This is a genomic window from Paenibacillus sp. FSL H8-0048 (genome assembly GCF_038002825.1).
In the GTDB taxonomy this organism is placed as follows: Bacteria; Bacillota; Bacilli; order Paenibacillales; family Paenibacillaceae; genus Paenibacillus_AQ.
In genome coordinates this window covers 1,210,766-1,268,436 of sequence record NZ_JBBODF010000001.1, presented here as the reverse complement: position 1 = coordinate 1,268,436, position 57,671 = coordinate 1,210,766, and the positions used below count along the sequence as shown (strand labels likewise).

Below are 57,671 nucleotides of genomic sequence, written 5' to 3'. Positions count from 1 at the left end.
AGGAGGAGAAGAGACATGGATCAGACCTTGAAGCAGGAAGCCGATTTCCGGCTGTCCAGCATTCTGGTTCCGCTGCTGGCCATTATTGCAGGCGTATTTATGGTTGTGCTGGACAGTACGGCAATGAATGTAGCCTTGTCCAGGCTGGTAGTGGATTTCAAGACGGATCTGCATACACTGCAGTGGGTAGTTACGGGTTATATGCTGGCTCAGGCTTCCGTTATCCCGTTGTCAGGCTGGCTGTCTGACCGGTTCGGAGCCAAGAAAGTCTTCCTGACGGCGGTCATTGTGTTCACGATAGGCTCGATTCTGTGCGCTACACCAAGCAGCGCCGAATGGCTGATTGTGTTCCGGGTCATTCAGGGACTTGGCGGCGGCTGTGTGCTCCCTGTCGGGATGGCCTATGTGTACAGACTTGCTCCCAAAAGTAAGGTTGGCGTAGTCATGGGCATTATGGGCATTCCCGTTCTGTTCGCACCGGCTATTGGTCCGGTATTGTCGGGCTGGCTGGTTGAATACCATTCCTGGCGCTGGATCTTTCTCATTAATATTCCAATTGGCATCATTGCGGTGCTGATTGGACTGCGCAAGCTGCCGAATGCGGCGAAGAACAGCGTGCCCGGCATGGATAAGTTCGGTATGGTTCTGGGTCCGCTGGCCTTTGCTTCGTTAACCTACGGGGTTAGCCAGGGCGCCCAGAGCTGGACCTCCGAGAAAACGCTGATCGGGCTGCTGCTGGGCGCTGTGGCGCTGATCGCTTTTGTCATCGCAGAGCTGCGCTCCAAGACACCGCTGCTGGAGCTGCGGATTCTGAAGTCCGTAGATTTCACGACAGGAATCATCGTGCAGTGGATCGCCCAGTTCGGCTTATACGGCGCGTTATTCCTGCTCCCGCAATTTCTGCAACAGGCCCGCGGCTTCGGTGCATTTGATACCGGTCTGACGCTGCTGCCGCAAGCGATCGCTTCCGGGCTGATGATGCCGATTGCCGGGATACTGTTCGACCGGATCGGTGTGCGCTGGCTCGTGGTCTGCGGCCTTAGTCTGGTCTCCGGGGCGTTATTCCAGTATTCGCATGTAGACCTTACCACGCAGAGCCGGGACCTGATCCTTCCGCTGATCATGTGCGGGGCGGGCATGGGGATGATGATGATGCCGATGAACACGCATCTGCTCAACAAGGCGCCTAGCCACCTGGTGAACCGGGTAACCTCGCTGACGAACTCGATGCAGCAGGTAATTACTTCGCTGGCCGTTTCGACGCTGGTTACCATTCTGACCGCAAGAACAACGGCGCGTGGCATAGAGATGCAGGAAGCGGCGGCGGCTGCCGGGAAAAGTTCCGCAGGCGCTTCACAGCAAGCGTTGCTGCTGGCTAAGCAAACCGTATTATCGCAGGGCTTCGCGGACACGTTCCACATTATGATGTTTGTCGCGCTTGGCGGTGCGGTCCTTGGACTGCTGCTGCGCCGGGGCCGCCATTCTGGAACAGAACGTTCTAAGGAGAAGGCAACGCCAGAAATCATGCACGTATAGTAATACCCATATAGAAGCAGAGCTTATGTTGTCCATAGAGCAGCGATTCTCCTTTTCCGGGAGGGTCGCTTTTTGTGTTGCAGGAGCAGAATTTGGGGCAAGCTAAGCTATGGGAAATCAATATACGGTGTCTATAAAGAAGATACGAGAGGGGATTCATCGAATGAAAAAACTTAGTCTGACTATTATGCTGCTCCTGACCATAGTCACGGCTGCGGCTTGCGGAAGCAACAATAATGACAAGACAGCAACGGGCGGCAATACCGGGGCTGAACCTACGGCAGCGGCTACAGAGGGCGCAGCTTCCGGGCAGCAGAATAGTCTGGAGGCCGTCAAAGCCAGCGGCAAGCTGCGCATCGGAACAGAAGGAACCTACGCACCGTTCACCTTCCATGATGCGGACGGCAAGCTGACGGGCTTCGATGTCGAGATTGCCGAGGAAGTGACCAAGCGTTTGGGTGTGAAGCCGGAGTTCATTGAGACACAGTGGGACGGAATTTTTGCCGGGATGGATGCGAAGCGCTTCGATGTGATCTTCAATGAAGTCTCCATTACCGATGAGCGTAAAGTGAAATATGATTTCTCCGATCCGTATATTGTCTCCAAGGCTGTGCTGATCGTTCCTGAAGATAATCAGGATATCAAGACCTTCGCTGATCTGAGGGGTAAAAAAGCCGGCCAGTCGCTCACCAGCAACCTCGGCAAAATCGCCACAGACAACGGTGCCGAGATCGTATCCACCGAGGGCTTCAATCAGGCGATTGATCTGCTGACCTCCGGCCGGATCGATGCTACCGTCAATGACGGCTTGTCCTACCTCGACCTGAAGAAGCAGAAGCCCGGTGTCAAGATCAAGAAGGTGGATGAGATTGCCGAAGGCTCGCATAGTGCTGCAGTTTTCCTGAAAGGGAACGACGAGCTGGTGCAGGCAGTGAATGAAGCGCTGACCGCTATGAAGAACGACGGAACCTACCTTAAAATCTCTGAAAAATACTTCGGCGCTGACGTATCGAAATGATGGATGACCGCCAAATACAAATATTTCTCGATTCACTGCTGCCTCTGTTCAAAGCCGGGGTGGCTTTTACCCTTCCACTTGCGGTAGCATCCTTTATTCTGGGTCTGCTGCTGGCGGTGGTTACTGCACTTGCCCGGCTGTCCTCCTGGAGGCTTCCGAGGCTGATCGCGCGTTTCTATGTCTGGGTGATCCGGGGAACGCCGCTGCTGGTACAGCTGTTTATTATTTTCTATGGACTGCCCGCCGCCGGGATTGTGCTTGATCCGTTTATCGCTGCTGTGATCGGGTTCACGCTCAGTGTCGGGGCTTATTCCTCGGAGATTGTCCGGGCTGCTATTCTGTCTATCCACAAAGGCCAATGGGAAGCCGCGTTCTCTGTGGGGATGAGCCGGAAGCAGGCTCTGCGCCGGGTGATCTTGCCTCAAGCTGCCCGCGTGTCGGTTCCGCCGTTATCGAATTCTTTTATTAGCCTGGTTAAGGATACCTCGCTTGCGGCCAGTATTACCTATGTTGAGATATTCAGAAAAGCCCAGCAGATTGTGGCGACATCTTATGAACCCCTGCTGTTGTATTGCGAAGCAGCGCTGTTCTATCTGCTGTTCTGTTCCGTATTGTCGGCGCTGCAGAATTACTTGGAGAAGCGGCTGGACCGGTATTCGGCCAGTTAAGGTTAAGGAGGCACACGCATGATTGAAATACGCGGTTTACATAAGTCCTTTGGCCCGCTTGCGGTGTTAAAAGGGGTAGATCTTACCGTTCCACACGGCCAGGTAATGGTCATTATCGGACCTTCCGGCTCCGGCAAAACCACACTGCTGCGCTGCTTCAACCTGCTGGAGACCCCCGACAAGGGCAGTCTTACGCTGAACTCGATTAAGCTGGATTTCACCCCGGACGCCAAAATTCCACAGCGTACCGTACTGTCCCTGCGCCAGCAGACAGGAATGGTGTTCCAGTCGTATAATCTGTTCCCGCATATGACGGCGGTCGGCAATGTCATGGAGGGCCAGGTCACGGTGCAAAAGCGTTCCAAGGAAGAAGCGCGCAGCAAGGCGCTGGCCCTGCTGGACAAGGTGGGGCTGGCAGATAAGGCAGATGCGTATCCTCATCAGCTGTCCGGCGGCCAGCAGCAGCGTGTAGCGATCGCCCGCGCCATGGCTGTGGAGCCGGAGGTGCTGTTATTCGATGAGCCGACCTCGGCGCTTGACCCTGAGCTGGTCGGCGAGGTGCTGAAGGTCATCAAGCAGCTGGCCCGGGAAGGAATGACGATGGTCATCGTCACCCATGAGATGAAATTCGCGGCCGATGTGGCCGACCAGATTATCCTGATGGATAACGGAATTATTCTGGAGCAGGGCACCCCCCGGGAGGTTCTGGAGCAGACGAAGAACCCGCGTGCCCTGCAATTCTTGAACCGCTTGAGCGGGGAAGAGTGACTTTGTTTCTGAACGTTGCTCAAGCTGAAGGTATGCATACAACCGGTTGCATTGGCTGATACAACGGTACATGAACCAATGTGTATTAAAAACAGCATACATTGTTCTCGCAAGCAGGCATATGGACCTAATGTATGTCAAAAACAGCATACATTGTGCCCGCAGCAGGCATTTGGTCTGAATGTATGTGGAAAACAGCACACATTGTACCCGCAGCAGCCATATGGACCAAATGTATGTGAAAAACAACATACATTGTGTTTACGCGAAGATGAGGTGGGTGGCGAACGTAACGAAGAAGTGCACTTGAATCTGTGTTTGTAACTCCCCCTCTTAAACAGCGGAGCGGGCGGAATGACCCGCGGAAAAGCGGAGCGATTGGAACAACATTCCGTTTGCGGAGCGTGCTCCTAAGCGCCGCCGTAATATATACTCAGCAATGCTTCATCTCATAATAAGCCTACGTATTTCCTGCCCAAAAAACAAGGCTGCCCCTAGCCGTAACGGCTTCCGGGACAGCCTTTTATCTATCATACGCGGGGGAAGCGTTATGAACAAACCTAACCTTCATTTACTTCTGTGTGCCGCCATCGCTTACGGACTTCAAGTAGTCCAGCGTGTTGTACAGCATAACTGCTGCTTCAGCGCGGGTAATGGTGCTCTTCGGATTGAACTTGCCGCTGGCATCAAGGGTAGTGATCTTGTATTTCAGCGCCCGCTGAATGCTGCCCTGGTAGGAAGGGTCCAGCGCGTCTGCATCTGCAAGCGTAGCCGGGACGAGATTGATCATCGGCAGGTTACCGGCCTTCTCCACAGCTTGAACCAGCATACTGGTATACAGCTCTTTGGAGATCGGCTTCGCCGGATCGATATTGGCCGGGATATTCACACCATTATAGTGCGCATTGATGAAGGCTTCCGCGTACCAGGCATTGTCCTTTACTTTGGAGAAAATAGCACTGGCCTGGGGGGCCTTATTGAAATCAATTGCGGCCAGGCTAAGCTGCAGACCACCGGAGATGAACTGAACACCTTGTGCAGTCGATACTATAGCTCCGGGTAGAAACTGTGTGTCTGATATTCCTTTGATCCGTCCTTGCTCCTTTAGTGTATCTATTTTATCCTTGCCGCTTATACTGCCGATATCCTTGAAGCTGCTGCCGGCTGCGAACATCTGCCCACTGAGCGAGAAGGAGAGTAGGGTGGCTGCGGTTATAGCTGCGATGGTGTATTTTCTCATTAACATTTGAATTCCACCTCTATTATAGGTTGGGCCGCTTGGCCTGTATCAACTCCCTTGACGGAATAAGGTTAGAAAAGGTTGCAGCGCTCTACATCATTTCCTGAAACAGCAAATTGCGGTAGGGGTACCGGCTGAAGCGGGTCTTGAACAGCAGCGCTATTCCGCTTTCTTCAATCGTTACGGATTTCAGTGTCGTTGTCTTCACATGGCTGCGCACCAGCGCCCTTACCGCCCGGTTGTCTTTACGCCGGATGGCAGCTGCCATAGCTTCCGCGAAGCTCCGGTTAACCGCAAGCTCACGGTACAGCGGGATAATGGAACGCGCTATGCAGCGGTGAGCGTCTGTATTGAAGGTGAACTGAACGGTTCCAGGCGGAATCGTCGTTCCATTGGTATAGAAGGCAACCGGCAGCGGAAAAGGGAAAGAGATAAAATATCCGATCCCGTTCGTTCCGTAATTCTCCACGCCAGCAAGTGCGGGAATGCTGTGAAGCAAGCTGCCCATCAGGTCCAGGTCGGCAGTGACAACTGCGGTTGTCCATTGCCTGGCATAACTCCGGTTTCCGGCAATTTTCCGGTAGAACGGCAGCATGGCCGCAGCTACGCTGCGCAGTACACGGGCTGTTACAAGCCGCTGCGTCTGCTTAGGTTGTACTTTCGCCATCCGGATCCTCCTCACTTTCTACAGATTTTTTCCAAGTATAAGCATGTATCGGTTACATGTGATCTTGATATAGAGTATGGGGATAGCGGGTACTTCGGAATGGGCGGACCCGGTTTCGGCAGAAAAATTATCTATACGGGGAGTGGCGAAAGGGGGCTATTGCGGGCAAGTGATGTTATACTGGTGTCAGGACTTTTCTTTGATGGGCAAGTTTGTTATGCTTATATCGTAACGATTACTAATTATTCTGCGGGAATTGTTCTGCTTCCGGAAAGGTGGGAACCCGGGTGAACCGAGTGGCAAATATCAGCCAGCAGTTTGCGGCTCATAATTATAAGCTTACACCACAGCGTGAGGCTATAGTGAGGGTGCTGCTGGATAATGAGAAGGATCATCTAAGCGTGGAAGAGGTATATATGCTGGTCAAGCGCAGTTACCCGCATTTGGGGCTGGCGACGGTCTACCGTACCTTGGAGCTGCTGTGTGAACTTCATATTGTGCAAAAAATGAATTTCGGTGACGGCGTCGCTAGGTATGATCTGCGCGATGACGATCATGTGCATATGCATCATCACCTGATCTGCAATGTATGCGGGAAGCTGGAAGAGATCAAGGATGATTGGCTGGTGGAGCTGGAGGCGCGGGTAGCCCGTGAATATGGCTTCAGTGTGACTGATCACCGTCTCGATTTCAAAGGCACCTATAATAGCTGTCAAAAGAACGGCTGCAAGGGCGACAAGGACTGCCGCGCCGTCTCATAAGCACATTGGCAACGCACAGAAGGCGCAGGGCTGAAGTTCAGCCTGCGCCTTCTTATTTGTATGCCAGCAGGCCGGACTCGACTGCTACGAGCGGTTTGGCACAAAGGATTTGATCCAGGTTCCGAAGCTGCCGGGATTGCGGGTCTGAACCAGAATCACCCCTTCGCCGCGGAACCGGCAGACCAGGGCCTCGCCGCTGGTTAAGCTGTTCAGCCAGCCGGAGGCAGCTTTTTCTATCTTGTAATCCATATAATCCGGCCAAGCTACAAGATGTCCGTTATCGATGATCATCTCTTCGCCCGGTCCGAGGTTAATAGCGTGAATCGCTCCGAAGGAGGAGAGGAAGACGGTGCCCCTGCCGCTGATTTCGAGAATGAAGAAGCCTTCGCCGGAGAACAGGCCGCGGGTCAGATTCTGCATCTTGGTATTGACCTGAATGCCTTGGGTTCCCGCCAGGAAGCCGTCCTTCTGAACAATCAGCTTGTACGACCCGTCCAGCTCAATCGCCTGTACATCCCCAATTGCACCGGGTGAGAGCAGCACCTCACTCTGTCCGCGCGTGGCGGTCAGCTCCTGGAAGAAGAATTTCTCCCCGCTCAGCATGCGGCCGAGGCCGCGCATAATTCCGCCGTCCACGGTGCCCCGCAGCTCCACATTCGGTGACATGGCGACCATCGCCCCCATCTCCGCCTTGACGCTCTCGCCCGGCTCCAGCAGAACCTTCAGCATGGCGAAGGCGCCGTCATACAGCACATCGTATTTCATATAGTACTCCTCCTCATTCTTGCGGTTATTGGTTATGATCACAGGTATGTATCTTACTCTTCAAGCATACTTTACCAGATAGTCCAACTGCAAGCTGCGCAAGGATCAGAATAATGTGTTAGAATGAAAAAGACAGTGCAACCGCACTGAATATATGAATGACGAAGGAGTGTCGCAGCTTATGGCACGGACAAGAACGCAGAAGGCGCTGCTTAAGGCAGAGCGCTCAGGCACATGGTGTGCAGAAAGAAACCGCAGACTCAATCAGGATTACGGGGCCATCTCCCAGCATGTCAGAGTTACACCCGGCAAACGCGAGCAACTGAATAAGGTCAAACACAAGGAGCGGATCTTCCATGATGGCGCTCCTTTTGCATGCCTGAGAGCAGCCTGGTAATACTTATACCTGTGCCCTGCTATGAATACGGTACTCCTTAGGCGACATGCCGAACCGGCTGCGGAAAATCCGGTGGAAATAGGTATAGTTCGCAAATCCGCAGGTCTCGGAGACATGCTCCAGCGGCATAGGGCTGAACGTAATCTTTTCCCGCGCCATATCCAGCCGTACGTCATTTACATATTTTACAATCGTGGTGCCGAACGCTTCCTTGAACAGATGAACCGCACGGGAGACCGAGATATCCACGTGACCGGCCACATCCTCAAGCCGGAAGGCGTAAGAGGCGTGCTCTTCAACGTATTGCTTCATCCGGTAGGCCAGATAAGCCTTCGGTGAGATCGCGGGCTGATCAATCATCAGCCGGTCAATCTCCATACATAGAATCTGCAGATAACAAGAAGAAATGTCCGGTGAGGAGTCCGACAAGCGGCGCTGCTCCAGCACAAGCTGGCGGAAGAGGCCGAGAATATGATCGCTCATCGGCAGGCGGAGTACCGCCGGACGCTGCTTGCGTCCCCACCATTCTTCAATCCACGGGCCGCTGCAAAAGATATGATAGTCGCCGCTCTCGATTCTCGGCTTGCCGATGGGATAGACTTCCTTATCGATACTCAGATAGTAGGGGTCATCCGGTGCGAAGAGCATAAGATCACCGCTCTCAACGGTCGTGATGACTCCGTTCTCCCTGGTACGGCTGCGTCCTTCGGTCTGGAGCCGCAGCAAATAATACTGTACACCCTCGCTGCGTGACATATGGAATGGTTTGCGGTGGAAGGAGAATCCGGCGGAAAGAATGTGGCAAGCGGCAGATGTTGTCATGAGTCCCTCCTAGTCTGATAAATGATAAGCAGATTGTTCATGTTTTAATCATATTATTCATTTTATTATATACGCTTTCATATTACCATGTAGCTAAGCAAAAAACATACAAATGATGTGGAGAAGGCCGTATTGCGGCGCTAATCGCTACATTTACAAACTCTGGAAGCAGTGGATGAAACCAAGAGGACACATCGTTCTCCAATGTTTACAGCCCGTTTGTTCAGGTGATGCACTTCAGGGAAGGTAGCCGGGAGTGCGGCGGCAGCAAGAACAGGATAACTCCGGATCATATAAGGAGTGGAAAGAACAATGCTTAAGGTTGGATTGCAGCTGTACACACTTAGAGAAGAACTGGAACAGGATTTCGAGGGAACTATACGTAAGGTAGCCGAGCTGGGCTACAGCGGTGTGGAGTTCTTCCACTATTTCGGCCGCACGGCCGCGCAGGTGAAGGCGCTGCTTGAAGAGACAGGGCTTGTTGCTGTCGGAGCCCACCGCCCGTACGATGCGATGCTGAATGATACGGAGCAGGAGATCCGCTTCAATCTGGAGATCGGTAACCGCAATCTGATTGTGCCTTATCTGACAGAAGAACAACGGAACTGGGCGGAGGTAGCGGAGGGTCTGCGGACCATCGGCGAGAAATGCAAGGCTGCCGGTGCTGTTCTGTCTTATCATAATCATGATTTTGAATTCACGGAGAAGGTTGACGGCCAGCCGGCCTTTGATTATTTGTTCGAAGCGGTGCCTGCTGAGCAGCTTCAAGTAGAGATGGATACATGCTGGGTGTATTACGGCGGATATGATCCGGCAGAATATATCCGTAAGTACGCAGGACGCCTGCCGATCATCCACCTCAAGGATCTGAAGAAGAAAGAAGACGGCTCACCGGAGACTGTAGTACTCGGCGAAGGTGAAGCGAATCTGGCTGCGATTATTGAAGCGGCAGCTAGTGCTGGTGTGGAATGGGCAGTGGTGGAGCAGGACTTCTGCAGCCGCTCGCCGCTTGGTAGTGTGGCTGACAGCCTGAACTGGATCAAAACATACGAGAATCAAGGAGGAAGTATTCATGTCTAACAAACTCAAAATTGCTATTATCGGTTGCGGTGGTATCGCAAACGGGAAACATATGCCAAGCCTTGCCCGTCAGGAGGATGCCGAAATGGTGGCATTCTGTGATATCGTAGAAGAACGTGCCCAAGAGGCTGCCAAGACCTACGGTGCGGAAGGCGCTGCCGTATTTACCGATTTCCGTGAGCTGCTGGCAACGGGCGGATTCGATATCGTGCATGTCTGCACGCCGAATGACAGCCACTCCGAGATTACAGTTGCTGCACTGGAAGCCGGCAATCATGTGCTATGTGAGAAGCCAATGGCCAAGACCACTGCACAGGCTAAGGAAATGCTGGACGCCGCTAAGCGTACAGGCAAGAAATTGTCCATCGCCTATCAGAACCGTTTCCGCGCAGACAGCGAATATTTGAAGGGGCTGTGTGAAGAAGGGGAGCTTGGCGATATCTATTACGGTAAAGCTATTGCGCTTCGCCGTCGTGCGGTTCCAACCTGGGGCGTGTTCCTGGATGAAGAGAAGCAGGGCGGAGGACCGCTGATCGATATCGGTACCCATGCGCTGGATCTGACACTCTGGCTGATGAATAACTACAAGCCGCGTATGGTGGTAGGCTCTACCTTCCATAAGCTGGGCCAGAAGAAGAACGCCGCGAATGCCTTCGGTCCGTGGGACCCTGAGCAATTCAAGGTTGAAGATTCCGCGTTCGGCTTCATTACAATGGAGAACGGTGCTACAATTGTACTTGAATCCAGCTGGGCGTTGAACGTATCTGAATTCGGTGAAGCGAAGACGATGCTTGCCGGAACGGAAGGCGGAGCGGATATGAAGGACGGGCTGCGTCTGAACGGCGAACGTGCCGGCCGCCTGTATGAGACCAAGGTGGACCTGTCCTCCGGCGGTGTTGCCTTCTACAGCGGAGCAGCTGAGAATGAAGCAGACCGTGAAGCCCGTCTGTGGCTGGAAGCCGTAAGAGAAGACAAGGACCCGGTGGTTCTGCCGGAGCAGGCCTTCGTAGTTACCCAGATTCTTGAAGCAGTGTATGAATCAGCACGTACCGGACGCGCCGTATATTTCGACGGAAGTTCTGACAACTAAGAGCATCTCCGGGTCACGCGACTATCAGAGAAACAGGAGTGGAATCCATGAGTTCAATCAAACATACTGTAGCCATCATTGGTTACGGCGGAATGGGAAGCTACCATACCCAATTAATCAAAGAGAGTGACCGGGTGGTAGTGACCGGTGCCTTCGATCTGCTGGACAACCGGCGCGCCTTGGCTGAGGAAGCAGGCTATACCGCGTATGCCAGCTATGAAGACGTGCTGGCAGATCCGGCTGTGGACATTGTTCTGATTGCTACACCGAATGATGTCCACAAGGACATTGCCCTTCAGGCTTTTCAGGCGGGCAAGCATGTAGTCTGTGAGAAGCCGGTGGCCATGTCCTCGGCTGAATTCATCGAGATGCAGGCTGCTGCGGAGGCAGCCGGACGGGTGCTGATGGTGCACCAGAACAGACGCTGGGATGAGGACTTCCGCGTAATCAGGGAGATGTATGAGCAGGGGACGATTGGATCACTCTTTCAGATTGAATCCCGGGTGCACGGCGCCAACGGAATTCCCGGCGACTGGCGTCATGTGAAGGAGCAAGGCGGCGGGATGCTGCTGGACTGGGGCGTGCATCTGCTGGATCAGCTGTTGTTCATGATTGACAGCAAGGTGAGCAGTGTCAGCAGCAGTCTGAGCTTCATCCTCGGCAATAACGTGGATGACGGCTTCGATGCCGTGCTGCAGTTCGAGAATGGCATCAGAGCCATCGTGGAGGTAGGAACAACCAACTTCATCACGATGCCAAGATGGTATGTGAAGGGCACCGGGGGAACCGCAATTATTGAAGACTGGTCCCTGAGAGGCAGAATTGTAGCCCCCAACCACGAATCGGAAAAGATTGAACCGACACCGATCCGCGCAGGTGTAGGCTTGACCAAGACAATGGCTCCGCCTTCAGAAGGCTCAACGGTCCTTGAAGATCTGCCTGCGGCTATGGAGATGCCCTCCAGCTTCTATGATAATCTGGCAGCTGTCATCGAAGGCACGGCGGAGCCGATTGTCAAGAATGCCGAGGTGCTTCGTGTGCTGAGACTCATTGAGGCGATCTTCGAAGCTGCGGAGCGTAATGAGACAGTTAAGCATTTCGATATCTACGGAGCTTAAGCAAGCTCCAATACGACTCTAGGAGAGGTGGAATCTGCAAATGAAACTTGGAGTATTTATGGTGTTGTTCGGCGGCCGTAAGCTGGAGGATGCACTGGATTATGTGGTCTCCAAAGGACTTAAGGCCGTTGAGATCGGTACCGGAGGGTATCCCGGGAACAGCCATTGCAATCCCAAGGAGCTGCTGGAGAATGAAGCGGCCCTTCAGGAATTCAAGCAGCAAATAGAATCCCGCGGCTTGATCATCAGCGCACTAAGCTGCCACGGCAACCCGCTGCACCCGCAGAAGGAGCTGGCAGACAAGGATCACGAGGTGTTCGTAGACACCGTGAAGCTTGCACAGAAGCTGGGCGTTAAGGTTGTGAATACCTTCTCCGGCTGTCCGGGCGATCATGAAGGCGCTAAGTATCCGAACTGGCCAGTTGCCCCGTGGCCGAATGATTACCAGGAGATTCTGGCCTGGCAGTGGGAGAACAAGGTCATTCCTTATTGGACTGAGCAGGCGGCCTTCGCTACTGCACATGATGTAAAGATTGGTCTTGAGCTGCACGGTGGCTTCTCGGTACACACTCCGGCTACCCTGCTGAGATTAAGAGAAGCTGCCGGGGATGCCATCGGGGCCAACCTTGACCCGAGCCATATGTGGTGGCAGGGAATTGATCCGGTACAAGCCATTCATATTCTCGGCCGTGAAGGTGCAATCCATCACTTCCATGCGAAGGATACCGTTATTGATCCGGTGAACGTCAACAAGTATGGCCTGACGGACATGCAGTCTTATGCGAATATGCTGGACCGCGCCTGGCAGTTCCGTTCCGTAGGCTACGGACACGATGTTAAGGTCTGGGCAGATATGATGAGCGCACTGCGTCTGGTGGGCTACGACTTTGTAGTCAGCATTGAGCATGAAGACGGCCTGATGTCCATTGAAGAGGGCTTCTCCAAAGCGGTAGACAATCTCAAGCAGGTGCTGATCGAAGAGCCGCTGTCTGAGATGTGGTGGGTCTAACCAAGTGGAGAGCTTCACAAAAGTCCAATTGAACGACTGGCAGCTAAGCCTCTTGACTGCCGCAGCCTTTGGGACAGGTGTGCAGATCCTCAGCAGCAGGGAGCTGACCGCTGGATTCTTTAATACGGCCTATGATCTAGAATTAAGCGATGGCCGATCGGTCATTCTTAAGGTGGCTCCGGACCCGGAGACAGAGACCCTGAGCTACGAGAAGGATATCATGCATGCTGAGGTGGAAGCTCTCCGGCTGGTACGTGCTGCTGGCGGTGTGCCTGTGCCGGAAGTGTACAGCTATGATGATAGCCTGCAGTTGATCTCCTGTCCGTATTTCTTCATGGAGAAGATTGAAGGGCAGCCGTATAACGAGGTGAAGGAAAGTCTTACCGAGGAACAACGGTATTCCATTGAATTCGAGCTGGGCCAGTACCAGCGGAGAATCAATGCAATTGAGGGATCAGCCTTCGGGCTTTTCGGCAAAGAGCCTGACGGGAGAGGACTTACCTGGAGGGAAACCTTCAAGTCGATGCTGTTGAATGTGCTTCAGGATGCGGTCAGGCTGGAGGCACGGCTACCGGCCAGCCAGCAGGAAATAGAGCAGGTGCTGGAGCTGTATCTGCCGGCCCTGGATAAAGTGACGCAGCCGCGATTGGTACACTGGGATCTATGGGGCGGCAACCTTTTTGTACAGGATGGGGTAATCGTATCGGTTATTGACTGGGAGCGGGCGATGTGGGGCGATGTGCTGCTGGAGTATTATTTCCGGCATTTCGAGAGCTCGGCGGCGTTCTATGAAGGGTATGGGGCAGCTTTTACCAGCCGCAATGAACTGCTGCGCAAGCAGCTATATGACCTGTATCTGGATCTGATCCTGGTGATTGAATGTTACTCGCGCCAGTATAAGAATGAGAATCATATTAACTGGGTGCATGATAACCTTGCGGAATCCTGGACACGGTTCACAGCTGTGGTACTATAGCATACTTATGAGGCCGGGTCTCTTATTGAGATCCGGCTTTATGGCGGTTTGTTTTTTTGCCAACAAAGCGTTCTTCGTGTATATTTTGAGAGTGGCTGCGCAACCTGTGAGGAGCATAGCTGACATGAAATGATGGGTTACGGTGGCGTTTTCAGAAAAATCTTGACGTAAGCCCCCTAAGATAGATAAAATAATAGTATTGCGTGTTTTTTCGATATTAAGAATGAAGATCATACTTGAAAAGAAACAGAGAGGGTGACAGGATGGAGCGCCTTTTAGAGGTAAAAGACCTGGCTATATCATTCAGAACACGCGGAGGAGAAGTGCAAGCAATCCGTGGTGTCAGCTTTCATGTAAATAAAGGGGAGACTCTGGCGATTGTTGGCGAATCCGGTTCCGGTAAGAGCGTAACCTCGCAAGCCGTCATGAAGCTGGTTCCTCAGCCTGCGGGCGAATATAAGCGTGGACAGATTCTGTTCGATGGACAAGATCTGATCGGCAAGAATGAGAAGCAGATGCAAAAAATCCGCGGCAAAGAAATCGGAATGATTTTCCAAGATCCGATGACTTCACTTAACCCGATGATGAAGGTTGGCCGGCAGATTACGGAAGTGCTGTTCAAGCATGAGAATATCACGAAGGAAGCTGCCTACAAGCGTGGTGTTGAATTGCTTAATCTGGTAGGGATTCCGTCACCGGAACGCCGTTTCCAGCAGTATCCGCATGAATTCAGCGGCGGGATGCGTCAACGTGTTGTAATTGCTATGGCACTGGCGGCTAACCCTAAGCTCCTGATTGCCGATGAGCCGACAACTGCGCTTGACGTAACTATTCAGGCACAGATTCTTGATCTGATGAAGGACCTGCAGAAGAAGATTGACACAGCGATCATTTTCATCACCCATGACCTTGGGGTTGTGGCGAGAATGGCTGACCGTGTTGCTGTTATGTATGCCGGACAGATCGTCGAAATGGGTACCGCAGAAGAGATCTTCTACGATCCAAGACATCCGTACACTTGGGGCCTGCTGGCTTCCATGCCAAGTCTGGAAAGCAAGGGCTCGATGCTTACAGCGATCCCGGGTACGCCTCCCGACCTGATCAAGCCTCCTAAGGGAGACGCCTTTGCCCTGCGCAGCACATATGCAATGGCGATTGACATGGAGAAGGAACCTCCAATGTACAAGGTATCGGACTCCCATCTTGTGAAGTCCTGGCTAATGCATCCGATGGCACCAGCGGTGGAGCCGCCGGATGTCGTGAAGAAGCAGCGCCGCGTCTTGAGCAATGCCTACCCAGAGCCGGTACTTGTCGGCAATAGCGGCGATTACTAAGTTTAAATGATTAGATCAGCGTCAGGCCTTCATGGGCCTGGCGTTTTTTTGTTATTTTGTTTTATGGGTGAATATATTTCATATAAATATAAAACAAAACTAATTAATATAAATAAAAGTATTGACTAAATCTCATTTTCCCAGCAAAATGTAAGGGTATACATAGGGAGGTTATGATGAGATGAGAAAAAGATCCTTAACGGCATTGATATCCTTATCCCTGCTGTCGGCATGTGGTGGAGGGAACCCGGAAGGGCCGCCGGAGTTCGGGAATGTATCTGTGCACGATCCCTCTGTGATTAAGGTGGAGGATACATATTACGTGTTCGGTTCGCATCTGGCCTCGGCCAAATCCAAGGACCTGATGTCGTGGACGCAGATTTCTTCCGGCGTGACGGATGATAACGTACTGATACCGAATGTAACGGAGGAGCTCAGCGAGACGCTTAGCTGGGCCCAGTCGGACACGCTGTGGGCACCGGATGTCATTCAATTGGCCGACGGTAAGTTCTACATGTATTACGATGCCTGTAAAGGCGATTCTCCGCTGTCAGCGCTAGGTATTGCCGTGGCTGATAAGATTGAAGGTCCCTACAAGAATAAAGGTATTATTCTAAAGTCGGGAATGTCCGGCATCGGGGATGATGGTGAGGTCTATGATTCTACGGAGAAGCCGAATGTGGTGGACCCTGATGTGTTTTGGGATAAGGACGGCAAGCTGTGGATGGTCTACGGCTCCTACTCCGGCGGAATCTTCATCCTGGAGCTTGACCCGTCTACGGGCTTCCCGCTGGAGGGCCAAGGCTACGGCAAGAAGCTGCTTGGAGGGAACCATGCGCGGATTGAAGGTCCGTATATGCTATATAGCCCGGAGACCGGCTATTACTACCTGTTCCTCTCCTACGGCGGGCTTGATGCAAGTGGCGGTTATAATATCCGTGTCGCCCGCTCCAAGCATCCGGCTGGCCCGTTCGAGGACTCGGAAGGTAAGGCTATGCTGAACGCCCAGGGTACGCCTGGGGTGTTGTTCGATGATCCGGCGTACGCACCTTACGGCGTGAAGCTGATGGGGAATCATGAATTTGTGAATACAGCTGAAGAAGCCGCCGGATCGGATACAGGCTATGTCTCCCCGGGACATAATTCGGCTTACTATGATGAGAAGAGCGGGCAGTATTATCTGATCTTCCACTCAAGGTTCCCGGGTCTCGGAGAGCAGCATGAGGTTCGGGTTCACCAGATGTTCATGAATGAAGCGGGCTGGCCAGTTGTCGCACCCCACCGTTACGGAGGCGAGAAGATCGGCAAGTACACAGCCAAGGAGGTAACGGGTGCCTACAAACTGGTGAACCACGGCAAGGAGATTACGGCTGAGCTGGCGGAGTCGCAGTTGGTGGAGTTGAACGCAGACGGCACGGTAAGCGGGGCAGTAACAGGTACATGGGCCTTGAGCGATGATCATATGGCGAAGCTGACGCTAGAAGGTGCGGAGTATAGCGGGGTGTTCCTGCGGGAATGGAATGAAGCGGCCTCAAGCGAGGTAATGACATTCACGGCACTTTCAGCGGAAGGCGTTGCAATCTGGGGAAGCCATGTCTCACCGGAGAAAAAGTAACCTGATCCTGTGAGCATTCTAGTCACAGCCGGCAAAATACCCTTAACCATTACAAACAGCGGGTCTCCCATAGAATGGGCGATCCGCTGTTTGCTTTACATAGGAATTAGCTGCGATTACGCTTCATACTTGCGCAGAACGATTACAGCGTTGTGGCCGCCGAAGCCAAAGGAATTGGAGATCCCGATCTTCAGGTCTGCTTGGCGGGCTACGTTAGGGACATAATCCAGGTCGCAGGATTCGCCCGGCTGCTCCAGATTAATTGTCGGCGGGATCAGCCCTTCCTGCAGGCTTTTGAGCAGAGCAATGGCTTCCAGGCCACCGGCTGCGCCAAGTGCATGTCCGGTCATCGATTTGTTAGCCGTGACCGGAATCCGGTAGGCCTGCTCTCCGAATAGCTTCTTAATCGCCAGGGTCTCCGAAAGGTCTCCGACCACCGTGCTGGTTGCGTGTGCGCTAATGACATCTACCTCCCCGGGACTGATGCCAGCCTCGCTAAGTGCCAGCTTCATCGCCTGGTAGGCTCCTATCCCCTCAGGATGAGTAGCCACCATATGATAAGCGTCGGAGCTTGCGCCATATCCGGTGACCTCGCCATAGATAACGGCATCTCTGCGCAGGGCATGGGAGAGGGACTCCAGGATCACAATAGCTCCGCCCTCCGCGATGACAAATCCGTCCCTGTTCCGTTCAAAAGGCCGGCTGGCCCCCTGCGGTTCCCCGTTCCGGGTAGACAAGGCGGTCGCGTTGCCGAAGCTGGCCAGCGCAATCTCGGTCACAGCCGCTTCCGCACCTCCCGCAACAATCACATCGGCTCCGCCGTACCGGATCAGGCGGAAAGCTTCCCCAATGGCCGTGTTCCCAATGGAACAGGCGGTCACCGGGGAGAGTGTCGGCCCCTGTGCCCCGAGCCTGATGCTGATCATCGCTGCCGCCATATTGGAGATCAGCATCGGGATCAGGGTAGGGCTTACCCGCTCCGGTCCCCGGGACCGCAGCAGTTCGCCCTGGTCCATCAACGTCTGGATACCGCCTACGCCGGAGCCTACATAGACGCCCAGCCGTTCCCGGTCCAGCTCCTCCAGCCGGAGGCCGGAGTGCATCCAGGCCTCCTCTGCGGCGGCCAGCGCGAACTGGCTGAACCGGTCCATCCGCCGGGCCTCCTTGCGGCCGAATCTGGCATCCGGATCGAAGGCCTGTACTGAGCCGGCAATCTTGGTTTTGAAATGGGTGGTATCGAATGAATCAATCGGCGTAATCCCCGATTCTCCTGCCGTAAGGCGGCTCCAAAACTGGTCCACGGTATTGCCAAGCGGGGAGATGACACCCATTCCTGTAATCACGACACGTTCCATCTGCTATTCCTCCTGTTATTCTGGATAAGCTTATTTTTTCATGTTGCTTATCCTATTACAAGTTGTAGTTTATACTAGTATAATTACTACTACACTAACAGGCAGACGAACAATATGGCAGGAGGAAGCAGGATGTCCAATCAGAACAGACTTCAAGCATTATCAGAATTCCTGAAAGCAAGACGTGCAGCCATTACCCCGGCAGCGGCGGGGCTCCCGGAGGGCACCCGCAGGCGGACACCCGGGCTCCGGCGCGAGGAAGTGGCTCAGCTCTCCGGAGTAAGCAGTACCTGGTATACCTGGCTGGAGCAGGGGCGGGATATTAAAGTGTCTCCATCCGTTCTTGATTGTATTGCCGCAGCACTCCAACTGACGAAGGATGAGCGGAGTTACTTGTTCGCTCTGGCGCTGGAGAACGGACCGGGAATCGCAGACTATACCCAGGAGGAGCCTTCGGTGATTCATCCTTCCCTGCAAAAGATTTTGCAGGAGCTGAAGACCTGCCCGACCATCATCTCGGACCGGCACTGCGGCATTGTCGGCTGGAATGAGGCTGCGGCGCATGTGTTTCTTGATTTCGCTAAGCTGGCTCCGCAGCAGCGCAATATGATCTCACTGCTGTTCGAACGCAAGGAGTTCAGGCGGCTGGCGGTGAATTGGGAGCAGTTCGTCCGGGGATACTTATCGATCTTCCGCGCCTATTACGGGCAATATCTGGAGGACCGCTGGTACGATGAATTCATCGCGGAGATGAAGGAACGGCATCCGGAATTCAATCATTTATGGGAAGAGAGCCGGGTCAGCTCCGCGCCGGATGTTGTACTGGAATTCCGGCATGCCAAAGCCGGCAAAATGCTGTTCCATCTCACCTCCCTACAAGTGCAGGGTGCAGCGGATCTGCGTTGCAGCATCTACACGCCAGCGGGTGAATCAGGTACAGAAGCCAAGCTGAAGCAGCTCATGGAGCTTAAGTAATGAAGGTGATAGATTTTCCTTATGGATTCATAAAAAACAATAAATATGCAATATAGATTTAGCAGTTTATACTCCTAATATGATGAATTTCTTCCTGCGGGGGACCGGAAAAGGGGTAAAGATATAATGGCTAAAGTAACGGGATTAGAAGGCGTAGTTGCCGGAGAGACAGCAATTGGATTGGTAGATGGAGAGAAAGGGTATTTGGTGTACCGCGGATATTGGGCAAAGGAGCTTGCGGTGAGCAAAAGCTATGAAGAAGTCGCTTATTTGCTCTGGAACGGACACCTGCCTGATGCGGAGGAGCTGGCGCAGCTCAAGGCGCAAATGGCAGCGGAGAGAAGGGTTCCTGAATATCTCTGCAAAATGCTTGATCTGTATCCGGCTTCTGTCCCGCTGATGCTGGTACTACAAAGTGCAGTGGCTGCCCTTGGGGATGAGGAGAACGCTACCTGGCCGCCCACGCTGAAGCAGGCCGTGCGGCTGACGGCAATGCTTCCGGCGATCATAGCTTACAGGTACCGTAGCCTTCAGGGCTTGCCGCCGCTGAAATCGCTTCCTGAGCTTGGCCATGCCGCGAATTATCTGTATCTGCTCACAGGCAAGCTGCCTGAAGAGGCTCATGTGAAGGCACTTAGCGCCTATATGATCCTTTGCATGGAGCATGGCATGAATGCCTCAACGTTCGCCGGGCGGGTGGTGCTGTCCACGGAATCGGATCTATGTGCGGCTGTAGCCGGATCAATCGGAGCGATGAAGGGTCCGCTGCATGGCGGTGCGCCATATGAAGTGATATCGATGCTGGAGGAGATCGGAACGAAGGAACGCGCAGAGCCTTGGCTGAGAGGGAAGCTTGAGGCTGGAGAGAAGCTGATGGGCTTCGGGCACCGGATCTACAAGACTAAGGACCCGCGGGCTGAAGCCCTGCAGATTGCGACACTTACGATGATCGGCAAGGACGCCTACTTTGATCTTGCGCTTCATGTGGAGGCTACTGCGGTTGCGCTGCTGAAGGAATACAAGCCGGGCCGCCGCCTGTTCACCAATGTTGAATTCTATGCTGCGGCTATACTGAAGGCGCTGAAGCTGGCGCCGGAGATCTTCACGCCTACATTCACAGCGGGAAGAATTGTCGGCTGGACGGCCCATTTGCTGGAGCAGTCAGCCCATAACCGGATTTTCCGGCCACAATCTACTTATATCGGACCTATGCCTGAATCAGAGACAGTTTGATAGCAGCTGCTTCTCTATTGAACGTGCAAAAGCACCCCCGGCCGTCTACCAGCCGGAGATGCTTAACAAGGGAATGTTAATGAGAGAGTATGAGGGGGGATACTCTTACATTAGATTAGAAATCAGAGGTTGCCACTTCGATTGTGCCGAAGACTGCACCGGCAGCTGTGCTGAGAAGTCCTGCGACCAGCAGGGCATGCACGGATAGAGTGAGACTGTTAAATGCAGGGATAATATAAGTCACCACAGGTGCATTGACTCTGTAAATAACAAGATCCACGGGGAACCCGGAATTGTTGTTTACAGTCACTGCCGCGTTGATGCCACCTGCCAGATTTTCATAGAAAGATTTACCTACAGAAGCCGGCAGATTGAAGAATTGTTGCGGTAATAAGATAGCCATTGTAATGTCCTCCTTTTCCTTGTGATAGGATAGTATATTCGGCAAAGCTATGATTGCTGTAACGTATGTCATGGGAGATTCACACATTTCAATAGGATGCCGGCAGATTCATAGACAACCCGAATCTATGGTACACTGGATGTAATCTAGTGACAGGTAAGGGGAAATGACAACAATGAAGCTGGTGTCCTGGAATGTGAACGGTCTGAGAGCTTGTGTGAATAAAGGGTTTAACGAGTATTTCCGGGAGGTTGACGCAGATATCTTCTGTGTGCAGGAGACGAAGCTCCAGGAGGGGCAGGTTGTTCTGGATCATGGAGAGGAATATGCGGAGTACTGGAATTATGCACTCAAAAAAGGATATTCGGGTACGGCGGTATTCACCAGAATCAAGCCGCTATCCGTACGATATGGACTGGAGCAGGAGACGGAGGATGAGGGGCGGATTATCACCCTGGAATTCCCGGATTTCTATCTGGTGAATGTGTATACGCCGAATGCCAAACGCGATCTGTCGAGGCTGGACTACCGGATGGAGTGGGAGGACCGGTTCCGCGCCTACTTGCTGAAGCTGGATGAGCATAAGCCGGTTGTCGTGTGCGGGGATCTGAATGTGGCGCATCAGGAGATTGACCTGAAGAATGCGAGATCGAACCGGGGGAATTCAGGCTTCACTGACGAAGAACGCGGCAAAATGACCACGCTGCTCGCAGCCGGCTTCGTGGATACCTTCAGATGGTTCTATCCTGAACTGGAGGGTGCCTACAGCTGGTGGTCCTACATGCCTAAGGTCAGAGAGAAGAATGTGGGCTGGCGGATCGATTATTTTCTCGCTTCCGAGCGCTTGACCCCGCGTCTGCTGGACGCCGGAATTGAATGTAATGTGCTTGGCAGCGATCATTGCCCGGTAGTCCTCCATCTGGCGGATACGGCGGAAGTATAGACAGAGTGTATATCTATCATATAAAAAGAGGCTGTATCCCGGAGTTCGGGATACGGCCTCTTTCAGTTGTAACGCCGGTTGAGGGCGGCTTGCCCGGTTATTCTGACGAGCTGCCTGGCTCCAGTACCGGCGTCCGCCGGTGCTTCGTGGCCTGCTCGTAACTATAAGCAATCCCTAGCAGCATAGCTTCACTATGGGCTGAGGCACAGAAGGTGATGCCCTGCGGTCCCTTGGTAAGATAACCGCCTGGTGCAACAATACCCGAGCAGGTGTAGCCGGCAGGAATTGTAATCAGCGGATAACCCGCTCTGGCCGCTACTTCACATCCGTGATCTCCAGGGAACAGAAGCGCATCCAGAGCGTAATGCTCCAGGGCATAATCGATTCCCTGACTACCGGCCAGTGAACGGGAAGATTGCAGCTGCTCCAAATATTCCTGCTCTGTAATATCATCCCCCGAGGTGTTCAGCCATTCCAGTGTACCCTGGCCGTATTTGAGTGCCTGTTCGCAATGCTGCTGATTGAAATCTATCAGCCCCTGCAGTGAATGCACAGGAGCAGATTCCGGCAGGCTTCCCAGATAGCTGTTCAATCCACGCTTGAATTCATATTGTAGAATCGTAGCCTTCCATTCAGCATCCTGACAGGGAAGCACCACGGGGTCAACGATCTCTGCCCCCAGCTCTCTCAAGGCCGCTATGGCAGATTCCATCATCTTAAGAGCTTCACTATCCAGATCTTTATAATAGAATCGCGGAATTCCGATCCGCTTGCCTGCCAGTGCATGAAGCTCCAGACCTGCCGAATAATCCAGTACAGCTGAGGAAAAAGAGCCGGCGCTCCCGGCCAATACATTAAGCAGGAGTGCAGCGTCCTTGACCGTTCTGGCCATCGGACCGGCGCTGTCCTGGCTCCCGATTCCCGGTATAATGCCCTTGTTGTTGACCAGACCCCAGGTAGGCTTAAGGCCGACCAGGGAGTTATGGGCCGCCGGGCTGATGATGGAGCCGGAGGTCTCCGTGCCTACGGCGATGGTGACAAGGTTAGCGGCAACTGCCGCCGCGCTTCCCGAACTCGAGCCGCCAATGAACAGCTCGCCCGGGCCGTAAGGACTCAGTACAAGTCCGCCCCGCGAGCTGTAACCAGCCCACATCGCCGGCGACATGAGGTTGGCCCATTCGGTCATATTGGCTTTGCCGAGAATCACTGCCCCGGCTGTTCTTAGCCGGGTGATAAGCTCAGCATCTTCTGCTGCTATGCACTCTGCAAGCGCCAAGGCTCCTGCACTGGTGTGCAGCTTATCAGCTGTGCCGATGTTATCTTTGACCAGGACCGGAATACCGTGCAGCGGTCCCCGGCTGCCCTGATCTCTTCGTTCCTGATCGAGCTTCGCGGCAATCGCAAGAGCCTCTGGATTCACCTCCAGTACGGAGCGGAGCAGACCGTCCAACCGGTTGATCCGTTCCAAATACCAGCCTACCAGCACTTCGGAGGTTAAGCTTCCTTGTGCCATTTGCTCCTGAATACTAGTGATGTCTGCTTCTATTAACCAATCAAGCTCATTTGGAGCAGAGGAGATACGGGTGGAATCGTTATTATTCATAAGGATACTATACCTCTATTCATTGATTACTGTCTTATTTAGGGTCTCGTTTACCGCTGCCTGATGCCGCTCCGGCCAGGTGATTCCATTGCGGGTTCTGCTAAGCTCTTCATAGATGAGCGGACGGTCACGCTTAATCAGCCGCAGCACCAGATGGATGAAGAAGGCCAAATCTGCCAATAGGATGACCATTTTCACTACAGCAGCCAGGGCTTTACCGATGTAGACGAAGAAGGAGGAGTCAGGCCCCAGGGAATTCATTCCGCCTAAGACGCCATAGAGTAATCCATATCGTGCCCATACCCTCCAGGGTCTGGCCGGGCCGCCGTCCTCACTCCTTAGCCGGATACGCACAACCCATTTGCCGAAGGTTCGTCCGCCTGTGAACAGAGGAATGCTCAGGAAATACACCATACTAACTGCCCACCACGAAATACGCAGCGAGAGCAAATTAAGGAGGATGGTTACCGCGAGCAGCAGGATCGAATCCAGCAGGAATGCAAGGGCGCGGCGGGTGTAGGTCACTTTTTTGGCGGAAAGGTCCTCTTGGCTGTCAAGCTTTTCAATCCTCGGCAGCAGGCCGGAGATCCATAGGGAGAGCTTGAAGCCGATCATGCCGCCCAGTGTGTTCGTAATCATGTCATCGACATCGAAGATCCGGTAGGGATGATCGAAGAACCCGTAAATGCCGGTAATCTGCGTAATCTCGAACAACAGCGACAGCGCAAAGGACAGGATAATGCATACTACCCAGCGCGTGCGGAAGTAGTAGCCAAGGAACATACCAAAGGGTACGGTCAGCAGAACATTGAAGGCCGCCAGCAGAAAATCCGCTCCGCTCAGCACATTAAGGTAGCTGGAAGGGTCGCTGCGCGTAATGGGCGTATTGTGCAGAATATCCTGAATGAACTGCAGCGGTACAAGCTGGATCATACTCCCGGAGGGGGCTGCATTGTGCCTGGAATCAGGCAAGGGAAGCAGAACCAGGAAGAACGCGTTAAGCAGGTACAGCAGCAACAGATACAGCACCAAGGCCCTGATTTTATTGATATAGCCGTGCCGGCGGTACTGCACAATTAGGAACGGTAACGTGAAGAATAGCGCCGCAACCGGAAAGGCCATGAATGCATAGGAAATGGGGAATAGATAAGTCTGGAACATGGGTTCACCTGCTGTCAGTTTTTTGAAATACAAGAAGTTATATGTTGCACGCGATAACTTATCCTTCTATTTCGCGCTGAAACGGTATCGTCCTTTAGTAGGACGGTGTAGCCGTTTCCACTTGTCACACAACGACTCCATTATAGAATTAAACATAAACCGTCTCAACAGAATTAATCATTCTAACTGTTCTTTCCTGCATAGACATGTTAGGAGAGGAGCGTGAGCACTGTATGGAAAAGAAGGTTCAACAGTATTACAAGCTCAAGGCGAAGCAGAAGGAGCTGGAAAAGGAGCTGGCCGGACTCCGGCAGGAGATCCTTGCCCACATTAATGAAGCGGGGCAGACAGAAGCGGTGTTCGGCAGCTACAAGGTCAAGCTGGTTACGCAGAACCGCAAGGAGTATGATGATGACAAGCTCTATCAGACCTTATCCGACCCCGAGCTGTGGAGGCTGCTCTCCCGGGCAGACCCGGCCAAGGTAGCCAGCCTGACGAAGCTGAAAGTGATTGCGGAAGAGAAAATCGCCCATACGTACGATGTGAAGACCATTCACCTGCTGCAGGTGGATAAGCAATAGCGGAAGCGCTGCCGGAAGCGGAGGAGTTACGATATGCTCAGCTTCCGGTTGTACATAGATACGTGCCATCTCCCCGGTCTTCCGCTATAATTATACAGAGACAGTGAAGATATGGAGGAAGAGATGAAATGAAGGATTTTGAACAGATGCTGGAGAAATACGCAGAGCTGGTAGTGAAGGTCGGTGTGAATGTGCAGGCGGGACAAGTTCTGATGGTTCACGCGCCGCTGGAGACGGCGGAGCTTACCCGGCTGATTGTAGGCAAGGCCTATGAAGCCGGAGCGAAATACGTGCTTGTAGACTGGGACGATGAAGCGGTCACACGCATCCGTTACGAGAAGGCTCCTGAGGAATCATTCGGGTATTATCCGCAGTGGCATGCCGATATGCTGGAGGGATTCGCTGAAGAAGGCGGAGCTATATTACATATAAAGGTGCCAGACCCGGAATTATTCCGCGGGATCGATTCGGCCAAGGTCTCCACTGCCGTTAAGGCAGCTGCAGTTGCGCGCAAGAAGTACCAGGTCTACACCCGTAACAGCAGAATCAGCTGGTCGCTGATCAAGGCGCCGACACGTGCCTGGGCGGACAAGGTGTTCGCAGATCTGCCGGAGGACGAGCGGATCGATGCGATGTGGCAAGCGGTGTTCCAGATGAACCGGGTGAACAGCGAAGATCCGGTGGCCGCCTGGCGCAGTCATATCGGCGAGCTGAAGCAGAGTCAGGACCGTATGAATGCCAAGCGCTACAAAAGCCTGCATTACCGTGCTCCCGGCACGGATCTGCGTGTCGAGCTGCCGGAAGGCCATTTATGGCGTGGCGGCGGCGGGGAGAACGAGCGTGGCGTCTATTTTGTAGCGAATATGCCTACCGAAGAGATCTACACGATGCCTCGCCGCACCGGCGTGAACGGCACCGTCAAGAGTACGCTTCCGCTGAACCTGAACGGGCGGCTCGTCGACGGAATTACCGTTACTTTCACAGACGGCAAGGTTACTGCCTATGATGCTGAATCCGGCCGTGAGCACCTGACCTCCCTGCTGGAGACGGATGAAGGCGCCTCTTACCTCGGAGAAGTGGCCTTGGTGCCGCATGATTCGCCGATCTCCCGGCTGAACAGAGTGTTCTACAATACCGGAATTGACGAGAATGCTTCCTGTCATTTCGCGCTGGGCAGTGCCTATCCGGTGAATATTGAAGGGGGAACCTCCATGACCAGCGAGGAACTGCTATCTAGAGGGGCCAACGTCAGCCTCACACATGTCGATTTCATGGTAGGCTCCGATGCGCTAGATATTGACGGAGAACTGGCTGACGGCACGATTGAGCCGGTGTTCCGCAAGGGGAATTGGGTGCTCTAGGTGTATCCTATCTGGAAGTGAAATAATCTCCAGAACAAAATCATCCTAACCGGATGAATAAGACTACCTTTGCGCGAGCATAACGTATGATGTTTTTAGCATACAAATGAGACTGTGTGCCTGCATGATAGCACAATGTATGCTGTTTTTAGCATACAATTAGGCCGTGTGCCTGCTTGTGAGCAAATGTATGCTGTTTTTGACATACATTCAGTCCATATGCCTGCTTGCGAGCCCATGTATACTGTTTTTCACATACAATTAGACGTGCGCCTGCTTGCAAGCACAACGTATGCTGTTTTTGACATACATTTGGTCCAGCACCCTCTCCACAGCAGCAGGAAACTATAGTTTCATATATAACAAGAAAGGCCGCAACATTCCCAGCAGCGGGGATTGCGGTTTTTCTGTCGTTCATGAGGATTATAAAATAATTACCGCAGACTAAAACTGTTTGCATAACCTCTCCGTCTAATTCATGTAAAAGGGATGGAGAGGAGAGGGAGAGATGACGATGTCCGGGGCAGAGATGAAGCAGGTAACTGCCGCTGTACCGCTTGAGGAGACGGACTTTGTCAAAGCGGTGATGGAGCATAGCGACCAGCTATACCATATTGCTTACAGTTATCTGGGCAACCGCAATGACGCACTGGAAGCGCTCCAGGAGACCACCTGCCGGGCCTGGATGAAGCGGCGGACCCTGAAGGACCCCAGCGCGTTCAAAACCTGGCTGATCCGAATATTAATCTATGTCTGCATCGACGAGCAGCGCAGAAGAAAGAAGGCAGTCCCTACAGCGGCAGAGAATATGCAGGAGCCGGTCATTCAGAATAGTACGGATTCCATGGAAATGCAGTGGGCGCTCTCGCAGGTAAAGGTGAAATACCGCCATGTGCTGCTGCTCAAATATTATAATGATCTGACCCTGGCCGAGATCGCAGTCCTGCTGGGCAAGCCGGAGGGAACCGTCAAAACCTGGCAGCACAAGGGCCTGAAGCAGCTTAGGGAAATTATGAAGAACCGGGGTGAATGGAATGAACAATAGCAGAGAAGAACAGGCGATGTTGTCCGATGCGCTTCGTATCCGTGAAGAGGTACGGGTGGACTGCGGGGGCAATGAGGTCAGAGCGGCAGTTCAAGCAGGGATCGAGCGCGGACGCCGTAAAAGCTGGCAGGGCAGACTAACCAAAGGCTCCTTCATCGGATTCGCCGCAGCCGCGATTGCTGCAGTGATTCTGTTCTTCATCCCGGTCATTCATAATGCAGCACCCCGTGCTGCCGGACCTGCCGGAGAAGTGAATTGGGGCGGGCTGGAGATGTTCAAGCGGCTCTATGAATTCGATTTAGAGGCACCTACACTGGATTCAGCGATCCGGCACGGCTACATTCAGGAGATTAATCAGAGCGCAGCCAGCGGGGATTACCGGATTACCTTGAATGCGGTAACGGCGGATGAGAACAAAATCATCTTTTTGTATACAGCAAATGTTGCGGAAGGGCAGGAGATCTATGGTATTAGCAGTGCGAGAATCAAAAATTTGGCAACCGGATACGATTTGAACAGCGGCGGTCAGATTGGCGCTAATGCTAAGACAAACGGGTACGACGATTATCGCATTTTCTATGGTCGGGGTGTTATCTATCTGGACCGCAGCAAGCCGTTCCCGGAGCAGGTGGAAGCCAATTTTCTGATTGCCTCGATGAATGAAGGGAAAATGAAAGATCTGGGGAAGAGCAAGGGTGTGAATTTAGCTGATGTGCATTATTCCCCGAGACTCAGGATCAGCTTCAAGCTGGACCCGAAATTCAAACAGCAGCAGACGGTCATTGTCAAGCCGCAGGAGGACTTCATGCTGGAGGGCATTCAAGTGACGCTGGAGCAGGTGGAGCTCTCCCCCTTGATGACCCGCACTATATTCAAAATTAAAAACGAGTCTGAGGTTACATGGCAGAACCGGCAAAAGATATTTGGCGCGGCATACGGGGAGAAAATTCAATCGATAACGAAGTATGGGACCACCGAGATAGGAATGTCATCAGGATCAGGCACTTATGAGGGCTTTGAATGGTACTCTGGCAGCAATCTGCTCGATAAACCTGAAACGATGAATATGATTATGAAGACAGGGACGGGCAAGAATACCAGGGAGATTAACTTGCGCATTCTGCCGTGAACTTTATCTATTCGCATCTCTAAAAAAAGCCGAAACTTCCGATATCGGAAATTCCGGCTTTTTCTCTCTGTATATTACTTCGCGGAGACAAGTGCTAAGTAGCTAACCGGGCCAGTGGACAGCTTGGTTTTGGTTTTGCCGTCATTGCTGTACCGGTACAGGCAGTCGTTATCCAGACCATTGATGTAATACAAGCCTGGAATATTGTCTGTAATTACAGAGTAATCGGATTCGACGCCGCTCAATTTGGTCAAGGAAAAATCGGCATTCAGCAAGTAAGCATCGGCTGCGGTGAACAATACGGTGGTAAGTGCCGAGCCGTTTCTAACCGTTCGGATATCTTTAATATTCGACAGCGGCAGCGACTTGGAGGAGATGATTTTGCCGTTAGCCAGCGTGCTGATGTAGGCTTTGCCTTTGGAATCTGCATAGACCAGCTTATTCGCGGCAATCTCGCTGATGCTGATCACGCTGTTCTGGCTGAGCTGCAGGATCTTTCCGTTCTTATCCATCAGGAAGCCTTTGCCGGTGTTATAGTCCAGCTCCTCGCCGGTGGCGTCTACTTTAATGCCTTTGTTGAACAGAAAATAATGGTCGGACCAGCTGCCGGCAGTGGCGGCATTGGATTCCAGCGGATTTTTGAGATTGGCTGCTTTGGGAACTCCACCGATAAGAGGGAGGGTGTAGAGCACCATGGATTTCAGCGAATACTCGGTTTCAGCAGGTTCGTTGTCAACCATAAGGTTCATGTTTGTGGCATAGGGGTGGTAAAATTTGCTTTTCTGAATAGCTCCGCTTGCTATCCACTGAATGACTCCACTCCCGTCGCGGGACCTCGAAGCCACCCAGGTAGTGTTGTTCTTCAGCGCATTATAGTAGATCCGCCCGCCCGAGACCTTGAAGGTCCGGAAATTCACATCAGCGTTGTCAGCTATAAGGGTAAGCCGTGAATCATCGTCAGCATCGGCTAAGGTACGGTAGATGTGTCCTGTATCATCCAGGAAGTACAGATACGGACCCTCGATCAGGTAAAAGAGGATGTTTCGGTCCCCGAGGAAGCTCGTAATTAAAGCCTCGGGATCGCTCAGGGACAGCCGCTGAATCCCCATACCGTCATCATAGTAAAAATACAGATATTTGCCGGTTGAGTCTAATCCGTTGCCGTCATAGTTCTCTACGATCTTCTGTGTCTCACTTCCATCTGAGGTCACACGGTATAGAACATCGTCAGAGACATAGTACACATATGATTTTGCAGAAGCGGCCGCTGCTGCTGTATGTGACAATCCGCCGCCCCCGAGAGTACCGAGTGATGCCAGTAGCAGTACAAGCAGAAGGATACCTGTTTTTCTGAACAAAGCCTTCATAGTCATTCTCCCCTTCAGGAAATGTGGATGTGTTGTGTATCAATGCGATAAGCAATAGATCAGGATGGCTTGCTGAAGATAGATCAGGCTTTTCTTGAACCCGAATCCGGCAAAATAAGGCGAAGCAATAACCTCTTCACTGACCTCCTCATTGCGGAAGAAGGGAGGACAGGGGTTCAGCAGCGCCCCGGGTCTGGTCTGCTTCATCCGGTCCAGTGTAATCTGGTAGGCGCTGATATACTCCGGGGTCAGGAAATCCTTGGGCAATGAATCGGTAAGAATTACATCGCTTTCCGGTAACACGCTATCCAGGCTCGTATGAAAGGTATAGCCTGGATGATTGCCGCTGGCCAGCTCATGACCTGGCATGCATACATGATGGAAGGAGAGATTCAGGGCTTGCGCTGCCTCAAGCCAAGTTCTTGATATATTACCGGGCGGTCCAACGAAGGTGTAGGTCAGCTCCCGGTAGTTGTCCCGGAGGCTGCGCAGAGCATACAGGTCAGCCAGAATCTCGCAAGGGTGATTATGTGCGGTCATCGCATTAATAACGGGAACAGAGGCGCAGGCGGACAGCTCCTCCAGTTTGCAGAGGTCAGGTGTTCTGGCGATGATGCCATCCCCCCAGTTCTCCAGGTAGCGGACGATATCTCCGGGCGCTTCTTTCTTCTCGAGCGTCTCCGGCGGAAAGGTAATGCAGGCCCCACCCAGGTCACGGATGCCTTTCTCGAAGCTGACCCTGGTCCGCAGACTGGTCTCCGGGAAGAAGAGGATCATCGTTTTACCTTCGAGCAGCGGTTCTGATTGCCGGAGACGAAGCCGGTCGGTTAATTCAAAGATATCCAGAATCTGCTCTGAAGTAAGCTGGTTAATATTCAAAAAATGCATCGGTGTATCCCCCGGTAGATGAGAAGTCAGCAATAAATGCCGGTTGAATAAATATACAATAATCAGGAATAGTATACAACCCATTTTATGTTAATATATTTAGGGGGTTTCATTAATATTTAACCCTGAAATAGTCATCCGGAACATTCTACCGGCAGTTGAATTATAGGGGATGCAGTCATTCAACCAGCAATTGATAGGCTTGTCTATGCTGAAATGCTATGCTGTTTTTGGCAGTGCGCACTGTACATTTTATAATCTCGGAGGGATATCATGCTCGACTTACGTAGAATTGGGGCTTATATATCGCGGCTTCGCAAAGACCGGGACTGGACCCAGCTGGAGCTTGCCGATCAACTGAATGTAAGTCATCAGGCGGTATCGAAATGGGAGCGGGGCGACTCGCTGCCGGACATCGGAACACTTCCGCAGGTTGCGGGGGTATTCGGCCTGACCGTCGACGACATTTTGAATGCAGGAGATAACGCAGACCATCGGGAGCACCCGCACATAGGACGGATCGTAGAGGAGATTGCAGAGAACAGGCCGGGCCAGGTTGCAGAGCTGGTCAATGCCGGTAAGCTGGAGATGGAAGAGCTTGTAGAAGTAGCGCCTTTTGTAAAAGCAAGTGCCCTTAATAAGGTGACAGAGGCCATAGACAGCAGCGTCCTTACGTTAGATGTAATTATGCGGCTGGCCCCTTTTCTGGGAACAGATCTATTAGATGAACTGGTTCGTCAAGCTGAAAAGAAAGAAATGGCTTGGAATGTTATTGCCGGCCTTGCCCCGTTCGTCAGCAGCAGCACCTTAAGCGAGCTGGTTGATCAAGCAGCGGACGGTTCCAGAGAGGTGAACAATCTTGTGGGCATCGCCCCGTTTCTGGAACGGGAACAGCTGGACCGATTGGTGCAACAAGCCAGAGGGGACAGCCCCAGCTGGCACTCCATTCAAGGACTGGCTCCCTTTATTAGCAGGGAAACGTTGGGCCTTCTAGTTGACCGCGTGGCAGACGGTAATGTCGATGGAAACCGGCTCATAGGTCTTGCTCCTTTTCTGGACAGGGGAAAGCTTGAGAAGTTGCTTGGTGAAGTGGAAGCTGAACAGCTTAGCCCGGATCTGCTGGCAAGCCTCGCTCCATATATCGATCAAGGGACTTTGAGCAGAATGGTGACAGGCTTACTTAATAAAGGGAAGTAGAGCGCAAAAGGAAAATAGACACACAAAAAACAGAGCACCGGCGAATTCTCCGCCATGCTCTGTTTTTCGTTAAATATGGGCAGCGTTGCTGCTACAGCCCGAGCGTGTTGCCCTTTTCCAGCCGCTGAATCTGCTGTTCGCCGTTATCTGCCAGCTCCCGGAACTGGGTAATGGTCTCACGCATCTTGGGGAGCGCCTCCTGCTTGTAGGTGCTGATCGAATCCAGTGCTGAGAGGACGTCGGTGAAGGCCTGCTTCAGCGTATCGACCGAAATGCTGGTTTCGAGCGATTGCTTGTGAATGGCAGCACCCTGCTCCTTAAGCATTCTGGAGGTGCCGCTGATCAGATTGTCGGTGGTCTGGTTCAGCAGCTCGATTTTTTGGAGAACGATCTTCTGGTTGTACAAGGCACTGGCCACTGTAACCGAAATTTTGAGCGCAGATACCGTAACATTCCTGGCTCTGTCGACTCCACGGATCAGTTCCTTGTTGTTGCGGATGACAACCTCGATGGCCATAATGCCTTGCTGATTGACCACGAGCATCTGCTGCAGATCCATCACCCGCTGGCGCAGCGGGAACAGGACTTCCTCCGTAATGAACCGCACCTTATCTTCATCTTCACTGCGCTGCTTGGCAGCTTCAATCTGCTTCTCGATTTCTTCATCCATCAGGATGCCGAGCTGAATCTCCTTCTTAAGCCGCTTGGTCAGCTCCCGCAGGGTCTGCTGTTCAATCTCCAGTGTCGTATTGTCATTCTTCAGCACGGCTTTGCCTTTATCCAGGGATAGAATAATATCGGAGATAACGGCATCGGCCTTTTGATATTTGGCGAAATAATTACGCAGGGGGTGGAAAAACTTGCCGAGGAACCCGCTTTTGGCGAAATCAACCGCACTGGGGTCCAGATCCTTAAGCTGCTGATGAAGCTCGGTTAATCCCTTGGCGACCTGGCCGCCTTCATCCCCGGTCTTGGACAGATTGCCCACCGATACCTGAAGCAGGGAGTTCTTCTCCGACGAGGAGCGCATGGTGCCCATCCCGAAGCTGTCAATGGACTGCAGCACGGCCTTGCGTTTCTCCAGAGACTCGAAGTCCAGCTCCAGTATACTGGATACATTATTTAGAGCCTGCTCCTTAAGCTGGGTGACTTCCTCCGGCTCCGGCTGGACCTGCTCCTCAATGACAGATTTCAGCTTCTCGGGGCTGGGGATTTCCATGGTGAATGACATATGAACCCTCCTTCAGAATATAAAGTCTACATTTGCACGTTGAGCAGGTTACCGATTTTGTATACTACATCCTCTGTGTCAGCGTTGATATTGGCCGCCTCGTTGATGCTGGAGATGCTCTCCAGTGCCTTGATATTGGCGTTATACCCGATGGTGTATACCGGAATCTTGTAGGTCTCGATCAGGCCCCGGATATCATCCAGGGAATGGCCTTCGTTGGTCTCCCCGTCGCTCAGCACGAAGATCAGAGGCTTCATATCCGGGTTCACCGCCAGCTCATCCTTCAGCATCTTCATCGCAACCACCAACCCGTCGAAGGTAGCCGTGCCGCCCACAGGCTGAAGGCTGTTAATCGCCCCTACGAACATGGATTGCTGATTGGTGTCATATTTGCCGATGGGCAGATTGATGGTCACATCACTGGAATAGGAGACAAAGCCGATGCTGTTGTCCTTGCCGAGGAATTTCTGGCCCTTCAGCAGGGACTCCTTGAGACGGTTCAGCGGCTCGCCGGCCATGCTGCCTGAGACATCGGCTACGAACACTGCCGCAATCGGCTTGCTGCTGTTCTTTTTCTCCTTCCAGAGCTTCTGGGCCGAGGTGAGAATGGAGCCGTCAACCGGTGCCAGCTCGGAGACATAGTCGGTCAGGCCGTTGAAGCCCTTGTCGGCAGCCGTCTTCTGGTACTTCTCCTGCTGGACGAATTCGCCGAACTTCTTAATGATCGCCAGCTTCTCCGGCGGCAGCTGCCCGAGTGCATAGAGCGGGCTGTCATGTCTTACCCCGAACGGGGTGAATACATAGCCGCTGGTCAGGTCCTTCGCATTGACAAAGGTCTGATACTCAAGCACGAAGGCATCCAGCATGCCGGATTTGGCGGCTTCCCGCATTTGCAGGGTGGTGGAGGCGATGAAGGGCACGTTGGCCTGGAACTTCTCGAAGCCTTGCACCGCCTTGGCTCCCAGCAGATCTGTACTATCGAAGGTGCTCAGCGCGGTGACCAGGAAATTTAGCCCCGTTGAGCTGGCAAAAGGATCGGTGTACCCCATCGCCAGCTCATTAGCCGCAATGGCATCGGTAATCGTCTTGACATTGATCGAACCGTATTTGTCGACCAGCTGGTCGTATTTCTGCTTGCTCATTACGACTCCGGCGACGTTGCCGGTCAGACGCTTCGTAACCAGCTCGGCCTGCACGCCGCTGGCCTTAACCATCTCGCCCCATAGCTCATTAGAGGGAGTGAAGGCATCAGGCACATATTTGCCGGAACGGATATAATCTGCGGCTGTGCCGGAAGCGATGTTGCGGATTTTGACGGAGGCCGGCTTGCCGTCTATTGTAAGACCGGCAGCGTTGAAGTCTGTTGCAACCTCATTCAGCCAGCCGTCGTTGCCTGTTCCGGACTTCTCCGTGGAGGAGAAAATCTCGACGTAGCTATCGGTTGTGCTCTCTACGGAGATGGGGAACTTGGAGATATCGGGCAACGAATCGCCGACGGATGCCGGATCAAGATCGATCTGCCCTTTTACAGGCTCAGCACTGGTCACGTTGATATCCTTATAGAGGCGGTTCAGTCTTTTGTCGGCGTCTTCGGCAGAGATTTCTGTCTTGGATTTGCCCAGATTGGACGTTAAGGTGATTCCGAAATAGACAAGTGCGAAGACGGATGCGGCGATAATGCCGAGTATGAACAGTGTTTTGCCTTTCCTCATAGGTTCATCTCCCTTTCCTTACTGATAGAGTTTCGTCTGCCCGATCAGGGCGGTCAATTCCTGCATGCATGGCATGTCTTCCACATTGCTATAATCTGCGCTGCCCAGCTCGGTAATCTCCAGCAGGAGCTGATCCAGCTTAAGCAGAATTTCCTCGTTGGCCCCGAGGCAGCCTTTGACATAGGATAGATATTCGTTGTATAACGCGGTTTTCTTCTGAATCAGGGAGCTGGAGAACCGGCTTGATGCGTTACCGGCACTGAATCTGGCGAACTCCGAGGCATCGAACACACTGAGCTTGCCCAGCAGCCCGCGGATATTCAGATAAAAGAGCTTTTCAACCTCCATAATGACAGAATGAAACTTGCGGAAGCTGAGCTCAGCCGGATCGAACCTGCGGCCCAGCACCTGGAGCAGTGCGGTCTTCTTCTTCTCAATCCGCTCCATCTGATCCAGGGCAAGGGAGATATCATCCTTCAGCACCTTCACATTCCGGTGACGGCCAAGGCCGGCAATGTAATCCTCACGCGTCTCTAATTGCACGCTGGCGGGCCTGGCAGCCGGGGGGTTGAAGAGCAAGGTGTAACTTCCGTATAAGACGACCAGCAGACTGATGATTAGCAGGGTTACTGCCGATGCCGTTTCCAGCGGGCTTCCGCCGATCTCGACACCGAGCAGGCCGGGAGAGAGAACGATGACATTTAGAATTACAACTCCGGCAATCATGCCGAGGAGCTTAACGGGCCCGGATCTGTTCAGGATCTACACCTCCTCCGTAGTAGTATATTTGGGGATAGCAGCTTGAATCACATGAAATGGGTTGGAATGAAGGCTATTACAGACTGCTACGTATCGAAACTTGTCAATGTTTCAAATTTTTACGATCGCGCCGGATTGAGGACGGGTCTTCACCATATGTAGGACTCCTTTCAGATGGGCTGCTGAATTGAGTTATATTTTATCATAATTTGGGAGAGTAGGGTCTATGTTTGTTATTGTTAATTACTAATAAATGGAACATAATAGGAAGGTTAAAAGAATCTATGAGAATAAAGTATCTTACAAGGGGGATAAGCCGTTGTTTTTTCGTAAATCATCAGTTCTGCTCCTCGTATCACTGCTGATAGTATCCTTAGGTCTGCCAGCCGGAAGTGGGGCTGCTGCTGGGGTGGTAAGAGCGGTAAGTGTGTCCGGCGGCTCTGCGCATGGAATAGCGGCCTGGAGTGACGGGACCGTCACCGGCTGGGGAGACAATAAGTTCGGTCAAGTCGGGGACGGTACAAGTATTAATCAGTACATTCCGAGACAGGTAGAAGGTCTAAGCGGAATCGTGCAGGTGGCGGCAGCGGGAAGCGTATCCTTTGCGCTCAGTAAGGATGGAGAGGTATGGGGGTGGGGCCGGGACTACAGCAGCTATATTCAGAATGACCCCAAATTGCGGGATCAAAAACGGGGAGGTCCAGTGAAGCTGGAGGGTCTGCAGGAGGTATCCTCTATCGCCACAAATGGTAACCTTGGTATCGCTGTGAGAAAAGACGGAACGGCCACCCTGTGGTACCCGTCCTACGATCAGCCTGGCGTGCTGCCGGCACAGATTCACTATTTAGCACTCAAGGCAGTCTCCGGAGTCAGATCCGCCCTAATTAACGGTAACGATGCGTTGTTTCTTACTAAAGAGGGCAGTGTGAAGCAAATGAGTGTTGTTAATACCGTGTATAACCGTATCCGCTTGGAGAGTGATCCAGTCAGTGTAGCTACGCTAGCTTCATCCTCAATAACCGGTATGGCAGCTACAAATGGTGAACTGTTCCTGCTGCGCAGTGACGGCCAAGTCTTGCGTTGGAACAAGGGGCTCAAAGCACCTTCTGCCGTTGCTGGCCTTAATAATGTCTACAAGCTGGATACCGGCTTCTACCGGCTGTTTGCCTTGAAGAGGAATGGAACGCTCTGGCAATGGAACTATAATTCTGGAGCACTGGCGAAGCCGTATCAGATCAAAAAAGGAAATCAAATCAGCAATATTTGGGGAAGCAGCGGAACCTTTGGCTTTGCCCAGCACAAGGATGGGACGCTTCTGGGCTGGGGCGACAGCTTCGACACGGGGCTTGCGACCGGGAGGGGGACAGTGACCAAGGATCAAGCGGGATATATCCTGGCACCGGTCCAGCCGCCGCTGATGTTCTTCGTCAACGGTGAGCCGTTCTCCTTCTATGGCACAGCTTCCATTAAGGACGGCAAGCTGTATGTACCGCAGAACAGTGTGTTCAAGGCACTTGGCGTGAAGGTAAGCATGAGCACATCCAACCCTGATCCGAAATTATATTATAAACAAATGTCGGTCTGGTCTTTCGTATACGGAAGTAACACTGTCCAGGTCAAATTCAGCGATCCGCTCGAATTATATATCAATGGCAAGAAATCAGACCGCGAATTTACAATGAACAATCTGCCGGATTCGGCACAATTCCCGCTGGAGACCATATGTAATCTTCTCGGAATTGGCTTACAGTGGAATAAAAGTACGGGTGAAGTCAGGCTGGAGAATTGATTAAAAAGAATTAAGACTTGACGCCAGCTCACTTGGCGTGTAACATATGAACAGTCGTCAATCAGGCAATCATTCATAACTCTATATTGTTCTCGTATAACCTCGCAGCCATTCAGATGTTACAGGGCGAGGGTTTCTACAGGAAGCCTACTCTTCCTAACTACGATGATAAGGACCATGAACCAGCGGTCCCTATCCCGGAGTTAGGATTTTTTGCGTCTCTGCGGTCCTTGACCTTGACGAGATGATTCAGATCAGAAGATTCAGGAGGCATAACAGACATGAAAGATATGAAATATTTAATCTCCGTACTTGTAGGCGCTATGAGCTACGGCATTTTATCAACAATTGTTGTATTGGCCTACGGGCAGGGTTACAAGCTGGGAGAGGTAGTCGGCACCCAGCTCTTAACCGGCTGTATTCTCGCCTGGCTGCTTGCGTTATATACCAAGCTTAGAGCGAACCGCAAACAGCGCAGCACAACGAACGTTACAGCAACTGCCAAGGCGGCCCCCGCAAGGCTGACCTGGAAGCATAGACTGCTCTTGATGATGGCCGGTGCGCCAACCGTGGTTACGGGCCTGCTCTACTACCAGTCGCTCCGGTATATTCCGGCTTCGCTGGCGATTATCCTGCTGTTCCAGTTCACCTGGATCAGTGTGCTCATTCAGGCCGTAAGCAAACGTCAACGCCCTGACAAAATCACGGTGCTGACGCTGATCCTGCTGTTCGGCGGAACCCTGCTTGCCGCAGGTATTCTGAATCAGGGAGCTGCCGAGTTTAACCTGCTGGGGCTGATGCTCGGATTATTATCGGCAGTAAGCTATTCGATGTTCATTATCTTCAGCGGCAAAGCCGTTCCATCGGCCCATCCGGCCTACCGGAGCGCCTGGATGGTCACTGGCGGCCTGGTGCTGTTGTGTATCCTGTTCCCGCCGACCTTCCTGTTTAACGGTATGCTATGGGGACCGCTGCTGCTGTTCGGCTTCCTGCTCGGCTTGTTCGGCGCCTTCATTCCGCCGCTGCTGTTCGCCATCGGAGTTCCGCATATCGGCGGCGGGATGGCCGGTATTCTGGGTGCCGTCGAACTGCCCGTTGCCGTCTTAATGTCCTCGTTCGTATTGCAGGAGCATGTAAGTCTTCTACAATGGATTGGGGTGGTGCTGGTGCTGCTGGGTGTGGTATTGCCGGAGCTGTATAAGCTGCGGTGGGGAAGTGGAAATGCCCAGGCCGTGAGTTCGTCATCGGTCTAAGGTAAGTGCAGATAGAAGAGGAGTGTTCCCTGTGAATAGGGGACATTCCTTTTTTTGACATAACCATACATTTGTAAGCGCAAACATTTTTGTTGCCAAAACTGAAATTCGGTGCTATTCTGAATTTGGGATTGTTACTGCAAAGGCAAAACCCAAAACATGGTCACGTGTTTTGGGTTTTGCCTTTCTTTATGTTAAGGGCCCTGCGGGACGCCGTAAGGAATCCTTGACCCGTCTAACATCCTGTAAGCATTGCCAAATGAAATTCGGGGTAAAGGAGGGCAGCTGGGTTGATTATCGAGAAGATTTTCAATAACAATGCCATTATTGCCAAGGATTCAGGTAAGGATGAATTGGTTGTTATGGGACGCGGCATCGGCTTCAAGAAGAGTCCGGGTGATCCGGTGGATGTCTCTCTGATCGAGAAGACATTTGTCCTGAAGCGAAATGACGCGTCCGAGAAATTCAAGGCCTTAATGGCGGATGCCCCCGCCGAATATGTGGCCTTAAGCTATGACATTATCGAGTATGCCAAGCAGACGCTGAAGGCCCGGCTGAGCGATTATATCTATGTGACCTTGACGGATCATTTGACTCATGCGCTAAGGCTACATGAGCAGGGCATCCGCAACGACAATCCGCTTCTTTGGGAGATTCAGCGCTGTTACCCGAGGGAGTACGCTATCGGGCATCATGCCATGGGAATGATTGAGCAGGTTACCCGTATCCGCCTGCCGGAGGATGAGGCCGGGAACATTGCACTCCATCTGATCAATGCACAAATGAACAGCTCGGGTAACAAGATTGCGGATCTTACCAGGCAGACTCAGCAGATTGATGACATCCTCAATATTGTTAAGTATTCCTATAACAACGAAATTGATGAGAGTACCGTCAGCTATGAGCGGTTCATCACCCATCTGCGGTATTTCTTCCAGCGTTCGCGTAAGCAGGAGTCTGAGGAGTCTGTGGACGATTTTCTGCTCAAGCAGGTGAAGATGAAATACAGGAAAGCCCATCATTGTGTACTCAAAATTGAGAAGTATCTGGACCAGAAGCTCCGGGATGAAGAAATCCTGTATCTGACAATTCACATTCAGCGGGTAACACAAAGACAAACTGAATAAAACCACTTGGATTGTTACTGGTCATGCAGGCGAAACCAAATCAGGCAGGAACCTGCCGGGATGGTTTCGCCTTTTGCTTATCATTCATCAGGAAACGGGAGGACTTACTATGAAATATGAGGCACTAGCCAAGGATATTATCAAGCATGTCGGCGGCAAGGAGAATATCAACGGACTTAGCCATTGCGTGACCCGTCTGCGCTTCAAGCTGAAGAATGAGGCGGTGGCGAATACAGATGTACTAAAAAATATGGACGGCATTGTAACGGTGATTCAGAGCGGCGGCCAGTACCAGGTCGTGATCGGCAATCATGTATCTGAGGTCTATGCGCAGGTGATGACCGCGGGCGGTTTACAGGAAGGCGGATCAGAGGCAGCCTCCGGTGAGCGCATGGGTCTGTTCAACAGCTTCATCGACATGATCTCCGGCGTATTCTCGCCGACTCTTGGCGTACTGGCCGCAACCGGGATGATCAAGGGCTTCACCGCCCTGTTCCTGACCGTAGGACTTCTCACCAAAGAGTCGGGGACCTACCAGATTCTGAATGCGCTCGGGGATTGCCTGTTCTACTTCTTCCCGATCTTCCTGGGGTATACCTCGGCCAAGAAATTCGGAGCCAACATCTTTATCGGGATGGCAATAGGCGCTACGCTGGTGTACCCGTCCTTTGGCACCATCACGGCGGCGGGCGAACCGTTGTACACGCTTTTTAGCGGAACGATCTTTGAATCGCCTGTGTACATTACCTTCCTGGGGATTCCGGTCATCCTGATGTCCTATACCTCCAGCGTCATTCCGATCATCATCTCGACTTATATTGGCTCCAAGCTGGAAGCCTTCTTCCGAAAAGTGACGCCGAGCGTGGTACGTACCTTCCTCGTCCCGTTCTTTACCCTGCTGGTCACCGTCCCGCTGGCGCTGATTGCCATCGGTCCGGTCTCCACCTGGGCGGGACAGCTGCTGGGGCAGGGAACCCTGTTCCTCTACAATCTCAGTCCGGTTATTGAAGGGCTGCTGGTAGGCGCGTTCTGGCAGGTCTTCGTCATCTTCGGGCTGCACTGGGGTCTGGTGCCGATTGCTCTCAATAACATGGCTGTACTGAAATCTGATCCGATTCTGGCGGCTTCCTTCGGCGCTTCGTTTGCCCAGACCGGTGCTGTGCTGGCGATTATGCTGCGGACCAAGAACGCCAAGCTGAAGTCATTGTCGATTCCGGCCATTATCTCCGGTATCTTCGGAGTTACGGAGCCTGCCATTTACGGAATTACACTGCCGCGCAAGAAGCCGTTCATCTTAAGCTGTGTTGCGGCGGCGGTCGGCGGCGGTATCGTCGGTCTAATGGGCACCAAAGGTTATATTCTCGGCGGTCTGGGAATCTTCGGTATCCCAAGCTACATCAGTCCTGACGGGATGGATAAAGGCTTCTACGGCGCGATTGCCGCCATTGTGATCAGCTTCATTCTCGGGTTCATTCTTGTCTTCTTCTCCGGGTTCAAGGATGAAGAAGCGGCGGACAGCAAAAGCGGGGGGACTGCCCGGAGCGTTCTGGTGAAGCAGGAGACGGTGGGAAGTCCGCTGAAGGGTCAGATCAGAGCCTTGTCGGAGCTGACCGACGAAGCCTTCTCTACAGGCGCAATGGGCAAAGGCATAGCGATTGAACCGCTGGAAGGCAAGGTGTACTCTCCGGTTGACGGGGTACTGACTACCTTGTTTGCCTCCGGCCATGCAATCGGCATTACCAGTGATAACGGGGTCGATATTCTGATTCATGTCGGCAAGGACACGGTCAAATTGAAGGGCAAACATTTCACCCCCCGGGCCAAGCAAGGCGATACCGTCACCAAAGGCCAACTGCTCATGGAGTTCGATGTTGCCGCAATCAGAGAGGCGGGCTATACGCTGACCACGCCTGTGATCATCTCCAATTCCGGTGAGTATCTGGATGTCATTGAGACGGATAAGAAGAGTGTCGATTACCGGGAGAATCTGCTGACCGTCATGATCTAACAGGTATCCTAATCCAATCCCAGGAGGAATTAATTATGAATAACAACGTGAATGCGAAGGTGAGCAACAGAAGTTTTCCGGAAAATTTTCTGTGGGGCGGCGCAACGGCTGCGAATCAGCTTGAAGGCGGATTCGATGCGGGAGGCAAGGGGTTAAGCACGGCGGATGTCATGACCGCCGGAACGCATACGGTCTCCCGGAGAATTACTCCGGTGCTGGAAGCCGGAGCTAATTATCCGAGCCATGAGGCCGTTGATTTCTATCACCGGTATGAGGAGGATATCGCGCTGTTCGCCGAGATGGGCTTCAAGGTGTTCCGCATGTCCATCGCCTGGTCACGGATATTCCCGAACGGGGATGATGCCGTGCCAAGCGAAGAAGGGCTGCAGTTCTATGACCGGGTGTTTGCCGAGCTGGCCAAGCACGGGATCGAACCGCTGGTGACGATCTCCCATTATGAAGCGCCTTACCATCTGGCCGAAGCGTACAACGGATGGGCGGACCGCAGAACAATTGATTTCTATGTCCGTTACTGCGAGGTGATTTTTAACCGGTATAAGCATAAAGTGAAGTATTGGCTGACCTTCAATGAGATCAACATCCTTACGATGCCTTTCGGGACCTTCATGGCCGGGGCGATGAAGCCTGAGGGAAATGCCGAGCTGAGTGCATCCGCGCAAACTGAGAATGAGCAGCTAAGATACCAGGCACTCCATCATCAGTTCATCGCCAGTGCCAGAGCCGTGAAGCTGGGACATGAGATTCATAAGGATTTTCAGATCGGCTGTATGATTGCCTATATGTGCTCTTACCCACTGACCTGTAATCCCGAGGATGTGCTGCTGGCCCAGCAGAAGGATAATCTGAGTAATTTCCTCTGCTCCGATGTTCAGGTAAGAGGCGCTTATCCGGGCTTCGCGCTGCGATACTTCCGGGAGAAGCAGATTGAGCTGCAGATGGAGGAGGGTGACGGGCAGATTCTTAAGGAAGGCTGTGTAGACTTCTACACCTTCAGCTACTATTCATCCACCTGCGTAAGCGCAGCTCCGGATCAGGAGTCGATTGGCGGCAATATGTCGCTGGGTCTGAAGAACCCTTATCTGAAGGCAAGCGCATGGGAATGGCAGATTGACCCGCAAGGCCTGCGGTGGTCACTGAATAATATCTACAACCGGTATGGCCTGCCGATGATGGTGGTGGAGAACGGCCTTGGCGCAGTAGATACCGTAGAAGCAGACGGGTCAATCAAGGACGATTACCGGATCGAATATCTGCGGGAACATATCCGGGCGATGGGGGAGGCGCTGGCTGACGGCGTGAATTTAATCGGATACACCTCCTGGGGCTGCATCGATCTGGTCAGTGCAGGTACCGGAGAGATGAAGAAGCGTTACGGCTTCATCTATGTGGATAAGGATAACGAGGGCAAGGGGACGCTGGACCGGTCTCGCAAAGACAGCTTTTTCTGGTATCAAAGGGTAATCGCCAGTAACGGAGCTGAGCTGGAGTAATCCGCGACTGCCGGAAGCTCACGTTTTACAAATATTTGTCTGCTGTTTCAGTCCGCCATCCCTACGGTATATGATTATTAACAAACATTAAAGGGGATTTCCTATGGTCATAAAAGGGATCGAGAACATGGACGGCGGCAATATTATGAGCCAGATTCAGCAAGGCGGCAAATTCGTGATCTATACGTATTGCTTCTCCGTTGTCCTGATGACGTTCAGACGCAGCTCGGGTATCTATTTCATCAAGGCGGGCGAGGGCTCCGTCAAACAAGGCTTGAAGTACACCCTGCTGACTTTCTTTGTAGGCTGGTGGGGGATTCCTTGGGGACCGATCTATTCCATCGGGGCGTTCATTACTAACTTCAAGGGTGGCAAGGACATTACCGATGAAGTGTTAGCCGCTCTGTCGAATCAGAACGCTTCATAAACAGAAATACACATACGAGAAGCTGTCCCGCATGCCGTGAAATAGGGCTGGTTGGGACAGCTTCTTGTGTTAATCATTTTTGCTGCTGCATACTGCGATATAATTGAGATCCTTGCCTGTGGTGTTGAAAAAGGTATACATTTTTTTGAACTGCGCGCGGTTTTCCTTTTTGAGGGCATTCTTGAAAATACGCAGCGTACCGGCGACCCCTTCATCCCGGATCATCCCCGTAATGCTCATCAGCGACATCGATCCGGTTGCATGCTCAACCAGCTTGAAGCCGGTCGTGTTGAACAGGCCTTCCCAGTCTGCTACAGGCAGCGGTTCTACGTTCACATGAATGGTCTTCCGCAGCTCGGCCAGCTCCTCCGCCATATTCTCCTTTGCAAAAGTGATGTCATGCGTAAGCAGCACACCGCCCGGCTTGAGGACACGGAAGTATTCAGCTACCGCTTTTTGCTTCGCCGCCTGGTTCAGCATCGTCAGCATGGCTTCATTAATGACGACATCGAAGCTGTTATCCTCAAAAGGGAGCTTCATCGCATTCGCTTGTCTGACATTAATATATCTCTCCAGCTTCGCGTCTCTGATGTTCTGCTCCGCCTTCGCAAGCGCCCTGGGGTCCATGTCGATTCCGGTAATCTGGCAATGGTACTCCCGCGCAAGCTGGATAGAGGTAGTGCACATGTTACAGGCTACCTCCAGTACCCGGCTGTCCTTACTCAGCTTCGCTTGCCGGATTAACCAGTTCGTAGCAGCGACACCGCCGGGACGCAGCCGTTTTTTACCAAGCTTGGCAAGGAAATTATGACCGACTTCCTTTTTCAACATGTCTCAACCCTTTCTTCTCAGGCTTCACAACGATTAACAGCATTTGGAAGGCTTCTATTGCATATAACGCGTGGGGAATATTGGCAGGCAAAATAAGAGTCTCCCCAGCGCGCACTATATAGGGCTTATCGTCAATGGTAATCCGCGCTTCACCTGACAGAATATTGACCATGGCGTCGCCGGGAGAGGAGTGCCCGCCAATCGATGAACCTGTATCTACTGAGATCAGAGTCATGGCAAGGTTCTGCCGCTGGACCAGGGTCAGGCTGGACACTTGCTCCTGCTCAACGGTAATGATTTTGCGCAGATCCATAACCTCCGCATGCGGGAGTCTTTTAATAAATTGCTCTTGTTCTTGTTCCATACGATTACCTCCAGGTTAAATGCTGATTTGCAGGAATTTGCAGCTGCTCTGTGCGGTGAACTCATGCCAAGTGCCGGTCTGTACGACGACTGCTGCTCCGGCGGTTAATGCACAGGACTGGTCAGCGATAAGCATGTGCAGTTCCCCCTCCAGAACGTGGATGATCTTGGATCTGGGCGAGGTCTCTGAGCTGATGGATTCGCCGGTGTCCATGCCGTATAGCACCCAATCCGGGGCTTCCGCAGTGGCGGCAGCTCCTTCAGGGAAGTGAAGTGTTCTGCTGGAAATCTGATTAGGCCGTATACTGATCATGTGATTGAAGTGAACGATCGTTCCTTCTTTGATTTCACTCATAATGTCCTCCTGTATATTGCTTGATGCTTAACTTTTGCTATAATGAGAAGTAAAGTGAGAATCGTTCTCATTTATTGAATTGTAGCAGAGTTTCTAAAATGACTCTGTTGCCATGGCAACAGGAGGCGGATAAATTTGCAGCAATATATGAACAAAATTCAAAATACAGTCCTGTTCAAAGGATTTCAGGGCAGTGAGGTGCAGCAGGCGCTCGGTTGTCTTCAGGGGACGATTAAGGATTTCGGCAGGAGGGATTTCATCTTCAAGCAGGAGGAATACCTGGAGGCGGCGGGCATCATTCTGGAGGGGAATGTCCTGCTCTGCAAGGAGAACAGCTCTGGCACACGCTTCATCTTCTCAGAGCTTGCGGATGGGGAGATTATTGGGGAGACAGCGCTTCGTCAAGAGCAGGAGCCCAGCGGTTATGAGGCGATAGCCGGGTCGGCATGCCGGATTCTGTTCATCCGAATGAACAATATTATCCGTCCGGGGCAAACGACCTGCATTCTTCGCGGACGGATTATAGAGAATATGCTGGCCCTGCTGCTGGAGAATAACCGCTCGATGTATCAGAAGCTTGATCTGGTCTCCCACAAATCGCTGCGGGAGCGGATCATTCACTACCTGAGCATTCAGGCCCGTAAAAACAATTCGCCCGCCTTCGAAATCCCGTTCGGCAGAAGTGACCTGGCGGATTATCTGACGGTGGACAGAAGCGCCTTATCAAGGGAGCTGCAGCGGATGGCGCAGGACGGGCTGATCCGGTTCACGCGGAATCAATTTGAACTGCTTGCGGTAGACTATGAGCTAAGGTGGTGATCTGTGGTATCCAGGCTGAATTAACCGCTTAATTATCTATAGCACCTTATAATATGTTATAATGAATCTCTGATTTCATACTACTAAGCAGAATAGAGGTCGCCAAAGGATGAAAGTAAAAATTAACCGCAATGCAGCTAAAGTTCTAAAAGATATGCTGAACAGCCCGGAAGCGGAAGGCAAGAAAATCCGCGTGGTCATCACCCAGAATCATGGAGATCACGGACACTATGATGTAGCGCTGGATATCCCCACAGAGCACGATGAAGTAGTTGCTACAGACAAGGATATCGAGATTCTGCTGGATACCCGCGAACCGCTGCTTGACGGCGTATGGATTCAGTATTTCTATGTGCCGCAGGAAGGCTTCTTCATCACCAATCCGTCTACCGGGTTCCTGGAGAAATAAGCAGCGGATCACTATAATCTGTGTGGCCTTAGGGGCGGCACCGTCTGAATCAGCCTCACCCGGCTGGTCAGACGGTGCCGTCTTTTTGTGCAACATTACTGCCCAATAGAAGGTGGAGCTGCGCAAGCAGAACTGGCGGCAGTTCATCGATTCGGATAATGCAGTGGCTGCTGCGTTATTGGCGAAAATGGGGTATACTGGCACTGATTATGTCCGTGAGGAGGGAGAAGTAATTATGGAACTCATGCCAGCCTGGAAGCGTTGGGGTTATGAAGAGGGTATTGCGGAAGGTATGGAAAAAGGTATACAGAAAGGCAAAGCGGAAGGAAAAGAAGAAGGCAAAGAAGAAGGCCAGGCGGAGACGATTCGTAAGCTGCTGCTCCACGGATTTTCTCCCGAGGCAGTATCCAAGGCGGTTGAATTGCCACTGGAAGAGATTAAGAAGCTGATGTGAATACAGACCCGGGCGGATGTTGCCCGGGTCTTTTTATGATAGGCTCTTTTTCAGGAATATTATGTTATCCCACCCTGAAAGTCGTTGCAAAAGTATGTATTATCGTTGAATGCCTATATTAGCGGGGCGCAGATTTTTTATTATACTGTTCTTGTAAGCGATTACACACATATAGCTGGGGGGAAATTCTAGTGAATAAGAAAAAAGCGATGACACTGATGTCCAGTATCCTGATGATCTCTCTGCTTAGCGCGTGCGGAGGCGGCAACGGGAATGCCGGTGGAAACGCAGCGGAGCCGAAGGCCTCAGCCGCAGCAACGGAAGCAACAGGAACAAACGCCCAGCCAGCCAAGGATGCCGGTGCAGTGGATACATCCCAACCTGTTACCCTGAAGATGATCTTCGTAGGTCCGAAGCCGGTTGATTATGATCAGGTATTCGGAGAGATCAATAAGAAGCTGAAGGAGAAAATCAACGCCACACTGGAAGCTGAATTCCTGGACTGGTCCGACTGGGCGCAGAAATATCCGCTGAAGCTGGCGGCTAACGAGGACTTCGATCTGATCTATGCCGCCAACTGGGCAGGCTATAACGACCAGGCACTCAAAGGCGGGTTCCTGGAGCTGACGAACGAGATGCTGGAGAAATATGCACCGATGACCTGGAAGGCAATGCCTGAGGTAGCCTGGGGTCAGGCGAAGGTAAACGGAAAGCTGTATATGGTGCCTCAGAACCGTGGCGAAACCGTGGAGAAGCTGATTCTGTACCGCGAAGACCTGCGCAAAAAATATAATCTGCCGGAGATCAACAGTCCGGAGACATACGCCAACTATCTCAAGACTATATCCGGTAAAGAGAAGGGGGTTACCCCATTCGTACCGGAGACCGGTGACTGGAAGCTGCATAATCTGGACCGGATCCTGCTCAAGCAGCAGAACGAATGGAATCTGTTCGACCTCGATCTGCCGATGGGCTTCAAGCTGGATGATCCGGCGGGTAAAGTGTTCAACTTATATGAGACTCCTGAATTCAAGGAGCTTGTCTACTATTATAAAGATCTGGCCGAGAATAACGCCTGGTCGAAGAGCGCACTGAACAGCAAGCTGGATCATCAGCAGGAATTCAAGGCAGGCAAGGCAGCCTCCATCACCCACAATCTGGGTACGCTGGGCGCCTTGATGACCGATATGCGGGAGAAGAACTCCCCGTATGAGCTGGCCCTGGCCGATATTAACCCGGATAAGAAAAAATCCGTTGCCGTCTCTACACAGAACGGCGTAGCGATTCACTCCACTTCCAAGCACCCTGAACGGGCGCTGATGATGATCGATCTGCTCCAGAACGACAAGGAGCTGCATGATCTGATCATGAACGGCATCACGGCTGTGCATTATAATCCGGTTGGCGAAGATAAATTCACGAACGCCGAGAAGAATGCCAACTACACCGGCTTTTCCAACTGGGGCTTCAACTCCCCGCTGAACCGGGACAATGCTTCCTTCCCGGATGAAGCGAACGCCTTGACTGACAAATGGGAAGGTGAGGTCTATCACTACCCGCTGGAGACCTTCGTCTTCGATAACAGCAAGGTGAAGACCGAAGTCGCCAACGTCGGCAATGTCATGCTGCAATACGGCATTCCGCTGGAATACGGAACGGTGAAGGATGTAGACGCAGGTCTGGCTAAGCTCCAGCAGCAGGTTAAGGCAGCCGGGATTGATACCATCATCGCAGAGGTGCAGCGTCAAATTGATGAGTTCCTGGCGAACTCAGGCCAATAAGCCTGACAGCTCCGTTATACTTTATACTAACAATATTGCGGCGGTTCTCCCTTCATGGGAGGACCGCTGTTTCATGTTTTTGGGTTTGTTCATCTTCTGTTCATGCTGCCGTCACTCTGGGGACATTTGGGCAGGCTATGCTGTCTTTAGCGCCGAATCAGGTGGCTTGTACCATCAGATCAAGATAGGAGTAGATGCAGCAATGAATCTAAGAGAGAGAAGAACCAGGAAGACAAGCCTACGCACAGCAAGCGCAAAATATTCTTTGGCAGCAGCAGCGCTCGTAATGACTATGCTTGCTCCCATGTCTGCTATGGCTGCACCGGCCGCCGGGGCGCTCCAGCCCGGCCTATACACTGCCACTCAGAAGCTGGCGGAGGACAAGGCGGCTCTGCTGACAGAAACATACGGTGTTCCAAGTGTACAGTATGCGTTAATCGATCATGGCAAGATTGTAGTCTCAGGCCAGGCAGGCAAAAACGACCTGAACGGCAAGCGTCCCCTTACGTCCAATACCATATACGGGGTAGGCTCCACGAGTAAAATGATGCTTACCGCTTCTGTGATGAAGCTTGTAGATGAAGGGAGAGTAGACCTGGACACTCCCGTAGTGAACTACATTCCGGATTTCAAGATGAAGGACAGCCGGTACACGCAGATCACCCCGCGTATGCTGCTCAATCATTCCTCCGGCCTGCTCGGCAAACCGGGTCCGAATGTGGCGCTCTATAACGATAATGATTCGTACGCACACGATCATTTGCTGGCTCAACTGGCTACTCAGAACCTGAAAGCAGATCCGGGAGCCTTCTCCGTCTACTGCAACGATGGCTTCACCTTGGCTGAGATTCTGGTCGAACGGGTCAGCGGCATGAGCTACACGACATTTTTACACAAGTACATCACTAAGCCTCTGGATATGAATCATACCAGAACCCCGCGTGATCCTATGGATCTCAAAGCAATGGCCGGTATCTATTCTCCGACTTATGAGGGGCAGCTTCCCCAGGAGAATTACACTGTTCTCGGTTCGGGCGGCGTCTTCTCTACAGCAGAGGATCTGGTTAGATTCTCACAGATTTTCACAGCCCAGAACAAGGGGATTCTCTCGAAGGATTCCTTAACGGCCATGGCTCAGCCAGAGTACAGAAAAGGCATGTGGCCGCCAGCAAGCGACGGCTCCTTGGCTTATGGCTTAGGCTGGGACAGCGTAGAACTGTTTCCCTTCAACCAATACGGAATCCAGGCGCTGGTCAAAGGCGGAGACACCATGTCCTATCACTCCTCGTTAGTGGTACTCCCGGAATTGAACCTGGCTGCAGCTGTAATCTCTTCAGACGGTTCAAGCTTGATCAATCAAATGATGGCAAGTGAACTGCTCCTCCGTGTGCTTCAGGACAAACAAATCATTAAGCAGTTGAAGCCGGAACAATCCTTCGGGACTCCAGTACCCGCCGTTATGCCCAAGGAAGTCTCTCAATATGCCGGTCTCTATGGCAACTCTGCGTTGTTAAAGGCAGAGATCACTCCGGCAGGGGAACTGTCTGTAGCAGCGAGCGGCGTGCCGGACAGTGCTGTGCAGAAGTATACGTACACAGCCGACGGCTCTTTTGTAAATAAAGAAGGAACGGAAAAAATAAAATTCGTGGTGGAGAAAAATGGGCGTACCTATATGTGGTCCCGTTCTTATATAAGTGAACCGGAGCTTGGACAGGCGGCGACCTCTGAGTATAGTGCGGAGAAGCTTGATCCCAATCCCTTGTCTGCAGAGGTTGCAGACGCATGGGAGAAGCGGAACAACACCCGATATTATTCGATATCCGAGAAGTATTCATCGATGCTCTATCAATACGGGCTGGGGGTTATACCAGTGAGCTTGGACAAGAATGCACCGGGATATATTTACAATAATAAAATTCTGAGCGCCAATCAGGCACTGAATGAACAGCAGATTCCCGGGATGGCAGGCCGTGACAATATGCAGATCGATTTCTATACAGACAATGGAATAGAGTATATGACGGTAGCAGGCAGTTTGTACGTTAGTGAACAAGCGGTCACAGACCTCTATGCAGGCGCAAAGTCATCCGCAACGATCTCAGCAAGCGGCTATGCCAAGTGGTACAGTGTGCCGAAAGCAGCCCAAGGGAAGCTTATGACCGTCAAGTTACCTGCGAACAGCTCCTTTGCGGTATATGATCAAGCCGGAATCTGTGTGAACCACACCGTGGTCAGCGGGAAGAATCAGGTCCTGCTGCCAGAGCAGGGTAAGATTGTATTTGCAGGCGGGGCGGGTGCAAAGTTCCAGATTACACTTAAGAAGTAAACGGCAATAACAGGGTAGCGGTATATTTAGAATCAACGAGCAGGCGGGGGCGGCAACCCCCTCCTGCTTGTTTGTGCCGAAATCAGCTTGTGGTACGGGCTGGCGGGATGCTCTGCGGATTGTTGAAGACATTACCTGGATCATATTTCGCCTTAACTCTGCGTAATCTGGCATAGTTTGTTCCATAATAGACCGGGCCGGAGTGCTTGATGCCCTGGTCAGGCACATTGATGTAGCTTCCTACGATGAACGGCTGAAGCTTGCGGCGGGTGTTGCGGACGTAGAATATGTTTTTGGCGGCCTCTGCTTTCTTGATCCAGGAGCTGTTCCACTCCACGTAGAACTTAGCCTTGCGCCAGTAGAAGGCGGTAGCTTTAGGAGATTTACGGCTTACCGCTCCACCCCAATTGAGGAAAAAGAACCCGGCGTCCTTCCCCTCCACCTTCTCAAGGAACTCGCGCATCGGCTTGAATGCCTGCTGCGGGAATGGTTTCCGTCCGAAGCCGCTGGAGAACTGGTTGCTGAACCGCTGGGTCTGTACCGGATCGGGAGCGAGCAAGAAGCTGACTACCTGCGGATAAGGCAGAGAACGGATCGTTTGGATTGTAGGCGTTCCTACGCTTGTAATGGGCTTCAAGAGGCGGACCGCCTCGGCCTTAGATCCCAGGAAAAGTCCCAGCATGCTGACATTTCCGCCTTTTTTGGGACCGATGGATAATTCGCTGCCCAGTCTCGTATTCACTGCGGGGGCCCAGCGCTGCCAGGTCTTCAGGACCTGCTCGAACTGGCTCCAGGGCCAGGTGATGCGGAATACGGTCGCTGTGGCCGGAGCCGGACGTACTTTGAATTTGTAACGGGTGCATACGCCGAAGTTGCCTCCGCCGCCGCCGCGGGAAGCCCAGAGCAGATCGGCATTACTTTTCTTATTCGCAATAATAATTCTGCCCTTGGCATCGACCATTTCAAGCTCCACCAGATTATCGCTGACCAGCCCCAGGGTACGCTGAAGCGGGCCGATGCCGCCGCCCAGTGTAATGCCGCCGATTCCAACGGTTGGACTATCCCCGAAGGGCGACATATACCCTTTCCGGGCCAGCGTATGGGCGATTCTCCCGACTGTATTTCCGGCTCCAACGACGGCTGTCCCGGTTTTGCGGCTTAGCTTAATGCTGTTCATTTCACTGACATCAATGACGATGCCGCCGTTCACCTGGGACAGATTGACCTCCAGCGCATGTCTGCCGCCTCTGGGCCGGATGGGAATCCGGTGCTCGTTGGCCCATTTGATAGCGTTAGCTACATCCTGCGTCTTCTTAGCGAACACAAATACCTTTGGGAAGCGGTCGGTGTGCGGGTCCCAATTTTTGCGCGCTGCTTCATAACCCGGATCACCTTTGTAGACGACGCGTCCGGTAAGCTTTGTTGCTGAGTTCACTGGTTTCCAGCTCCTTTTGAGCTAATATTGGCATGCATGGAGATGAATTTGACTAGGTTATCGTATGCAGGGCGTTAGTCTATGGCGTGGGCTATAGTATGGGGTATGAATGAGAATAGTTATCAATTATAATGTGATTTACCGGCATAGGATACAACGGAATAAAGATAAGCGGGGAATAGAGATGAAGCTGAACGAACATATACAGTGGTGGAACCATGCATCGGTCAGGATTATGGATATCCGCAGAGGGAGACTTCCGGCAGGCTCGGCACTTCCGTATTACCAATTGCCTGCGAGTGCATTCCTGTATGCAGCGCAGGGACAGGCGCAAGTACAGCTGGATGAGCTGCGGACAACCTTGAGACGCCATCAGCTAGTGCATGGCGGGCGGGGAGCCGTTCTTGCGGTGCATGCGGAGGAGGCCTTCGAATACTTCCTGGTGCTGTACAAGGCAGTGCTGATGCTGCCCCAGTCGAGCAGAGTGATCAAGCTGCTGGAGCAGGAGAATCCGGCCAGGCATCAATACAGCTTCAGTCCTGCTTATGCGCATCCCCTGCTGGACCGGCTTGAACAGATGCACATAGAGTGGTTAACCGCAGATCCGCTGCAGCATCTCTATGTGAGATCGCTGTTTCTTCAGTTTGTGCATGAGGTGCTGGCTCAGATGAAGCAGCAGGGTCTTGTTCCGGTTCAGCCGGACCTGCTGGCCCAGGCTATGCGGTTCATGAAGGAGCATTACAGGGAGCAGATCACTCTGGATACTCTGGCTGATCAATTTGATTGCAGCGTCAGCTATCTGAGCAAGCTGTTCAAGAGCCGGATGCAGGCAGGGCCTATCCGTGTACTTACACAGATCCGCATGGAGAGGGCAGCGCGCGATCTGCTGCATAGCGGATATACCGTGCAGGAGATCGCGGAACGGACGGGCTATCCCGATGCCCATACCTTCAGCCGGAACTTCAAGAAGCAGTATGGTTGCCCGCCGGTACAATTCAGAATGAAAATGGACGCGGAACTGCATGTACAAGAATCGCCCGTCACCCATCCGATAACTGCCCTTGTAGCTCATAATTCCAAGTGCTATAGTATCCAAAGTAGTGAGAATTATTATCATTTACAGCGAAAAGGGGGATTACCGGTGATGCGGGGAACGAAGACGGCATCTATGGCTACAGCGGTTTTATTATTGTGTGTAACCTTGCTGCTAAGCGCATGTTCGGGGGCTGGTGCAGGAACATCGGCGAATAATGGTGCGGCAGGAAATAATGCGGCTCAATCCGTGAGTACGTCCAATCCGGGGAGCGAAGCGGCGGCTCCGGGCTCTATTACAGGCAATACGGCTGCAGCAACGAAGATCTATACTGACGGCAAAGGGGAGGTAACCATTCCAGTGAATCCGCAGCGGATTATTGATTTGACAGGCAGCGCAATCGGGAATCTGCTGGTGCTTGGCGTGAAGCCGGTTGCAGCTTCGGATGACTCCTTGAAGAATCCGTTCCATACGGGTCAGCTGGATGATATCGTGAATATCGGGGCGGAGCCCAACGCTGAGGCTATACTGAAGCTGGACCCGGATCTGATTCTGACTTTTGACTATATCGAAGAAGCCCAGTATGAGCAGCTTGTCCAGATTGCTCCGGTGGTCCGGCTGAAATACGGCGGGGGTACTCCGCAGGACTTGTTGCTGGAATTTGGCAAGATTACCGGCAAAGAGACGGAGGCGCAGCAGTGGATTGACGGGTGGAACGATAGAATCGCTGAAGTGAAGCCGAAAATTACCGAGGTTGTCGGTGACAAGACAGTATCGATTCTTCAGCCTTATGCGAAGGGAATTTATGCCTGGGGCAATAAGGGAGGAAGAGGCGGTGAGATTCTGTACGGAGACCTTGGCCTTAAGGCGCCGGAGATTATCCGGACCACATTGATTGACGGGGAAGGCTTCGGAGGTGATCTGTCGCTGGAGCTGCTGCCGGAGTATGCGGGAGACTATATTTTCACCAGCAACTGGGGCTGGGATGACGGGGATGCGAATGTTGTGTACGGCAGCAAGGTATGGAAATCGCTCCCGGCTGTGAAGAATAATCATGTCTATTTCATTGATGAGAAGGGCTCGTATTATAATGACCCGATCTCTCTGGAAGCGCAGCTGAAATTCATTGTGGAGAGCTTTCTGGGAACGGGCCAATAAGCTGGGCGGTGCGGCTGCGCAACTTGATGTTTACATTTCGTGTAATGTATATATACTTAACTTTTGAAGGATTCATATCTCCGGGTTAACCGGCAAGGGAGGATATTACAGACATGACATCAACCATTAGAGTAGGCATCGTCGGATACGGAAACTTGGGCAAAGGGGTGCAGCAGGCCATTGCGCAGAACGCCGATATGGAGCTGGTAGCCATATTTACCCGCAGAGACCCGCAGCAGCTGGCAGACATCACAGGAACGCTCACCGAGCATATCTCAGCCGCCGAGCAGTACATAGGCAAGATTGATGTAATGATTCTGTGCGGCGGCTCCGCGACAGATCTGCCGGAGCAGACTCCGCAGCTGGCCCGGTTGTTCAATACGGTGGACAGCTTTGACACTCATGCCAAAATCCCCGATTTCTTCGCTGCGGTGGACAAGTCCGCCCGCGAAGGCGGCAGCGTTAGTGTGATCTCTACCGGCTGGGACCCGGGCATGTTCTCCATGAACCGGCTGCTGATGCAGTCCATCCTGCCGGTAGGCGAGGATTATACGTTCTGGGGCACGGGAGTCAGCCAAGGGCACTCGGATGCGATCCGCCGTGTTCCTGGTGTCAAGGCAGGCGTGCAATATACCGTGCCGGTCCAGGAGGTTATTGACAGCATTCGCGGAGGCGAGACCCCGCAGCTGTCCACCCGCGAGAAACACCGCCGTGAATGTTATGTAGTGGCTGAAGCAGGAGCTGACCGTGATGCCATTACCCGGACGATTGTGGAGATGCCGAACTATTTCGCCGATTATGATACGACGGTTCAGTTCATCACGGAAGAGGAGCTTGCTGCTGAGCATTCCGGCATGCCGCATGGCGGCTTCGTCATCCGCAGCGGAGTGACCGGGGGCGGAAGCAAGCAGATTGCCGAATTCGGGCTGAAGCTGGATAGCAACCCGGAATTCACCGCCAGCGTCCTGGCCGCCTATGCCCGCGCTGCTGTGCGTCTGAAGCAGGAAGGCCAGACAGGGGCCAAGACGGTATTCGACATTCCGCTCGGCCACCTTTCCCCAAGATCTGCTGAGGAGCTGCGGCGTGAGCTGCTGTAGGCTTCAATGAGAGGGATAAATCCCCTTGGTGAGGTCAGAAGTTGACCGGAGGGCTGAATGAGAGGGATAAATCCCTTTGGTGAGGTCAGAAGTTGACCGGAGGGCTGAATGAGAGGGATATATCCCTTTGGTGAGGTCGAGTACCGCTGAGGGAGAGTAATGAGGAGCACAAGTGCACCTGAATTCGCCGGAAGTCAGCTAAATGAGTAAATGAAGAGCACAAGTGCACCTGAATTCACCGAATGTTGGCTAAATGAGCAAATGAAGAGCACAAGTGCACCTGAATTCTCCTGAATTCGCCGAATGCTGGCTATGTGAGCAAATAAGGAGCATTAGTGCTCCTTATCTCACCGTTGGTATCTGAATTGCCATTCGTACGTATACACCCTACTGGATGCATTCTGCCCAACCCTAGCGAGCAGATAGTATCAGTTGCCGATCTCTAACAACCCCTGAACCTAAAAATAGAGGTGTCCCCAGCCAAATGGCTCAGGGACACCTCTTCTTGTATCAACATAACAGTTATACGATACCTTGCGCCAGCATGGTATCAGCAACCTTCAGGAATCCGGCGATGTTGGCACCGGCAACCAGATTACCGGCAACCCCGTAATCCTCAGCCGCCTGAACGGTTCTGCTGTAGATATTTTTCATAATGAGTTGCAGCTTCTCGTCCACCTCTTCGAAGGTCCAGGACAGACGCATGCTGTTCTGGCTCATCTCAAGACCCGAGACCGCTACGCCGCCGGCATTGGCTGCCTTGGCTGGAGCAAACAACACCTGGTTCTCCAGGAACAGCTCCACCGCTTGGAGGGTGGTCGGCATATTGGCGCCTTCGCCAATGGCCTGAACCCCGTTCAGAATCAGCGTCCGGGCGGATTCCAAATCCAGCTCGTTCTGCGTGGCACACGGCAGGGCGATATCGCAAGGCAGGCTCCAGATTCCGCTACAGCCCTCAACATACTCGGCATGCGGATGCTCCTTCACATATTCGCTGATGCGCAGGCGTTCAGTTTCCTTCAATCTTTTGACGGTAGCCAGATTGATGCCCTGAGGATCATGGATGTAGCCGTTCGAATCACTGCAGGCAATGACGTGGGCGCCAAGCTGCTGAGCCTTCTCGATAGCATAGATGGAGACATTCCCGGAACCGGAGATGACCACCTTGCGGTCCTTGAAGCTTGCTCCGCGAGATGACAGCATCTCTTGCACGAAGTATACACAGCCATAGCCGGTAGCTTCCTTGCGCGCCAGACTGCCGCCGTAGAGCAGCCCTTTTCCGGTAAGAACCCCGGCAGCATGCCCGCCGTGAATCCGTTTATATTGGCCAAACATATATCCGATCTCTCGCGCGCCTACACCGATATCTCCTGCTGGAACATCTGTATCCTGTCCAATGTGACGGTACAATTCCGTCATGAAGCTCTGGGTGAAGCGCATAACCTCTTGATCCGATTTATCCTTGGGATCGAAGTCGCTGCCGCCCTTGCCGCCGCCCATGGGCAGGCCGGTCAGCGAGTTTTTGAAGATCTGCTCGAAGCCCAGGAACTTGATAATCCCGAGGTAGACGGAAGGATGGAAGCGCAGGCCGCCTTTGTAGGGACCGATGGCACTGTTGAATTGAATGCGGAAGCCGCGGTTAACCTGCGTATTACCGGCATCGTCCACCCAAGGGACACGGAAGGAGA

Annotated in this window: 51 protein-coding genes and 1 pseudogene (1 of these 52 cut by a window edge); 34 read left to right on the top strand and 18 right to left on the bottom strand. The window is 52.5% G+C overall.

What is annotated here, in order from left to right; translation table 11 throughout:
• The first annotated feature begins 15 nt into the window (after positions 1–15).
• The 4 genes from NSU18_RS05555 to NSU18_RS05540 all read left to right on the top strand — a co-directional run bounded on the left by NSU18_RS05555 (position 16) and on the right by NSU18_RS05540 (position 3,990).
• Positions 16–1,536: a DHA2 family efflux MFS transporter permease subunit gene (locus tag NSU18_RS05555; protein ID WP_341148455.1), complete on the top strand. Its 1,521-nt coding sequence runs from the start codon at positions 16–18 to the stop codon at positions 1,534–1,536.
• A 163-nt stretch (positions 1,537–1,699) separates the two neighbouring features.
• Complete coding sequence (locus NSU18_RS05550; RefSeq protein ID WP_341021356.1) at positions 1,700–2,554, top strand: amino acid ABC transporter substrate-binding protein; 855 nt, start codon at positions 1,700–1,702, stop codon at positions 2,552–2,554.
• Positions 2,554–3,222, top strand: a complete 669-nt coding sequence (locus NSU18_RS05545; protein ID WP_341021357.1) for an amino acid ABC transporter permease — start codon at positions 2,554–2,556, stop codon at positions 3,220–3,222. The genes NSU18_RS05550 and NSU18_RS05545 overlap by 1 nt, the downstream gene beginning before the upstream one ends.
• Before the next feature lie 18 nt (positions 3,223–3,240).
• Positions 3,241–3,990: an amino acid ABC transporter ATP-binding protein gene (locus NSU18_RS05540; protein WP_341148454.1), complete on the top strand. Its 750-nt coding sequence runs from the start codon at positions 3,241–3,243 to the stop codon at positions 3,988–3,990.
• A 571-nt stretch (positions 3,991–4,561) separates the two neighbouring features.
• Here NSU18_RS05540 and NSU18_RS05535 read toward each other — a convergent pair.
• Together NSU18_RS05535 and NSU18_RS05530 are read right to left on the bottom strand one after the other, a co-directional pair.
• Positions 4,562–5,236, bottom strand: a complete 675-nt coding sequence (locus NSU18_RS05535) for an S-layer homology domain-containing protein (RefSeq protein ID WP_341021360.1) — start codon at positions 5,234–5,236, stop codon at positions 4,562–4,564.
• 85 nt (positions 5,237–5,321) lie between these two features.
• A complete protein-coding gene (locus NSU18_RS05530) occupies positions 5,322–5,897 on the bottom strand; it encodes a hypothetical protein (RefSeq protein ID WP_341021361.1) in 576 nt (191 codons plus the stop codon).
• 287 nt (positions 5,898–6,184) lie between these two features.
• Between NSU18_RS05530 and fur the strand changes: the two genes are divergently transcribed.
• Positions 6,185–6,658 (top strand): ferric iron uptake transcriptional regulator, encoded by a 474-nt coding sequence (gene fur, locus NSU18_RS05525; protein WP_036729146.1) that lies wholly within the window; start codon positions 6,185–6,187, stop codon positions 6,656–6,658.
• An 84-nt stretch (positions 6,659–6,742) separates the two neighbouring features.
• Here the strand turns inward: fur and NSU18_RS05520 are convergent, their stop codons facing one another.
• The gene (locus NSU18_RS05520; RefSeq protein ID WP_341021362.1) at positions 6,743–7,423 is read right to left on the bottom strand and encodes a TIGR00266 family protein; all 681 of its coding nucleotides are present in this window, start codon (positions 7,421–7,423) and stop codon (positions 6,743–6,745) included.
• A 181-nt stretch (positions 7,424–7,604) separates the two neighbouring features.
• On the opposite strand from NSU18_RS05520, the gene NSU18_RS05515 reads away from it, so the two are divergent.
• On the top strand, positions 7,605–7,820 hold the full coding sequence (locus NSU18_RS05515) for a hypothetical protein (RefSeq protein WP_341021363.1): 216 nt from the start codon (positions 7,605–7,607) through the stop codon (positions 7,818–7,820).
• Between the two features lie 3 nt (positions 7,821–7,823).
• Here NSU18_RS05515 and NSU18_RS05510 read toward each other — a convergent pair whose 3' ends face one another.
• Positions 7,824–8,642 (bottom strand): helix-turn-helix domain-containing protein, encoded by an 819-nt coding sequence (locus NSU18_RS05510; RefSeq protein WP_341148453.1) that lies wholly within the window; start codon positions 8,640–8,642, stop codon positions 7,824–7,826.
• Positions 8,643–8,954: 312 nt separating this feature from the next.
• On the opposite strand from NSU18_RS05510, the gene NSU18_RS05505 reads away from it, so the two are divergent.
• From NSU18_RS05505 to NSU18_RS05475, 7 genes are all read left to right on the top strand, one after another.
• The gene (locus tag NSU18_RS05505; protein ID WP_341148452.1) at positions 8,955–9,722 is read left to right on the top strand and encodes a sugar phosphate isomerase/epimerase family protein; all 768 of its coding nucleotides are present in this window, start codon (positions 8,955–8,957) and stop codon (positions 9,720–9,722) included.
• Positions 9,715–10,812: a Gfo/Idh/MocA family protein gene (locus NSU18_RS05500; protein WP_341021366.1), complete on the top strand. Its 1,098-nt coding sequence runs from the start codon at positions 9,715–9,717 to the stop codon at positions 10,810–10,812. The genes NSU18_RS05505 and NSU18_RS05500 overlap by 8 nt, the downstream gene beginning before the upstream one ends.
• Before the next feature lie 47 nt (positions 10,813–10,859).
• Positions 10,860–11,930: a Gfo/Idh/MocA family protein gene (locus NSU18_RS05495; RefSeq protein WP_341148451.1), complete on the top strand. Its 1,071-nt coding sequence runs from the start codon at positions 10,860–10,862 to the stop codon at positions 11,928–11,930.
• A gap of 40 nt (positions 11,931–11,970) precedes the next feature.
• Complete coding sequence (locus tag NSU18_RS05490; protein WP_209985768.1) at positions 11,971–12,939, top strand: sugar phosphate isomerase/epimerase family protein; 969 nt, start codon at positions 11,971–11,973, stop codon at positions 12,937–12,939.
• 4 nt (positions 12,940–12,943) lie between these two features.
• Positions 12,944–13,915, top strand: a complete 972-nt coding sequence (locus NSU18_RS05485; protein ID WP_341148450.1) for a phosphotransferase family protein — start codon at positions 12,944–12,946, stop codon at positions 13,913–13,915.
• Between the two features lie 263 nt (positions 13,916–14,178).
• Complete coding sequence (locus NSU18_RS05480; RefSeq protein ID WP_341021371.1) at positions 14,179–15,249, top strand: ABC transporter ATP-binding protein; 1,071 nt, start codon at positions 14,179–14,181, stop codon at positions 15,247–15,249.
• Positions 15,250–15,430: 181 nt separating this feature from the next.
• Positions 15,431–16,864 carry a glycoside hydrolase family 43 protein gene (locus NSU18_RS05475; protein ID WP_341148449.1) on the top strand — a complete coding sequence of 478 codons (1,434 nt, stop codon included), beginning with the start codon at positions 15,431–15,433 and terminating at the stop codon, positions 16,862–16,864.
• Between the two features lie 116 nt (positions 16,865–16,980).
• On the opposite strand, the gene fabF is transcribed toward NSU18_RS05475, so the two are convergent.
• The gene (gene fabF / locus NSU18_RS05470) at positions 16,981–18,219 is read right to left on the bottom strand and encodes a beta-ketoacyl-ACP synthase II (protein ID WP_341148448.1); all 1,239 of its coding nucleotides are present in this window, start codon (positions 18,217–18,219) and stop codon (positions 16,981–16,983) included.
• A gap of 132 nt (positions 18,220–18,351) precedes the next feature.
• Between fabF and NSU18_RS05465 the strand changes: the two genes are divergently transcribed.
• Positions 18,352–19,194 carry a helix-turn-helix transcriptional regulator gene (locus tag NSU18_RS05465; protein WP_341021376.1) on the top strand — a complete coding sequence of 281 codons (843 nt, stop codon included), beginning with the start codon at positions 18,352–18,354 and terminating at the stop codon, positions 19,192–19,194.
• 126 nt (positions 19,195–19,320) lie between these two features.
• On the top strand, positions 19,321–20,427 hold the full coding sequence (locus NSU18_RS05460; RefSeq protein ID WP_341148447.1) for a citrate synthase/methylcitrate synthase: 1,107 nt from the start codon (positions 19,321–19,323) through the stop codon (positions 20,425–20,427).
• A gap of 115 nt (positions 20,428–20,542) precedes the next feature.
• Here the strand turns inward: NSU18_RS05460 and NSU18_RS05455 are convergent, their stop codons facing one another.
• Positions 20,543–20,830: a hypothetical protein gene (locus NSU18_RS05455; RefSeq protein ID WP_340023200.1), complete on the bottom strand. Its 288-nt coding sequence runs from the start codon at positions 20,828–20,830 to the stop codon at positions 20,543–20,545.
• 175 nt (positions 20,831–21,005) lie between these two features.
• On the opposite strand from NSU18_RS05455, the gene NSU18_RS05450 reads away from it, so the two are divergent.
• Positions 21,006–21,773 (top strand): exodeoxyribonuclease III, encoded by a 768-nt coding sequence (locus NSU18_RS05450; RefSeq protein ID WP_341021381.1) that lies wholly within the window; start codon positions 21,006–21,008, stop codon positions 21,771–21,773.
• Positions 21,774–21,870: 97 nt separating this feature from the next.
• Here NSU18_RS05450 and NSU18_RS05445 read toward each other — a convergent pair whose 3' ends face one another.
• Both NSU18_RS05445 and NSU18_RS05440 read right to left on the bottom strand, forming a co-directional pair.
• Positions 21,871–23,376, bottom strand: a complete 1,506-nt coding sequence (locus NSU18_RS05445) for an amidase family protein (protein ID WP_341148446.1) — start codon at positions 23,374–23,376, stop codon at positions 21,871–21,873.
• A 15-nt stretch (positions 23,377–23,391) separates the two neighbouring features.
• The gene (locus tag NSU18_RS05440) at positions 23,392–24,570 is read right to left on the bottom strand and encodes a VanZ family protein (protein WP_341148445.1); all 1,179 of its coding nucleotides are present in this window, start codon (positions 24,568–24,570) and stop codon (positions 23,392–23,394) included.
• Between the two features lie 200 nt (positions 24,571–24,770).
• On the opposite strand from NSU18_RS05440, the gene NSU18_RS05435 reads away from it, so the two are divergent.
• From NSU18_RS05435 to NSU18_RS05420, 4 genes are all read left to right on the top strand, one after another.
• Positions 24,771–25,118 carry a hypothetical protein gene (locus NSU18_RS05435; protein ID WP_341021385.1) on the top strand — a complete coding sequence of 116 codons (348 nt, stop codon included), beginning with the start codon at positions 24,771–24,773 and terminating at the stop codon, positions 25,116–25,118.
• Between the two features lie 128 nt (positions 25,119–25,246).
• Complete coding sequence (locus NSU18_RS05430; protein ID WP_341021386.1) at positions 25,247–26,479, top strand: aminopeptidase; 1,233 nt, start codon at positions 25,247–25,249, stop codon at positions 26,477–26,479.
• Positions 26,480–26,987: 508 nt separating this feature from the next.
• On the top strand, positions 26,988–27,524 hold the full coding sequence (locus NSU18_RS05425; protein WP_341148444.1) for a sigma-70 family RNA polymerase sigma factor: 537 nt from the start codon (positions 26,988–26,990) through the stop codon (positions 27,522–27,524).
• Positions 27,514–28,653 carry a DUF4179 domain-containing protein gene (locus tag NSU18_RS05420; protein WP_341148443.1) on the top strand — a complete coding sequence of 380 codons (1,140 nt, stop codon included), beginning with the start codon at positions 27,514–27,516 and terminating at the stop codon, positions 28,651–28,653. The genes NSU18_RS05425 and NSU18_RS05420 overlap by 11 nt, the downstream gene beginning before the upstream one ends.
• 74 nt (positions 28,654–28,727) lie before the next feature.
• On the opposite strand, the gene NSU18_RS05415 is transcribed toward NSU18_RS05420, so the two are convergent.
• Together NSU18_RS05415 and NSU18_RS05410 are read right to left on the bottom strand one after the other, a co-directional pair.
• The gene (locus NSU18_RS05415; RefSeq protein ID WP_341148442.1) at positions 28,728–30,011 is read right to left on the bottom strand and encodes a DUF5050 domain-containing protein; all 1,284 of its coding nucleotides are present in this window, start codon (positions 30,009–30,011) and stop codon (positions 28,728–28,730) included.
• Between the two features lie 48 nt (positions 30,012–30,059).
• Complete coding sequence (locus tag NSU18_RS05410) at positions 30,060–30,908, bottom strand: ornithine carbamoyltransferase (protein ID WP_341148441.1); 849 nt, start codon at positions 30,906–30,908, stop codon at positions 30,060–30,062.
• 273 nt (positions 30,909–31,181) lie between these two features.
• Here NSU18_RS05410 and NSU18_RS05405 point away from each other — a divergent pair, with 273 nt between their 5' ends.
• On the top strand, positions 31,182–32,105 hold the full coding sequence (locus NSU18_RS05405) for a helix-turn-helix domain-containing protein (protein ID WP_341148440.1): 924 nt from the start codon (positions 31,182–31,184) through the stop codon (positions 32,103–32,105).
• Between the two features lie 91 nt (positions 32,106–32,196).
• Here the strand turns inward: NSU18_RS05405 and NSU18_RS05400 are convergent, their stop codons facing one another.
• The 3 genes from NSU18_RS05400 to NSU18_RS05390 are packed head-to-tail and all read right to left on the bottom strand — an operon-like array spanning position 32,197 to position 35,774.
• Positions 32,197–33,336: a toxic anion resistance protein gene (locus tag NSU18_RS05400; RefSeq protein ID WP_341148439.1), complete on the bottom strand. Its 1,140-nt coding sequence runs from the start codon at positions 33,334–33,336 to the stop codon at positions 32,197–32,199.
• A 26-nt stretch (positions 33,337–33,362) separates the two neighbouring features.
• Positions 33,363–35,048 (bottom strand): vWA domain-containing protein, encoded by a 1,686-nt coding sequence (locus tag NSU18_RS05395; RefSeq protein ID WP_341148438.1) that lies wholly within the window; start codon positions 35,046–35,048, stop codon positions 33,363–33,365.
• Positions 35,049–35,066: 18 nt separating this feature from the next.
• Positions 35,067–35,774 carry a hypothetical protein gene (locus NSU18_RS05390; RefSeq protein WP_341148437.1) on the bottom strand — a complete coding sequence of 236 codons (708 nt, stop codon included), beginning with the start codon at positions 35,772–35,774 and terminating at the stop codon, positions 35,067–35,069.
• A gap of 352 nt (positions 35,775–36,126) precedes the next feature.
• Here NSU18_RS05390 and NSU18_RS05385 point away from each other — a divergent pair, with 352 nt between their 5' ends.
• The 6 genes from NSU18_RS05385 to NSU18_RS05360 all read left to right on the top strand — a co-directional run bounded on the left by NSU18_RS05385 (position 36,127) and on the right by NSU18_RS05360 (position 43,922).
• Entirely contained in the window at positions 36,127–37,596 is a 1,470-nt protein-coding gene (locus tag NSU18_RS05385; RefSeq protein WP_341148436.1) for a stalk domain-containing protein, read from the top strand.
• Positions 37,597–37,886: 290 nt separating this feature from the next.
• Positions 37,887–38,849 (top strand): DMT family transporter, encoded by a 963-nt coding sequence (locus NSU18_RS05380; protein ID WP_341023291.1) that lies wholly within the window; start codon positions 37,887–37,889, stop codon positions 38,847–38,849.
• Positions 38,850–39,139: 290 nt separating this feature from the next.
• Positions 39,140–39,976 carry a BglG family transcription antiterminator LicT gene (licT, locus tag NSU18_RS05375; RefSeq protein ID WP_341148435.1) on the top strand — a complete coding sequence of 279 codons (837 nt, stop codon included), beginning with the start codon at positions 39,140–39,142 and terminating at the stop codon, positions 39,974–39,976.
• A 109-nt stretch (positions 39,977–40,085) separates the two neighbouring features.
• Positions 40,086–41,984, top strand: a complete 1,899-nt coding sequence (locus NSU18_RS05370) for a beta-glucoside-specific PTS transporter subunit IIABC (RefSeq protein ID WP_341148434.1) — start codon at positions 40,086–40,088, stop codon at positions 41,982–41,984.
• Between the two features lie 35 nt (positions 41,985–42,019).
• Entirely contained in the window at positions 42,020–43,495 is a 1,476-nt protein-coding gene (locus NSU18_RS05365) for a 6-phospho-beta-glucosidase (protein WP_341148433.1), read from the top strand.
• Between the two features lie 103 nt (positions 43,496–43,598).
• Positions 43,599–43,922, top strand: a complete 324-nt coding sequence (locus NSU18_RS05360) for a hypothetical protein (RefSeq protein WP_341021406.1) — start codon at positions 43,599–43,601, stop codon at positions 43,920–43,922.
• A 69-nt stretch (positions 43,923–43,991) separates the two neighbouring features.
• Here NSU18_RS05360 and NSU18_RS05355 read toward each other — a convergent pair whose 3' ends face one another.
• The 3 genes from NSU18_RS05355 to NSU18_RS05345 are packed head-to-tail and all read right to left on the bottom strand — an operon-like array spanning position 43,992 to position 45,471.
• Positions 43,992–44,750, bottom strand: a complete 759-nt coding sequence (locus NSU18_RS05355; protein WP_445321847.1) for a class I SAM-dependent methyltransferase — start codon at positions 44,748–44,750, stop codon at positions 43,992–43,994.
• Positions 44,728–45,117 (bottom strand): cupin domain-containing protein, encoded by a 390-nt coding sequence (locus NSU18_RS05350; protein WP_341021410.1) that lies wholly within the window; start codon positions 45,115–45,117, stop codon positions 44,728–44,730. Before NSU18_RS05350 ends, NSU18_RS05355 begins: the two co-directional genes overlap by 23 nt.
• A gap of 15 nt (positions 45,118–45,132) precedes the next feature.
• Positions 45,133–45,471, bottom strand: coding sequence for a cupin domain-containing protein (locus NSU18_RS05345; protein ID WP_341021412.1), 339 nt, complete (start codon positions 45,469–45,471; stop codon positions 45,133–45,135).
• Between the two features lie 147 nt (positions 45,472–45,618).
• Between NSU18_RS05345 and NSU18_RS05340 the strand changes: the two genes are divergently transcribed.
• From NSU18_RS05340 to NSU18_RS05320, 5 genes and pseudogenes are all read left to right on the top strand, one after another.
• Positions 45,619–46,290, top strand: coding sequence for a Crp/Fnr family transcriptional regulator (locus tag NSU18_RS05340; protein ID WP_341021413.1), 672 nt, complete (start codon positions 45,619–45,621; stop codon positions 46,288–46,290).
• 109 nt (positions 46,291–46,399) lie between these two features.
• Positions 46,400–46,699, top strand: a complete 300-nt coding sequence (locus NSU18_RS05335; protein WP_341021414.1) for an iron-sulfur cluster assembly accessory protein — start codon at positions 46,400–46,402, stop codon at positions 46,697–46,699.
• Positions 46,700–46,811: 112 nt separating this feature from the next.
• Positions 46,812–46,898, top strand: a pseudogene (locus NSU18_RS32360) (DUF4351 domain-containing protein); the annotation flags it as partial.
• 446 nt (positions 46,899–47,344) lie between these two features.
• Positions 47,345–48,934, top strand: a complete 1,590-nt coding sequence (locus tag NSU18_RS05325; RefSeq protein WP_341148431.1) for a DUF3502 domain-containing protein — start codon at positions 47,345–47,347, stop codon at positions 48,932–48,934.
• 202 nt (positions 48,935–49,136) lie between these two features.
• Positions 49,137–51,260 carry a serine hydrolase domain-containing protein gene (locus NSU18_RS05320; RefSeq protein ID WP_445321790.1) on the top strand — a complete coding sequence of 708 codons (2,124 nt, stop codon included), beginning with the start codon at positions 49,137–49,139 and terminating at the stop codon, positions 51,258–51,260.
• An 82-nt stretch (positions 51,261–51,342) separates the two neighbouring features.
• Here the strand turns inward: NSU18_RS05320 and NSU18_RS05315 are convergent, their stop codons facing one another.
• Complete coding sequence (locus tag NSU18_RS05315) at positions 51,343–52,695, bottom strand: FAD-binding oxidoreductase (RefSeq protein WP_341021420.1); 1,353 nt, start codon at positions 52,693–52,695, stop codon at positions 51,343–51,345.
• Between the two features lie 184 nt (positions 52,696–52,879).
• On the opposite strand from NSU18_RS05315, the gene NSU18_RS05310 reads away from it, so the two are divergent.
• Together NSU18_RS05310 and NSU18_RS05305 are read left to right on the top strand one after the other, a co-directional pair.
• Positions 52,880–54,886 (top strand): AraC family transcriptional regulator, encoded by a 2,007-nt coding sequence (locus NSU18_RS05310; RefSeq protein ID WP_341021421.1) that lies wholly within the window; start codon positions 52,880–52,882, stop codon positions 54,884–54,886.
• A 113-nt stretch (positions 54,887–54,999) separates the two neighbouring features.
• Positions 55,000–55,983, top strand: coding sequence for a diaminopimelate dehydrogenase (locus NSU18_RS05305; protein WP_341021423.1), 984 nt, complete (start codon positions 55,000–55,002; stop codon positions 55,981–55,983).
• Between the two features lie 522 nt (positions 55,984–56,505).
• On the opposite strand, the gene gdhA is transcribed toward NSU18_RS05305, so the two are convergent.
• Positions 56,506–57,671: the 3' portion of an NADP-specific glutamate dehydrogenase gene (gene gdhA / locus NSU18_RS05300; RefSeq protein WP_341023293.1), read on the bottom strand. 211 nt of this gene lie beyond the right edge of the window; only the last 1,166 of its 1,377 coding nucleotides appear in the window; the start codon falls outside the window, past its right edge; the stop codon is at positions 56,506–56,508.

Coding starts and splice junctions, on each gene's coding strand:
- NSU18_RS05445 (WP_341148446.1), bottom strand. CDS start 23,376: ATGAATAATAACGATTCCACCCGTATCTCCTCTGCTCCAAATGAGCTT.
- NSU18_RS05475 (WP_341148449.1), top strand. CDS start 15,431: ATGAGAAAAAGATCCTTAACGGCATTGATATCCTTATCCCTGCTGTCG.
- fabF (WP_341148448.1), bottom strand. CDS start 18,219: ATGGAACGTGTCGTGATTACAGGAATGGGTGTCATCTCCCCGCTTGGC.
- NSU18_RS05490 (WP_209985768.1), top strand. CDS start 11,971: ATGAAACTTGGAGTATTTATGGTGTTGTTCGGCGGCCGTAAGCTGGAG.
- NSU18_RS05340 (WP_341021413.1), top strand. CDS start 45,619: ATGAACAAAATTCAAAATACAGTCCTGTTCAAAGGATTTCAGGGCAGT.
- NSU18_RS05420 (WP_341148443.1), top strand. CDS start 27,514: ATGAACAATAGCAGAGAAGAACAGGCGATGTTGTCCGATGCGCTTCGT.
- NSU18_RS05405 (WP_341148440.1), top strand. CDS start 31,182: ATGCTCGACTTACGTAGAATTGGGGCTTATATATCGCGGCTTCGCAAA.
- NSU18_RS05555 (WP_341148455.1), top strand. CDS start 16: ATGGATCAGACCTTGAAGCAGGAAGCCGATTTCCGGCTGTCCAGCATT.
- NSU18_RS05360 (WP_341021406.1), top strand. CDS start 43,599: ATGGTCATAAAAGGGATCGAGAACATGGACGGCGGCAATATTATGAGC.
- NSU18_RS05495 (WP_341148451.1), top strand. CDS start 10,860: ATGAGTTCAATCAAACATACTGTAGCCATCATTGGTTACGGCGGAATG.
- NSU18_RS05310 (WP_341021421.1), top strand. CDS start 52,880: ATGAAGCTGAACGAACATATACAGTGGTGGAACCATGCATCGGTCAGG.
- NSU18_RS05410 (WP_341148441.1), bottom strand. CDS start 30,908: ATGCATTTTTTGAATATTAACCAGCTTACTTCAGAGCAGATTCTGGAT.
- NSU18_RS05510 (WP_341148453.1), bottom strand. CDS start 8,642: ATGACAACATCTGCCGCTTGCCACATTCTTTCCGCCGGATTCTCCTTC.
- NSU18_RS05550 (WP_341021356.1), top strand. CDS start 1,700: ATGAAAAAACTTAGTCTGACTATTATGCTGCTCCTGACCATAGTCACG.
- NSU18_RS05545 (WP_341021357.1), top strand. CDS start 2,554: ATGGATGACCGCCAAATACAAATATTTCTCGATTCACTGCTGCCTCTG.
- NSU18_RS05460 (WP_341148447.1), top strand. CDS start 19,321: ATGGCTAAAGTAACGGGATTAGAAGGCGTAGTTGCCGGAGAGACAGCA.
- NSU18_RS05370 (WP_341148434.1), top strand. CDS start 40,086: ATGAAATATGAGGCACTAGCCAAGGATATTATCAAGCATGTCGGCGGC.
- NSU18_RS05425 (WP_341148444.1), top strand. CDS start 26,988: ATGACGATGTCCGGGGCAGAGATGAAGCAGGTAACTGCCGCTGTACCG.
- NSU18_RS05455 (WP_340023200.1), bottom strand. CDS start 20,830: ATGGCTATCTTATTACCGCAACAATTCTTCAATCTGCCGGCTTCTGTA.
- NSU18_RS05500 (WP_341021366.1), top strand. CDS start 9,715: ATGTCTAACAAACTCAAAATTGCTATTATCGGTTGCGGTGGTATCGCA.
- NSU18_RS05365 (WP_341148433.1), top strand. CDS start 42,020: ATGAATAACAACGTGAATGCGAAGGTGAGCAACAGAAGTTTTCCGGAA.
- NSU18_RS05430 (WP_341021386.1), top strand. CDS start 25,247: ATGAAGGATTTTGAACAGATGCTGGAGAAATACGCAGAGCTGGTAGTG.
- NSU18_RS05350 (WP_341021410.1), bottom strand. CDS start 45,117: ATGGAACAAGAACAAGAGCAATTTATTAAAAGACTCCCGCATGCGGAG.
- NSU18_RS05390 (WP_341148437.1), bottom strand. CDS start 35,774: ATGATTGCCGGAGTTGTAATTCTAAATGTCATCGTTCTCTCTCCCGGC.
- NSU18_RS05515 (WP_341021363.1), top strand. CDS start 7,605: ATGGCACGGACAAGAACGCAGAAGGCGCTGCTTAAGGCAGAGCGCTCA.
- NSU18_RS05335 (WP_341021414.1), top strand. CDS start 46,400: ATGAAAGTAAAAATTAACCGCAATGCAGCTAAAGTTCTAAAAGATATG.
- NSU18_RS05540 (WP_341148454.1), top strand. CDS start 3,241: ATGATTGAAATACGCGGTTTACATAAGTCCTTTGGCCCGCTTGCGGTG.
- NSU18_RS05480 (WP_341021371.1), top strand. CDS start 14,179: ATGGAGCGCCTTTTAGAGGTAAAAGACCTGGCTATATCATTCAGAACA.
- NSU18_RS05400 (WP_341148439.1), bottom strand. CDS start 33,336: ATGTCATTCACCATGGAAATCCCCAGCCCCGAGAAGCTGAAATCTGTC.
- NSU18_RS05450 (WP_341021381.1), top strand. CDS start 21,006: ATGAAGCTGGTGTCCTGGAATGTGAACGGTCTGAGAGCTTGTGTGAAT.
- NSU18_RS05320 (WP_445321790.1), top strand. CDS start 49,137: ATGAATCTAAGAGAGAGAAGAACCAGGAAGACAAGCCTACGCACAGCA.
- NSU18_RS05520 (WP_341021362.1), bottom strand. CDS start 7,423: ATGAAATACGATGTGCTGTATGACGGCGCCTTCGCCATGCTGAAGGTT.
- NSU18_RS05530 (WP_341021361.1), bottom strand. CDS start 5,897: ATGGCGAAAGTACAACCTAAGCAGACGCAGCGGCTTGTAACAGCCCGT.
- NSU18_RS05435 (WP_341021385.1), top strand. CDS start 24,771: ATGGAAAAGAAGGTTCAACAGTATTACAAGCTCAAGGCGAAGCAGAAG.
- NSU18_RS05535 (WP_341021360.1), bottom strand. CDS start 5,236: ATGTTAATGAGAAAATACACCATCGCAGCTATAACCGCAGCCACCCTA.
- NSU18_RS05345 (WP_341021412.1), bottom strand. CDS start 45,471: ATGAGTGAAATCAAAGAAGGAACGATCGTTCACTTCAATCACATGATC.
- NSU18_RS05505 (WP_341148452.1), top strand. CDS start 8,955: ATGCTTAAGGTTGGATTGCAGCTGTACACACTTAGAGAAGAACTGGAA.
- NSU18_RS05395 (WP_341148438.1), bottom strand. CDS start 35,048: ATGAGGAAAGGCAAAACACTGTTCATACTCGGCATTATCGCCGCATCC.
- NSU18_RS05465 (WP_341021376.1), top strand. CDS start 18,352: ATGTCCAATCAGAACAGACTTCAAGCATTATCAGAATTCCTGAAAGCA.
- NSU18_RS05305 (WP_341021423.1), top strand. CDS start 55,000: ATGACATCAACCATTAGAGTAGGCATCGTCGGATACGGAAACTTGGGC.
- NSU18_RS05380 (WP_341023291.1), top strand. CDS start 37,887: ATGAAATATTTAATCTCCGTACTTGTAGGCGCTATGAGCTACGGCATT.